Below are 57,671 nucleotides of genomic sequence, written 5' to 3'. Positions count from 1 at the left end.
GGATGGTCTCTCATAATATAATCCGAATGCTGAAGCGAACGGATGTGTTTGCCTGCAATTCCAACCGTCACTTTGGTAATAGGCACGCCAGCGCTGGATTGTGCTTCTGCCACGGCGGACTTGATGGAGTTGATGGTTTGGGAAATATTATTGACAATTCCTTTGTGAACGCCTAAACTTTTTGCTTTTCCAACGCCCAGAATTTCAATTTTCCCGTGAGCGTTTCGTCTTCCGACAATGACGACAATCTTGGTTGTCCCAATGTCCAGACCTACTGAATACTCTTGATTTTCCATTATATGTTCGATTTGATTTTTCTAATTAATTTTTTTTGAACACTAAGCGCACAAAGGTTTTTTTTCTTTTGTTCACAAAGGCGCTTTGCTTATATAAGATTTAATTATTCTATTATATAGCCGTTCACAACTCTTTTTATTCCTGTTTTAAATAATTTCGAATTGAAATTCAACAGTAATCCTAATTTGTAATTTCCTAATTTCAAATAATTCAGAAGTTGAGCTGAATTAAAATCATTAAGTATCTCTTGTGCTTTTATTTCTAATACTACTTTATTTTCTACCACCAAATCAATTCTAAAGGCATTCTCCACTTTCAAACCTTCATAATTGATTGATAAGGATTTTTGTCTTTCTACACTCAACCCTCTATTTTTCAGTTCAAATTCCAAACATTGTTCATAAACAGTTTCATATAAACCCATTCCAAGCTTTCGATGAACTTTTAATCCGGAATCAATAACAATTTTTGATAATTCATTTTCATTCATTTGTGTGTTTAAAATTTTATAATCTTTTATCTTTTCTGAGCGAAGCGCCTTTGCGAACATTATCTTCAATGCTTATGAAAATTATCTTCGTGCGCTTTGTGTTCAGTTCTGCATTTTTATTCGACCACTACTTTTGTTTTTTTCTTTTTATCATTTGTTTTGGAAGCGGTTTCTTTTTTCTTGGTAGAAACTTTCTTTGCTTCTGCTTTTTTCTCTACCTTTTTCGGTTTTGCAGTTTCCTTTTTTGATTCTGCTTTCTTAACCTCTTTTTTCGGTTCCGGTTTTTTTACTTCTGGTTTGGATTCCGATTTTTTCGCTTCCAGTTTATGACTTCCATCTTCCGTCTTTAACTCAATTTTTGGTGCATTTCTTAGAATGCTGTCATTTTCTTTGAAATAAGGATTCAGCGTGGTGACAATCTGATTATCATACTTCAATGAAATTTTCTTGTACTTCTGCGTATTCTGGTCCACCAGATATTTCTCAACAAAGGTTTTGAAACCTCTTACTTTTAAATCGATATTATCGAGGTCGCCGATTTCAACTTTGTAATTTCCATCGCTGGTCAAGAGATTGTAATCCTCCTTTTCTTTTGTGATGCCGATGAAATATTTTTTACTGAAATCATCTTTGTCAATCTTCTCAATTAAGTCTCCTAATGCTTCATATTCCGAAGGTTTTACATCGCCCATCACCAACATACTTGGCAGTGAGAAGTTTTTTGAAATCGGAAACTCCACACCTTTTTTATCGACGTAGAAATCTTTTCCGTCCTTGTTCAATCTGAAAGCCGGAACTCTTTGTTTGATGTCCACATTCAGATTTCCATTCAGGTTCAGATAAACATTGGCGCTGTCCACAAAAGGAATCAGATTGATTTTCTTCTCCAATTCCGGAATATTGATATCGCCTATTTTTCTTGTCGGATTGTACTGCTTCACCAATTCTTTGATGTCTTTTTCATCCACAAAATAAACCGGCGTTTTGCCTTGGTTCATATTGATAGACACGTTCTCCATCTTAGCATCGTTGAAACGCTTCAATGAGAAACTGAGCAGAAATCCAAAAAGGACGACTGTCACTAGTATCTTCAATATTCTCCACTTATTTTTCATTTCTTATCTTGGTTTTAACGCCTTTGCGCTAAGTTTTTTCTTTAATTATTTTATTTTCGCCAATCGGTTTTTATCAAATTCCTTTGCCGTTTTCAGCATATAATTGAAGTTGTCCTTCAATTCCAATTCATAATCCCAGTCATCCATTTCAGATTTTCCGTGGCCTAAAGAGACCATATGAATTACTTTTTTATCAATCCAGAAAGTAGAACTCCATCCAATGATATCCTTTGCATCGGACATATTCGTATAAGTTATACTTTGAATTGCAAAAATCCGCTCTCCGTTTTTTAACAGAAAATAATCCCTGTACAATTCCCACCAATCATTACTATCTCGCTTCCATTCTCGGGAAATCTTTACAATCTCATTTCCCTTTTTTGAGTATTGATAAAGGATTGTTTTGTCCTTACCTTTTACTTCAAATTTATACTCAATGACCTTTGGGTCCTTATCAATTACTTTTGAATACTTATTGATATTTTCCACTACCACCAAAACTTCTTTCGACTGCGAAAAAGCAAAACCGAAGACCAAAATGCTGATTAAGATGGAAAGCTTTAATCTCATCAGATGCTCACCTTTTCAATATTTGGAAGCCATTCCACGATGCCGTCATAAAGCGTATCGATGTTTCCGGCTCCGACTGTCAAAAGAATGTCGAATTCCTTTTCTTTTATCAATTCAAAAGTCTCCTGTAATGTGCAGACTTTCTTATGTTCGATTTCAATTTTGTCCGATAACCACGTTGAGGTGATTCCATCATAATTTTCCTGAAGTTCCCTCGCTGGATAAATATCCAAAAGCAAAAGGTCATCAGCTTTTTCCAGACTTCTTGCAAAATCTTCCGCAAAATCTCTCGTTCTGCTGAACAAATGCGGTTGGAAAACCACCAACAATTTCTTGGTCGGGTAAAAGGTTTTTATGGAACCAATGACCGCGTTCAGTTCTGTTGGATGATGCGCGTAATCATCGATATAAATCTTTCCGTTATCAAAAATATGTTTCGTATATCTTCTCTTGATGCCTTTGAAACTTGCGATTGCTTTCTTCAAAGTTTCGAAATCAACGCCCAAATTGCTGAGAATCGCCAAAGCAACCGTCGCATTCTCCACGTTGTGAATTCCTGGAATTTCCCAAACAAAATCATTGATTTCTTCCGTTGGCGTGTGGAAATCGAAGTAGATTTTATCGTGGTCCATTCTCAAGTTATCGGAGTAATAATCCGCTTCCTCGTTTACCGCGTAAGTCAAATGTTCTCTTCCAATCGCAATTCCTTTTCTGACAAACAACTGATTGTCATTCGGAACCAAAGACGCAAATTGTCTGAATCCATCTTCAATCTGAACCCTATCGCCATAGATATCCAAATGGTCTGCATCAATCGAGGTTACTACAGCCCAATCTGGTGAAAGATTCAGGAAACTTCTGTCGTATTCATCGGCTTCAACTACAGAAAACTGGTTTCCATTGTAATCGAAATTCGATTTGAAATTCTCGGAAATTCCACCTAAAAATGCGGATGACGGCAGATTTGCTTCTTTGCACAAATGTGCTATCAAAGTGGAAGTTGTCGTCTTTCCGTGTGTTCCTGCAACGGCGATGCAATCTGTGTTTTCGGTAATTAAACCAAGAACTTTCGCTCTCTTCAAAATCTCAAAACTTTCGCTGGCAAAATAATCCAGAATCGCTAATTTTTTGATTGCCGGCGTGTAAATAACCAAAGTTTTCTCTTTGTCGAACGCTACGATTTTTTCATCTATCACATCTTCAAATGAAATATCAATGCCTTCAAAACCGAGTTGAGCCGTCAGTTTCGTTGGTGTTTTGTCATAGCCCAAAACGTTTTTGCCGTTCGCGTGAAAAAATCTCGCGAGCGCACTCATCCCAATCCCACCGATTCCGATAAAATAGAAGTTTTGATATTTATTTAAGATGCTCATTTTTTTCTCTTTGTTCTAACTAGTTTAGGATTGGCAGTTCCAGTAAATCTCATTCCTCCAATAACATCCTTATCTCTAAAAAGCCCTACTACAATATATTTTAAACTGTCTGACTTTTCTAATTTTGCTTTAAAAATGAAGTAATCATAGAAGTCTGTTGGACGTGCAACGGTTATTGCTTTATTGAACTCACCAACCGTAATTTTACCATATCTTTCAGTCTTTTTACTACAATACTTTTCAATTTCTTCTGGTGAGAATCCAAATTTCTTTGTATTAACATCCATTACATAACCCTGTATCTCAGAAAAATCCTTAGTGTTACATTTATTATAATAATATTCTGCAAAGCTTCTTGCTTTATCAATTCTTTCATTTGATGTATTATTTTTTGGAAGTGGCAAAAAATATTTTGGCGCACAATTCCAAAAAAGCATTAAAGACATTAACCAGAATAGTTTTTTCATTATTATTTTGTGTTATTTCTTTATCACTTTAAAAATCTCATCCACAATTCCTTCCGCTGCTTTTGGCTTTGCAAAAAACTCCAGATTTGTTGACATTTCATTTCTCAGGTTCTCACTCTCACAAATCTCGGAAAGCGTGTTCCAGAATTTATCCTTCATCTCAGAATCTTTGACCATTCTCGCCGCATTTTTCTCAACCAAGGTCAAAGCATTTTTGGTTTGATGGTCTTCTGCAGCAAACGGAAATGGAACCAACAAAACTGGTTTTTTCGCAACAGCCAATTCCGAAATCGCAATTGCACCAGCTCTGGAAACTATCACATCTGCCGCTGAATAGGCCAAAGCCATATCGGAGATAAATTCCCTAATCTGGATGGAAGCAGGAGGATGGATGCTAGAAGTTATCTCCGCAAAATCCGTTTTTCCAGTCTGCCAGATGAGTTGGTAATCTTTTTCTTTTAATTTATCTAAATTATCTTTCCAACCGTTGTTCAAAGTTCTGGAACCGAGTGAACCACCGACTGAGAGAATCGTTAATTTATTTTTATCTAAGCCTAATTTTTCCTTAGCGAAATCTTTGTCCATCAAATCTGTGATGATGTTTTGACGGATTGGATTTCCTAAGAAATAGGTTTTTGTACCTGAGAAAAATTTCTCCATATCAGGATAAGCTGTAAAAACTGCTTTCGCTTTTTTTGCATTGAAAACATTGGTCTTTCCTGGCAAAGAATTCTGTTCCTGAATGAAGGTCGGAATTCCCATTTTCGCTGCAATATACAAAGCTGGCCCACTTGCAAAACCACCAGTTCCAACCGCAAAATCCGGTTTGAAATCTTTGATGATTCTTTTCGCCTTCAACAAACTCGAAATCACTTTTAATGGAAGTCCGAGATTCTTGAGAAGATTTCCTCTGTCGAACCCAGCGATGTTCAAACCTTCGATTTTGAATCCGGCTTGAGGCACTTTTTCCATTTCCATTTTTCCGTTGGCACCAATGAACAAAAACTCAGCATCGGGAAATCTTTTCTGGATTTCCTGAGCAATCGCAACCGCCGGGAAGATGTGTCCACCTGTTCCGCCACCGCTCAATAGAACGCGGATTGCTTTTGGTTTTTGGCTGTTTGTTGTTTTGTTGTTCATCTTTTTTTAATTTCCGTTGGAATAAATTCCAACGCTAATATATAGGTCGTTCCTTTGGAACTCAATTGGCTTCCGTCTTCTGACTTCCGTCTTCCAACTTTAAGCTATGTCATTTATTTCTTCCAGACTTTGTCTTTTCCCCAAACCTTCTTCATCATAAACCTGAATTCTGGAGCTTACATTTAGAATGATTCCCAGCTGAATGTAGGTCACCAACATCGATGTTCCTCCGTAACTTATCAGCGGTAAAGGCTGACCAGTCACCGGAATTAGATTCACGGCCACCGCAATATTCACAGTGAGCTGAATGAAAATCATCAAGCCAATCGCCAGCACCAGCAACGAGCCGAAAAATGCAGGCATCTTACTGGCAATCATTACGATTCGGATTATCATTATCATATAAAGGCTTATCAAAACAAAAGCGCCAATCCAGCCGTATTCTTCCACAATGATTGCGAAAATAAAATCCGAAACCGATTGTGGCAACGTTTGTTTCAAAGCACTTTTCCCGGGTCCGATTCCGTTGAAGCCGCCGTGAACAATCGCCGCTTTGGCTTGCATCACCTGATAATTTTTTGCCTTGATACTTTCGTCCTCGACGTCTGCATTTTTCTTGGAACTGGTAAAAGTTTCGATACGGCTCATCCACGTATGGACTCGGTTTCCACCAATCATATTCGTATTGAGTGCTACCAATAGAAACATCACCACAAACACTACGGACAACGAGATAAATCCTGCAACATATTGCCAGGCCAATTGTCCGACAATCAAGATAGCGATGGAAACCATCAGAATCATCAACGCTGTGGAACCGTTGTCTTTCGCAACCAATCCGAACACAATTAATATTGGTCCGAAAATATAGAATATGTTCTCAATCGGTAATCTCTCTCTCTTGATTTTCTTGGTCAAATATCTGCAGAGATAGATCATCAACATCAAATATGCGAATGATGATGGCTGAAATGAAATAGGTGTTCCGGGAATCTTGAGCCAACGCGATGCACTAGCACCTTCGATTTTTTGCCCTGTGAACATCGTGATCAGCAACAGTCCAATCGTTACCAAAAGCAGAATGGAACTTAGTTTTCCGATATGTTCGTACTTTACGGTTCCTACAAAACGCATAATTCCCAAACCGATCAAAACGAAAATAATATGCTTGATCACGTGACCAGTTGTAGTTCCGTTGTTGACAATATATTCCAGATTCGAACTTGCGGAATAAACCGGAAATACCGAAAGCAGGGAGATCAAGATGATCACCGACCAAAGAACTTTGTCTCCTTTCAGCAGTTCGAATTTGTTGTCTGTCGTTTGTTCCATTTTACTTTACAATTAGCTGATAGCCATCGGCTTTTCGCTTTTTAACACTTCATTTTTGAATTGATTGCCTCGGTCTTCATAACCATTGAACAAATCAAAACTTGCGCAACAAGGCGACAGCAAAACGATGTCTCCTTTTTCTGCCACCGATTTGGAAACTTCTACTGCTTGTTGCATACTCGAAGTGTCATAAATTTGCGTTTTCTTGCCTTTGAAAAAATCAATAATTTTCTGATTATCAATCCCTAAGCAGACAATTGCCTTTACTTTTCTTTTAACTAAATCTTCTATTTCCGTATAGTCGTTCCCTTTGTCTTTTCCGCCGACAATCCAAACGACAGGTTGTTTCATACTTTCCAAAGCGAAATATGTTGCGTTCACATTGGTTGCCTTACTGTCATTGATGAATTTCACACCGTTGATTTCGGAAACGGGTTCCAATCTGTGTTCAACCGCCTGGAAAGTCATCAATGAATTTCTAATACTTTGATTGCTGATTTCCAATAATTTACCAGCGATACTTGCCGCTAGGCTGTTGGCAACATTATGTTTTCCTAACAGAGACAATTCATCGATGTTCATTGTGAAGCCATCGTTGACATTCACCACGAAATTTTCATCGATGGAAAATGCGCCTTTTTCTAATCTTTCGCTCAATGAGAATGGCACTTTGGTCACTTTTAAATCTAATTTTCCTAGAAGCGATTTGCTCATTTCATCATCTTTGTTGTAGATGAAAAAATTGTTAGCTTCCTGATTTTCAGCAATTCTGAATTTAGCCAAAGCATATTCTTCATAATTGTAATTGTACTGGTCCAGATGGTCCTTAGACAAATTCAACAACAATGAAATGTAAGGTCTAAAGTTCTGAATATCATCCAATTGAAAACTACTTACTTCCAAAACATAGTAATCAAAATTCTCTTCTGCAACTTGTTTGGCAAAGCTTTTTCCGATGTTTCCACCCAAACCAACATTGAAACCATCTTCCTTCAAAATATAGTAAATCAAAGAAGTCGTGGTCGTTTTCCCATTGCTTCCAGTGATGGCGATGATTTTCGCATCTGTAAACTCAGAAGCGAACTCAATCTCAGAAGACAATCTGATTCCTTTTTCCTGAATCTTTAAAATCATCTCGGCTTTTTTCGGAATTCCGGGGCTTTTGATAATCCAGTCGGCATTCAGTATTTTTTCTTCAGAATGTTTTCCGTCTTCATAATCAACGCCCAGTTCGTCCAGCTCTTTTTTGTAGTTCTCACGAATCATTCCCATATCCGAAAGGAACACGTCAAAGCCTTTAGCCTTCGCCAAATATGCTGCGCCAACACCGCTTTCTCCGCCACCAAGTATTACTACTCTCATATTATTTTGTATTGCTGTATTAATGTAAAATGTATTAATGATTTTAACTTTCGAATCATTAATACGTCAATACTTTTTACATTTTACAATTCCCTATCTGGTTTTTAATGTGATTAAGCAAATAATGGCCAGCATTACGCCCAAGATTACCATTCGGTTTACGATTTTACTCTCGTGGAAACCTTCTTTCTGATAATGGTGGTGAAGCGGTGACATTTTGAATAATCTATTGTTCTGGGCATATTCCAGCCCGTATTTTCTCTTTCTGTATTTGAAGACCCAAACCTGTAGAATCACGGATAAAAGTTCTATCAGAAAAACGCCGCACAAAACTGGAATCAACAATTCCTTTCTTAAAATAATTGCCAAAACTGCAATCACTCCGCCCAACATCAAACTTCCTGTATCGCCCATAAAAACCTGCGCAGGATAAGTGTTATACCAGAAAAATCCAATCACAGCTCCCACCAAAGCGAGGGCAAAAATCGTTGTCTCCCCCATATGCGGAAGGAACATAATATTCAGATAATCAGCGAAGATGATGTTACCCGAAACGTAAGCGAAAAATGCCAATGTGAGCAAAATTACGACGCTTGTTCCAGCGGCCAAACCATCGATTCCGTCGGTAATATTGGCTCCGTTTGAAACTGCGGTGACGATGAAAATCACAATCGGGATGAAAACAATCCACGCCCATTCGTGCGCCTCAGCATCATCCATCCAAAACAAAATCCCGCTGTAGTCAAACTCGTTGTTTTTTGTGAATGGCACTGTAGAAACCGGGATTTTTTCGTCTTCCATAAAGTTCTGTTCCACATTATTTCTGTTCACAACAGTCGAGTCTGCGTACTTTCTCTTAACCTCGATATCGGGGTGGAAATACATTGTGACTCCGACAATTAAGCCTAAACCAACTTGCCCAATTACCTTGAATTTTCCACTTAATCCGTCTTTGTTTTTTTTAACTTTCTTAAGATAATCATCAAGAAAACCAATCGCGCCCATCCAAAGCACCGAAATGATTAGAAGAACAATGTAGATATTGGTGATTCTCGTGAATAGCAAAACTGGAATAATGGTCGCCAAAATGATAATCAAACCTCCCATTGTCGGCGTTCCTTCTTTCTGCTTCTGCCCTTCCAGACCAAGGTCTCTCACCAATTCTCCCATTTGTTTTTTTCTGAGGTAATTGATAATCTTTTTCCCGTAGGCCATCGCAATAATCAGCGAAAACAAAACTGCCATCGCCGCGCGGAAAGAAATGTACTTAAACAAGTTCATCCCTGGAACGTGGATTCCGTGAGCGGTTAAATATTCGTACAAATAATACAGCATATTTTCTTATTTTCCCATTAATTGTAATAGTTCTCTAATCGTCTCTTTGTCATCAAAATGATGTTTCACGCCGTTGATTTCCTGATAGGTTTCGTGGCCTTTTCCTGCAACTACGACGATATCTTTTGGCTCAGCAAACTTGATGGCCATTTTTATCGCTTCTCTTCTGTCCGGAATCGAAGTGTATTTGCTAAAGTTCTGAGGCTGGATTCCAGCTTCGATTTCTTTGATGATTTGCGCTAGGTCTTCCGTTCTCGGATTATCCGAAGTGATGATTGCCAAAGTCGATTTCTTGGTCGCAATGTCTCCCATTTCCGGACGTTTGGTTTTGTCTCTGTCGCCTCCGCAACCGAAAACACAAATCAATCTTTCGTTTTTGGTCCTGATTTCATTGATGCTGTCCAACACATTTTCCAAGGCATCTGGCGTGTGAGAATAATCAACCACGAAGAAAATTCCGCCGTTTGATTTTATCGTTTCGAAACGGCCATTCACGCGTTGAAGAACAGAAATCGCCTGCAAAACCTCATCTTCATTCATTCCTAATTCTAAGGCAATTCCGTACGCTAAAAGTAGATTTGAAGCGTTGAATTTCCCTGTCAATGTTGTCCAGAATTCTTTATTATTAAAGTTCAGCAACATTCCGTTGAAGTCCACCTCAAGCACTTTTCCGTGGAAATCTGCCATTGTTTTCAAAGCGAAAGTTTTCTTTTTCGCTTTTGTATTTTGAAGCATTACAGAACCGTTTTTGTCATCAGCATTGGTGATGGCAATTGCAGAATCTTCCAACTCGTCAAAGAATCTTTTCTTTGCGTAGATGTAATTTTGGAAAGTCTTGTGATAATCCAAATGGTCGTGCGTGATGTTCGTAAAACCAGCCACTTTGAAGTGTAATCCTTCGGTTCTGTTTTGAGAAATCCCGTGAGAACTGACTTCCATAAAAGCATATTCACAACCGATTTCAACAGCTTTCGCCAACATTTGATTTAGTCTAACGATATCTGGTGTTGTGTGAGTTGAAGGAATTATCTCGTCACCGATTCTATATTCAACAGTCGAAATCAATGCGGATTGATAACCCAAAGTTTTGAAAATATCAAACAACAAAGTCGTCACGGTCGTCTTTCCGTTGGTTCCTGTAACGCCGATTAATTTTAATTTTTCTGAAGGATTTCCGTAAAAATTAGAAGCCAAATGTCCTAACGCTTTCGAAGAATCCTCAACTTTAATATAAGTCACCTCGTCATTAATTTCAGAAGGTAACTGCTCACAAACAATCACTTTCGCACCTTTTTCGGTGGAAGAATTGATGTAAGAATGTCCGTCGGAAACTGTTCCTTTCAACGCTACATACAAAGAATCTTCAACAACTCTTCTGCTGTCGAAAACCACTTCAGAAACTTCTCTTTCGAGAGTTCCGATTGTTTCCAAAACTTGGATTCTTTGTAATAATTTTTCTAAATTCATATTCATTAATAGGATTTTATCCTATACTTTATTAAATCGTCTTTTCAAGACTTTCAATTAATCTTAATTCTGAAGTTCCAGATATATTTTTTGGTTTTTCCCAATGTGGGCACCTTCTGCCGGAAACTGTCCTTTGATTTTTCCGACACCTTTATAGTCAACTCTGTAACCCATATTTTCCAATTGTGGAATCACATTTTTTCCAATCAGTCCCACAACATTCGGCATTGAGTCTTTTCTGACATTCAGTTTTACATTAGGTTCCACCATTTTGTTGAGGTTCACTTTATGCTCCACCAACATTTCTTTTTCAACATTCAAAGGTGTCTTAAGGAAAGTCTTTCCTGCAATCTCTTTGAAGACCGGCGCTGAAACCGAACCTCCATAAAAACCTTTTGATGTATCTGGCTGATTTACAACTACAATACAAGTATATTTCGGATTATCAGAAGGATAAAAACCAGCGAATGATGCTTGATATTTCATAGGTCCAGGTTTCCAATATTCGAATCTTGCGGTTCCTGTTTTTCCTGCGATTTTCAGATTGGGTGTATAAATACTTCTTGCTGTTCCTTTCTCAACGGCTTTTGTCAAAGCATTGGTCATCATCGTGATGGCTTTTTCCGAAGCCATTCTTTTCACCATTACTTCTGGCTTGGAATTGTACAAAACGTTTCCGTCTTTCATTATTTTATCAATGAAAAGCGGTTTTACCATTTTGCCTTTGTTTGCAACGCCATTATAAAATGTCACCAATTGCAGTAGCGGAAAACTCGATGAATAGCCATATCCCAACGAAGCCAAAGTTGCTTTGTTCCATCTTTTGCTTTGAGGCGTTTGGATGGATGGTTTTGCAATTCCTGGCAATTCGATTTGCATTTTGTCGAACATTTTCCAGCGTTTCAGATGATTAAGAAAAACTTCTGGTTTGTCGCCATAATGTTGCGTAATGATTTTCGCAGCGCCAACGTTGCTGGATTTTGCCAAAACATCACTCACATCATAAGTTCCGCCACCGTGACCATCTGTAATTCTTTGACCTGCGTAGGTCCAAATGCCGTTTCCGATGTTGACTTTCGTATTTTCATCAATGAAACCATCGTCCATCGCCGCCAAAAGTGAGACTGTTTTGAAGGTAGAACCTGGTTCCTGAGCGTCTTTCACTGCATAGTTGTAAGCGTCAACATAGATTCCTGGTTCGGTTCTTCTCAGGTTGACCATAGCCCGGATTTTTCCGGTCTCCACCTCCATCACCACCACACAACCGTGGTCTGCATCGAATTTCACCAGTTGATTTTCCAAGGCCGAATGCGCAATATCCTGAATCCTCAAATCCAAAGTCGTGTAAACGTCCTGACCATCAACAGGCTCTTGGACTTTCCAGTAATCGATTGGCTTCCATTGAGATGAGTTGATTCTTTGCTCCAAACGGGTTCCATCAATCCCAGTCAAGAATTTGCTGAATGCACCTTCAAGACCAGACTTTGATTCGCCATTGTCCATTCCAATCGTTCCGGCTCCAATCTGAGAAGTTGCCAACTCTCTTCGGAAGTTTCTTTGAATGATGAATCCGCCCTTATTTTTTCCTTTGATGAAAATCGGAAAGCTTCTGATTCTATCGTATTCGTCGAAGTCAAGGCCTTTTGCCAAGAGATAATATTGGTTGTTCTTCTTGTTCTGAGCATCCAATTTTGCTCTGAAATAACTTCTCGGCTTGTCGAACATTTTGCTGAGAGAATCCGTCAATGCTACAATGTTGTTATTATAAATTGTATCTCTCATCGATTTGAAATCCAGATAAACATCATAACGCATCACCGTCGTTGCCAAGATGGAACCGTCTGATGCGTAGAGATTTCCACGCGCCGCTTTCAAAGTGGCTTCGCGGTAGTTTTTGCTGATGTAATTATCTTCAAACTCTTGGACATTGGTATTTTGAAGAACCAAAATTCTCCCCAGAAAAATCACAAACAAAACGAAGGCCCCTAAAACAAAAAGGTAGCCCCACTTGAGTGCATTGGACCGTTTCTTTTCGTAATCGTTATTCTGATTTATCATTTGTGCTGTCTAGTTTTATCAATAATTTGGTTGGATGACTGTCCAAACTCACCAGTGAATCCTGAACCATTTCTTTTCCCAGTTCGGATTCCATCCTAATTTTTATAAGTCTGCTTTGTGCGTAGGCATTTCTCGACTTGTACTCTTCTGTTTCTTCTTTTAGTTTGTTGACGTGCTCAATTTTCGTGTTGACCAAATGGTTGCTGTAAATCATCACCATCAGCAATCCGAAAATGAACAGGAAATATTTGTAATGCGCTTTTACCTCATCACGGTTAAGGAAATTCCCTTTTATGATGTCCATAAAAGTGAGTCTCTTCTGTTTGTTTTGAGTTAATTTTGCCACAATATTATAATTGATAAATGATGATTGATAAATGATAACAGGATGAATCTTAATCGCTCATCAATTATCGCTTATCATTTATATCTTCGTTCCTATTCTCATTTTTGCGCTTCTGGCGCGGGAGTTTTCTTCAATTTCCTTATCGTCCGGGATGATTGCTTTTGTCTTTAGCAATTCAAAAGTTTTTTTATAATTCCCATAAATGTCACGCGGTGGTTCACCTTCGAACATTCCGTTTTTCAGGAAACGTTTTACCAATCTGTCTTCTAATGAATGGTAAGAAATCATTACCAATCGGCCTTCCGGCTTCAAAACTTTATATGATTGAACCAATAATTCCTTCAACACTTCCAATTCCTGATTCACTTCAATTCTAATCGCCTGAAAAATCTGAGCGAAGAATTTATTTTGTTTGAAAGCCGGGATGTAACTGAAAAGTGATTTCAATTCATCCGTCGTATTGATTTTTTTAGTTTTTCTGTGATGAACAATTTCTCTGGCCAACTTTCTGGATTCTCTTAATTCTCCATAATTATATAACACATTGGCCAAATCTTCCTCTTCATATTCATTGATGATTTTCTTGGCGTCAAGACCTTGCATCACGTTCATTCTCATATCGAGAGGCGCGTTGCTTCTGATAGAAAATCCACGTTCAGCCTCATCAAACTGATGGGAAGAAACGCCCAAATCTGCCAAAATCCCGTCAACTCCAGTCACGCCATAAGCCAACAATGAGTTCTCCAAAAATCTGAAATTCTGGTTAATCAAAGTAAATCTCGGGTCGTCAATCGTATTCTTCAAAGCATCCAAATCCTGGTCGAAAGCGTACAATTTCCCCTTGTCCGAAAGTCGGCTGAGAATCTCACGGGAATGTCCGCCACCACCGAAAGTGCAGTCCACGTAGATGCCGTCCGGATTGGTTACCAGACCATCTACACTTTGTTTCAGCAAGACTGGATTATGATACATATTTTTTTTATAATTGATGAATGATGAGTGATAAATGATATTTTGACTCTCTTAGTCTCTTGTCTCCTAGTCTTCTGTCTCTCCCGAATCAAGGTTTCCCATTACGTCTTCTGCGAGGTTTGCGAAATCAATTTCACTAACTGAGATGACCTGCTCGTAATATTCTTTGTCCCAAATCTCGAAGAGTTCGCCGGCACTCGTGATGACGATTTCCTTGTTGAGATTGGCAAACTGCGTCAAATCTTTGCTGATTTGTAAACGTCCGACGTTATCCATTTCCACGGTTTTCACACCAGCGGTAAACATTCTGATGAAATCCGCATTTTTCTTGACGAATCGATTGAGCGCATTTATCTTTGCCATCAATCTGTCCCAAGGTTCCATCGGGTACACTTCCAGACATTTTTGAAACACCGAACGCTTGACGATAAATGACTCATCTGCAAAGTGTTCCATCTGCTTCGTAAGCGAAGCAGGCAGTTTGATGCGCCCTTTGTCATCTATTTTGCACTCGTATGTTCCAATGAAGTTTTTCATTTGGAGCAAATTTATATAAATTTCTACCACATTTTACCACTTTTGCCCACAATTGTACTTAATGTTTATAACTTTTTGCTTTCAGGGCTTTATTGGCTAATGATTTGATTTAAAATCGATTAAAAAGAAATATTGAGAAATCCTTTATCATAAAGGCTTTTCTTTGAGTGGTTTAAAAAAATCGGTTTAAAATTGTCCATTATTTAAAATCATTCTAAACCCAAAATCAAATCCTTATATTTGTTATATGAAATCGCCTTACTTCAAAAATGAAAATACCGATGGATAAAAACGCGATTGCATCTGACCTTTAAAAATCAATAAGTTTCTGCATATGAATTATTTAGAAGCGCTTAACTGGCGATATTCCGTAAAACGATTTAACGGAAAAAAGATTAGCTCCGAAAAACTGAACAATATTTTGGAAGCTGGAAGATTGTCAGTCAGCTCACAAGGACTTCAGCCTTATCATCTTTTGGTGGTGGAGAATGATGAGACGATTCAGAAATTGATTCCGGCATTTTACAATCCATCACAGATTTCCACGTGTTCGCATTTGATTGCTTTGGTTTCGAAGACCAATATCAATAAGGAATATGTTGATAATTATTTCAGTCATATAATTAATGAGCGAGGCGTGACATTGGAACAATTGGTGGCTTTTAGGAATAATATCAATTCGCAATTGGAAAATCAAACTTCACACGAAATGGAAAGTTGGTCGGAGAAACAGAGTTACATCGTTCTTGGTTCTTTGATAATGGCTTCTGCACAGGAAAATATTGACAGTTGCCCGATGGAAGGTTTCAGACAAGACATTTTGGAAGACGTTTTGAAAATCGATAAAGAAAGTGAGAAAATCGCCGTCGTTTTGACTTTAGGCTACAGAGCGGAAGATGATAATTTCCAAAACTTCAAAAAAGTGAGAAAACCTGCGGATAAGTTCATCAAATTCTTATAACTTTATTCTTTTGAATTACCTCAGATATTTTTGAGGGCAGTAATTATTATTTATGATAAAAACAGACGTTCTCGTAATCGGTTCCGGAATCTCAGGGCTTTCTTACGCCATCAAAATCTCCGAACAGTTGCCAGACACCAAAATCATCATCGTGACAAAAGGTAATGAGGATGAGAGCAATACAAAATATGCACAAGGCGGATTGGCCGTTGTCACAGATTTTTCCAAAGATAATTTTCAAAAACATATAGACGATACGTTGCGAGCCGGCGATTACATCAACGACCCAGAAATCGTGAAAATGGTGGTGGAAGAAGCGCCACTTAGATTCAATGAAATCGTAGAATGGGGCGCGAAATTTGACCAAGAGAAAGGTCAGTATTCACTCGGAAGAGAAGGCGGACACACGGAAAACCGAATCGTGCATCACAAGGACATTACAGGTTTCGAGATTGAAAGAGCACTTTTGGAAACCGTCAACAATTCTCCGAATATCGAAATGTTGGCGCATCATTATGTCATCGATTTGATTACTCAGCATCACGTTCCAAATAAAAAATTCGAAAAGGAAAACCTCGATTGTTATGGTGCTTACGTCCTTGACGAGAAAAATAAAAAAATCAAAAAAATCACTGCGAAAATCACTTTGGTTGCAACCGGAGGCGCAGGTCACGTTTATAAAAATACGACCAATCCAATCATCGCAACCGGCGACGGAATTGCCTTTGTTCACAGAGCGCACGGTAAGGTTTCTAATATGCAGTATTACCAGTTTCATCCAACGGCGATGTACTCCAAACGTGATGGAATGTTGTTTTTAATTTCTGAAGCCGTTCGTGGCGATGGTGCAAAACTGAGAACGAAATCTGGAAAACCTTTTATGCAGAAATACGATGAGCGTGAGGAATTGGCTTCCCGTGACATCGTTGCAAGAGGCATTGACAATGAATTGAAAATATCCGGAGACGATTACGTTGGTCTGGATTGTCGAGAGATGGACAAGGAAAAATTCATACATCATTTCCCGAATATTTACAAAAAATGTATGGATGAAGGCATCGACCCGATGAAGGAATTGATTCCCGTGGTTCCGGCTTGTCATTACTTAATGGGCGGAATTGATACGGATAAAAACGGACAATCATCCATCAAAAATCTTTTTGCGGTGGGAGAATGTACCAATTCTGGACTTCACGGCGCCAATCGCTTAGCTTCAAATTCTTTATTGGAAGGTTTGGTTTTTGGCCACAACGCGGCGATGAAAACGGTAGAACTTTTGAAAGAAAATGATTTCAACTTCGACGACCTGAAAGCTGTTCCGGAATGGAATGAAGAGGGAATGAAAATGATGGACGAAATGGTTCTCGTGACTTACCTCAGAAAGCAACTTCAGGAAATGATGAGCGATTTGGTTGCGATTGTGAGAAGCAATGCGAGATTGGAATTGGCCAAGAAAAAACAGCGCGAAATCTACGAAGCGGTGACGGAACTTTATAATTACTCAATTCTTTCGCCACAACTTTCGGAATTGAGGAATCTTGTGAATATTTCTTATTTGATTATCAAGCAATCTTTGGAAATGAAAGAGAATAAAGGTGCTTTTTACAATAAGGATTTGGCTACGAAACCGCTTTTGATTAATGAGTAATTGAAATATGCTTAAAGAAAACAATGAACAATACTTCCGTTGGATTTCAGATTTGAAACAGAAAATCCAGCAAAGTCAAATCAAAGCGGCCATTCAGGTGAATTCTGCTTTGATAGAGATGTATTGGGATTTGGGAAAGGAAATTTCTGAAAGGAGTTTTGAGAATACTTATGGTTCGGGATTTTTCAAGCAATTGAGTCATGATTTGAGAAATGAATTTCCTGAGATTAAAGGTTTCTCTTCCTCTAACCTGAGATACTTTGAAATATTTTATACTTTTTATAATCAAGAAGTTATAAATCTCCACCAACTTGGTGGAATATTCACAGAGGAAGAAAATAAACAGATACCAAAAGGTCAACAAGTTGTTGGCGAATTCAGAAAAAATAATGACAATTCAAATCTCCAGCAAGTTGGTGGAGATTTTAAAAATGAGAAAAATCAAAATCGTTACCAAGTTGATAACGATTTCACTCAAAAACTTTTTTTAATTCCGTGGAGGCATCACGTTGAGATTTTTACGAAATGTAAAAACATAACTGAAGCTTTATTTTACATTAATAAAACCATAGAAAACGGATGGAGCAGAGCGGTTCTTTTGAATATGATTTCTGGAAATCTCTACCAATCTCAAGGAAAAGCAATTACCAATTTTTCTAAAACCCTTCCTGACTATGATAGCGAACTGGTAAAGCAAACTTTGAAAGACCCTTATGTTTTTGATTTCCTTAATATAAGTGAAAACTTCAAAGAGCGGGAACTTGAAAATGCTTTAATTGATAATATCCAGAAATTTTTAATCGAATTGGGAAATGGTTTCGCGTTTGTAGGGAAGCAAGTGGAAATGAAAGTCGGGAATCAAAGTTTTTTCTTAGATTTACTTTTCTATCATATTAAACTAAAAAGATACGTTGTCATCGAACTGAAATCTGGAGAATTCGAGCCGGAACACGCAGGGAAACTCAATTTTTATGTAACGTCTGTCGATAAGCAGTTGCGTGACGAAAATGATAATGCGACAGTTGGATTGATTATTTGTAAAACGAAAGACGACATCATTGCAGAATATTCTTTGACCGATTTGCACAAACCTTTGGGAATCTCTTCCTATGAATTAAGAAAAATCTTACCAGATAACTTTAAATCTTCCCTGCCAAGCATCGAAGAAATTGAAAATGAACTTAATAAAAATCTCAACACAAAATGAAAAGACCAGCATACGCCAGCGATAAAGTTTTAAAGGAATTTATCAGAACCGCTCTGGAAGAAGACATCCAAAACGGCGACCACTCTACACTTTCCACGATTCCGAAAGATTTGGAGCAGAAAGCGCAACTTATAGTCAAAGAAAATTGCATTCTGGCCGGAGTGGAATTAGCAGAAATTATCTTTAAAAACTTTGATAAGAATTTGAAAATTGAGGTTTTCATCAAAGATGGAGAATCTGCGAAAAAAGGTGATATTGCTTTCATCGTAACTGGAAAAGCTCGCTCGATTCTATCAACAGAAAGATTGGTGCTGAATTGTATGCAAAGAATGAGTGGAATCGCAACAATGACGCACGATTGGGATTCCCGATTAATAGGAACCAAAACAAAACTTCTCGATACGAGAAAAACCACGCCGAATTTCCGGGTCTGCGAAAAGTGGGCCGTTGCCATCGGTGGCGGAACCAATCACAGATACGGATTATATGATATGATAATGTTGAAAGACAATCACGTTGACTACAACGGAAGCATCACCAACGCTGTGAAAATGGCGAAAGATTATGTCAAAAAAAATAAACTGAAACTTAAGATTGAAGTTGAAACCCGTAACTTAAAAGAAGTAGAAGAAGCTGTAAAATCGGGTGCTGATAGGATTATGTTTGACAATATGCCGGTTGAATTGATGGCTGAAGCCGTTAAAATCGTCAATGGAAAATCAGAAACTGAAGCATCTGGAGGAATCACACGTGATGTGTTAAATTCGGTGGCAAAAACTGGGGTAGATTTTATCTCAGCGGGTGCTTTAACCCATTCTTCCAGCAATATCGACCTGAGTCTCAAGGCATTAAAAATTTAACACTATATTAACAGAACCTATTGATTTTTTTAAGACTTTTGCGGCATAAATCTTAAAGAAATGAAAAAGACTCTAATCGTTGCAATTTTACTTGCCGGTTTTTTCACTGCTTCTGCACAGGTTACTACTAGTAGCATTAACGGAGTAGTTACTCAATCTGCTGGTAAAAATACTGCTGGTGCAACCATCAAGGCAACTCACCAACCTTCCGGAACAGTTTATTCTGGAGTTTCCAACAGTTCTGGATATTTTAATTTGTCTAACCTACGTGTTGGAGGTCCTTATCTGGTAGAGATCACTTATGGGAATCTACAGCCTGTAATATATGAGGATGTCTATTTGCAGTTAGGTGAACCATTTGCAGTAGATGCAAATCTATCACAACCGAAAGAAACATCTATCGAAGCTGTACAAATGGTTGCTGTGGGACGTAACTCACGAAAAAATGGAGCAACAACCGTTATTGGAAGAAAACAAATAGAGAATATGCCTACGCTAAGCAGATCTCTTCAAGATTTTACAAGACTTACTCCACAAGCTAATGGAAACTCTTTTGGAGGAGCGAACAATAGATATAATAATATTACCATTGATGGTGCTGTAAATAATGATGTCTTCGGACTTTCTGGCTCTGGTACACCTGGTGGACAAGCTGGCACACAACCAATCTCATTAGATGCCATCCAAGAGATCCAAGTAGCTCTGGCTCCTTTCGATGTTACACAAGGAAACTTTACAGGAGCTGGTGTAAATGCCGTTACAAGATCTGGTACCAATAAATTTGAAGGGTCTGTTTACTTTTTCGGGAGAAATGAAAATACAATTGGTAAAAGTGTAATTACGGGTGAAAAGTCTTCAAAATTCAGTGAAACCCAATATGGTGTAAGAGTTGGTGGTCCATTGATCAAGGATAAATTATTCTTTTTCTTCAATGCAGAATCTGGTAGGAGAACATCTCCTTTGGCTTTCAATGCAGGAGAGGCAGGAACTACTATGACCAATGAAATTGCTCAGCAAATTGCAGACTACACGCTTTCAAAATACGGATATGACATTGGTGGCTACGGTCCTCAAGATATCCAGACTCAAAACAATAAGATATTTGGAAAAATCGATTGGAATATTAATGATAAGCACCAGTTAGCCATTCGTTATAATTACATCGATGCTTTTGATGACAATCTATCTAGAAGTGCAAACTTTTTTAGATTTGGAAACAATGCTTACAAATTCACTAATAAACAAAGTGGTCTAGTTGCGGAATTAAGAAGTAACTTTAATAGCAGTTTTTCAAACAATTTGATCTTGGGATATTCTTCTATCAAAGACAGCCGTGATACAGCGGGAAGTCCTTTTCCACAGATCACTATCTTGAATATTGGAAATGTTTCCGGCGCATCTGCAGAATTTGGTTCTCAAAGAAGTTCATTTGCAAACGAACTTGACCAAACTATTTTTGAAGTAACAGACAACTTCAAATGGAATGTTGGAAAAAGCACATTTACTTTAGGAACCCATAATGAGTTTTTCAGTTTCAGAAACTTGTTCATTAACAACTTGAACGGTAGATGGGATTTTAACAGTGTAGCGGATTATTTAAATAATGTACCTGCGAGAGTTAGAGCTACATATTCTCTTATTCCTGGCGAATCTAGACCAGAAGCTAAATTCAGTGCAGCTCAATTAGGATTCTACGCTCAAGGAGAATCTGAAGTTTTCAAAAACTTTAGATTGACTTATGGTATTAGACTAGACATTCCAGTTATTAGTGACAAACCTTTGAGAAATCCGAAAATCGAAGCTGCTTTCCCTGGATACAGAACAGATAATACACCAAGCGGACAATTATTATGGGCTCCAAGAGCTGGATTCAACTATAACGTAAATGGTGACAGATCTCTTGTACTACGTGGAGGTGTGGGTGTCTTCACTGGAAGAGTACCATTTGTATGGTTATCTAACCAATATACAAACAGTGGAATGTTGTTCGGGACTGTTGACGCAAGAACTACTGGTATCAACGGTGGTAACGGATTCGACCCAAATATTGAGAATCAACAAAATATGGGATCTGGATCTACCAGAGCAGAAGTTAACCTTATTAGCGACGATTTCAAAATACCTCAAGTATTGAGATTCAACTTGGCGGGAGATTTCAGATTGCCTGGAGGCATCAACGCGACTTTGGAAGGTATGGTTTCCAAAACAATGAACAATATCGTATATTCTGACATCAATATTTCTGGAAGCAATTCAAACATCAATCCTGCCCTATCAGGAGGTGCAGATACAAGACCTAACTACACTGGACAAAGAGTTAACGCTACAGACTTTACAAATGTTATTTTGTTAAGTAATTCTAGCAGAGGTTACACGTACAGTTTAACAACGCAATTGCAAAAATCATTCGCTTTTGGATTGGACTTGATGGCAGCTTATACCAACGGACAATCTGCTTCAATCAACGATGGTAACAGTAGTACAGCATTATCTAACTGGGAGTTTACACAAGTTGTGACAAATCCTAACAATCCTGCTCTTGCCAACTCTAACTTCGATATCAGACACAGAACTATTGGAAGTGCTGGTTATAAAGTAGAATATGGCAGAAACAAAGCATTTTCAACTGGATTCAGCTTATTCTACGCTGGAACTTCTGGATCTCCTTTCACATACTTGTACAACGGTGATGTGAATGGTGACGGTGCTTTCTCTAATGACTTGATCTATGTACCTAGAAATGCAAGTGAGATTAAACTAGTTGCACTTACAGGCTCAAACCCTGCCACTGTAGCTGAACAATGGACAGCCTTGAATAGTTTCATCGAGCAAGATCCTTACCTTAAAACTAGAAGAGGACAGTACGCAGAGAGAAATGGAGCTAGAACACCTTGGGAACACAGATTTGACATGAGAGTTACTCAGGATCTTGGAATCACGATCAAGGACAGAGTTCACAGATTCCAATTGACATTTGATATCTTCAATGTAGGAAATCTTCTAAACAAGGATTGGGGCAAAAGCTATTTTGTAGCTAACCAAGCTTATCAGCTAATTACTTACACTACTTCTGGTGGTGGTGGATATACTTTCAGAGCGCCTCAGGACAACAAAGCTTTCAACATTTCTGATCTTGCATCTAGATGGCAAGGACAGTTTGGAGTTAGATATATTTTCTAATTTCAATCAATATTAATTATAACTCAAATCCCGGCTTTCTGTCGGGATTTTTTTATCTTTGTCAATCAAAAATCTGAATATGGAAGTTTACAACATTCTTTTGCACGCGCACAAAGGTTTCGCTTATCTGGAACTGGCACTGGTCGCTGCATTTTTAATCCTTTTGCTGGTAACAATGTTTACCTATAGTGGCAACATTACGAAACCTCTGCGCAAAGTGACATTGTTCACCATGATCTTCTTTCACGTTCAATTCCTTATTGGAATTACAATGTTGATCATCAACTTCTCCAAAGGACTGGATATGGGTTCAGTCATGAAAAACGCTGATTTGAGATTCACTTACGTAGAACATCCGTTCTCTATGTTGATCGCAGCAGTGCTAATGACCATCGTCAACAAAAAATTGAAAACCGCTGACAAATTAACAATTCGTCTAATGTCTTTAGGATTGGTAGCGCTCGCACTTTTTGTGTTCGCTTTCCCTTGGTCAAGAGTCTTCGGATAAATATTATTAACAATTTTAATTAATTTAAAACAATGAAAGTAGCTGTAGTAGGCGCAACCGGAATGGTTGGACAAGTTATGCTGAGAGTTTTGGAAGAGAGAGGTCTTCCTATCACCGAATTAATTCCCGTAGCATCAGAGAGATCTGTTGGCAACAAGGTCAAGTTCAAGGACAAGGAATTCACTATCGTAAGCATGGACGACGCTATTGCAGTCAAACCCGAGATCGCCATCTTTTCTGCTGGTGGTGATACTTCATTGGAATTTGCTCCTAAGTTTGCTGAGGTTGGAACAGTCGTGATCGACAATTCTTCGGCTTGGAGAATGGATCCAACTAAGAAATTGGTAGTTCCAGAGATCAACGCAAATGTTTTGACCAAGGAAGACAAGATCATCGCTAACCCAAATTGTTCTACGATCCAATTGGTAATGGTGCTTCACCCTTTGAATATTAAATATGATATCAAAAGAGTGGTCGTTTCAACTTACCAATCCGTAACTGGAACAGGAAAAGCGGCCGTAGATCAATTAAATGCTGAGATCAAAGGCGAAAGTCCTGAGAAAGTTTATCCTTATCAGATCTTCAAAAATGCATTGCCACATTGCGATGTTTTCTCTGATGACGATTACACGAAAGAAGAGATCAAATTGATGAAAGAGCCTAAGAAGATCATGGGCGACGATACTTTCAATTTGACAGCAACAGCCGTAAGAGTTCCCGTACAAGGTGGACATTCTGAAAGTGTGAACATCGAATTCGAAAATGAATTTGACCTTGAGGAAGTAAGAAAGATCCTTTCTGAAACGCCAGGCGTAACACTTCAGGACGATGTGAAGAATAACCACTACCCGATGCCTTTATATTCTGAAGGAAAAGATGATGTTTTTGTAGGAAGAATTCGTCGAGATCTCTCCCAACCGAAAACGCTCAATCTCTGGATCGTGGCAGACAATCTGCGAAAAGGTGCTGCTACAAACGCAGTTCAGATTGCAGAATACTTAGTAGCGAACAACTTAGTTTAAACTAACAAAAATCAAAGAATCTTCGAAAATCTCGAAGATTCTTTTTTTAGCAATGGAAAATAGCAAAGAACAAAATTCCAGTATCGCTTTTCAGAAATGGATCGCTGCTGTTGGGATCATCCTTTTTATCGGTAAGATCACGGCGTGGAAACTGACCAACTCAGATTCGGTCTTTTCTGACGCCATGGAAAGCATCGTGAATATCATCAGTGCTTTCATGGGACTTTACGCCTTATATCTCGGTGGAAAACCCCGTGACGAAAATCATCCGTACGGACATGGCAAAGTGGAATTCGTGACCTCAGCGATTGAAGGCTCACTCATCAGCATCGCTGGCGTGATGATCATCTATGAAGGCTCCAACAGTTTGATCACAGGGAAAGTCCTCAACAAAATCGATTGGGGAATTTGGATCATCGCAGCGACTGCTATTGCGAATTATGTATTAGGATATATTTCAATTCAAAAAGGAAAAGCGGAGAATTCTATTGTTCTAATTTCTTCCGGAAAGCATTTACAGTCCGATACTTTTTCAACATTAGGCGTCGTCGTCAGTTTGATTTTGGTCTACTTCACCAAATGGGTTTGGATCGATTCTGTTGTGGCTTTGGCTTTGGGATTTTATATTATTACGATCGGTTACAAAATTATCAGACAATCTCTTAGCGGGATCATGGACGAGGCAGATCCAGCGATGCTAGGAAGACTTGCTGATTTCCTTAATGAAAACCGAAAACCGGAATGGATCGACGTTCACAATATGAAGATTCAGCAATTTGGAAGTCGCCTCCACATCGATGCGCACATCACTTTGCCTTGGTATTTTGAGCTGAGGTCGGCCCATAATCAAATGGAAGAAATGATCAAGGAGATTGCAGAAAATACAGACAGAACTGTGGAATTCAACTTCCATATGGATGACTGCAAACCAACTTCATGCGCCATTTGCCAAATCGCGAATTGTCCTGTTCGCCAACATGAATTTTTGAAAAAAGTAGAATGGACCGGAGAAAATATTTCCCAGCCAGACAAACACACGGTGGAAAATCTTTAAAAATTAAATCTAAATCCCAGGTTCAGATTCACGATTGTTGCGTTGGAATAATACCTTTCCAACTTCTTATTCTCAAAATTGATATCAGAATCAAAAAAGTATATTTTGGGTCCAAAGAAAACTTGAACATTATTAGACTTTGATATGGTGTAAAGGATTTTTCCGCTCAAAATATACTGATTTCCGTACTGCCGGAACCGATCTCCCCAATCGACAGATTCGCTCCTCAAAAACAAAGTTCCAATCCCAGCTTTGGCCTCTACATCAAAACCACTATCTCCAAAAGAATGCAGATAGATCAGATAAAAAGAAAAATCGGTCAGTCTTGGATCTTGCAAAGCACCAAAAACACTCACATCTTTAACGTTCGAAAACATTTGGTTGAACTCTCCGCCCAATCCAAAATCTTTAACAAAAATAGCTTGAAAGCCTAAACCATAACCGCCAAAGGTTTTCAATCCATCAGCCATAAAATTATCACCGATGGGAATGCCCAAATTGCCTTTTAAATCGATAGAAAACCTTGCTTTCTGCTTTACGCTTTCTTGGGCGTTGAAGAATGAAAGTGCCAAGATCATTAGAAACAATAGATATTTTCTCATCATTCTACAATTATGTTTTCAAATTTTGTATAACCTTGTCCGCTCGGAAGTTTGATGGAAAGCGAATCATAATTGATCCTGCAACCCGCTACATTCGTGGAAAATCCCAAAATTTTCCGACCGACATAAAGATTGGCACTATCCACAGTCGCTGGACCTCCCAATGCAAAGCTGCCATCCGCTCTGGAAATCCCTTCGGAAACTAAAATGCTGCTTGTGATCTTCAAAGGTGTACTGACACCTTCGCCATTTTGAGTGGTGATTTTTCCTTCCGTGTAAATTCTCGCATTATCGATATAATCTGAGCAACTGACAAGAAACAGGGAAAAACTAAGACAATAGAAATATTGTTTCGTTTTCATGGGTTGTTTTTTTCAAATATAATTAATTATCGTTGAAAAAATCGAATCTCAAAATAATTTAATATGTCCTTAAGAAATAATGTCTTGCGTTCTTTTTCTATAGTAAAAAATAGGAATAATGAGAAGCAAGGTCAAAGGCTGGATCACAAACCGTCTGATGTAAAAAGAGAACAGATATCCGAACCGGAATTCGTCGTAAATGCAAAGAAGATAAATAGGGAAAACAATTACAAAAATCAAAATGATCAAAACCAAAGCCTGCTTTGTCCATTCTTTATTTTGAAATAAAAAATGAATGATCCAAAGTGAGAAAAAGGCATTCAGAATGAAACGGAAGAGATAACTTAAAATCAATCTGAGCCAGTCAAACTTCGGGAAAATGGCATAATGATCAGCTGATTTGAAATAATATAAAAACGGATCGTAAAAGATCTTGTCCTCCAATCCACGGATTCCTATCAATCCGAAAACGCCAACCAAAACTAAAAACCACCTAAGCATTTTCAACTTTCTTTAAAGCGAAAAACTGGATCCAAACCAACCAAAGAATGATCACACCACCATAGATGATCGCAGGGAAGAGGTAATCGTGAGCAGCCTTTGCATACTGCGGATATTGTAGGTAAATGATATTCAGCAGCGCAATTCTTGAAACATTAAGAATATGAAGAATGATCAAACCAACTGTAACGTAAAGAAAGGTTTTCGCGCCTTTGTAAAAAGCAAATATGAAAGCTGCGAAAAGTATTGCTACAGAGATCACGTTACAACCTTCCACCATTCTCGTCGTGAATTCTCCATTTGTCTGGAAAAGCACACTGTGAAGTTTCAGATTGTCAACCAAAACCGTTGGAAATCCGAAAAAATCTTGTAGGAAAGCCACTTGTTTCGCCACCCATCTCGTGAATGGATCCACCACATCATTCTCATAGCCATTCAAGTACAACTGGTAAAGCAATACAAAAACGATATAGATCACCACGAATCTCAACAAAATCTTTAGAACCGGCAAAAAATCTTTCATCGATGCAAAATTACATTATTTCGTGGTTTCAAATTCTATTATTAATTAACTTTGTCATATGCAGCAACATCAGGAATTTTTAGAGCATTTTTTAGGCCACAACGCCGATTCATTCACCGCTCTTCCGCAAAGTGGATCGTCAAGGATCAATTACATCGCTTCTTCTGAAGGAAAAAAATATGTGGTGACCTACAACGAAAACAATCTTGAGAATGAAGCATTTTTTTATTTTTCAAATTTGTTTAATGAGCTGGATCTCAATACACCAAAGGTTTTGCTGATCAATGAAGAAAGAGACCTGTACGTTCAGGAATTTCTTGGAAGTCAGACCTTATCTGAAGTGATTGCGCAAGAAGGTTTATCTGAACGTGTGAAAAATCTGGTAAAGAAAAGTTTGAAAGCACTTTATGAATTGCAGGCCAAGACTTTAGGGAAGGTAGATTTCCGAAATAGTTTCGAATATGAAAGTTATGATGACCTGCCAATCACGCATGATCTATATTACTTCAAAAATTTCTTGATCGATGTTTTGGAAATCGAATATCATAAATCGACGTTGCTAAAGGAATTCAAGCGAATATCGAAGGTTATCCAGCAATTGGAGCCGAAGGTTTTGATGATTCGGGATTTCCAGTCCAGGAATATTTTGGAGGACAACGATGATGAGGTTTTTTTCATTGATTATCAATCTGCTATGGAAGGACCAGCTGGTTACGATGTAATCTCGTTCCTTTACCAGGCGAAGGCCAATTTTCCGACTGATTTCAAAGAAGAAATGCTGGCGTATTATTTATCATTCTGGGAAAATGAGACTGATAGAGAAGCTTTGAAGGAATCTTTCAATTGGATGAAAATGATGCGATTTTTGCAGGTTTTGGGCGCTTATGGATTCCGAGGTTTGATCCAGAGAAAATCGCACTTTTTGGGCAGTCTTTTCCAAGGTATTGAGAATATTTCTGAGCTGAATCAAACCTGGAACCAGATCTCTCAAAATTTCCCGGAGTTATACTTTCTCATTCTGAGATTGAAAAGTCCAGAAGTACAAGCTAAGATCGAGGATATGATCATTGACTAAAATAAAGGATTCGACTTCGCTCAGTCTGACACATTTAGTAAAACTATGCTATCACATTGCCACAACTGAGATCAGTCGAAGTGTTGTAATGATTGACAAAGCAATATTTAACTAACGAAACCCATAGCCCCGATAGTAGCGGTTACCCCACAGCAGGCGATGGGAAAAGCGATGGCGCGAGGAGTAATAGCGGATAGCGGGAAATAGCTCCTAAAGGTGAGTTGGAGGGTTGGAGAGTTGGAGAGGTCTTGTACAAATATTCTTTTGAGTTTATAAAATAAAAAACCTCAGAAATGGATTCTGAGGTTTTTTCTGAATATTTTCAGTCTCTCTAATTATTTAATACACTTAATCTGTCTTCTCTTACAACTCGCTTAGCGAATCTGAATTTTGGTCCCCAATAGTTGTCATCCAATGATGAAACCATGACGCCTTTTGATGTTGCAGCGTGGATGAATTTGATCTGTCCGTCTGCTGTTACCTCTTCTACGATCCCAACGTGTGAGATCCTTCTGCCATGTGAGAAGAATACCAAATCTCCTTTCTGTAATTCGCTTCTGTCTACAGAATCGCCTTCCTGTGACTGGTCTGCTGCAACTCTTGGAAGATCCATGCCAGCTGCTGCTCCAAATACGGACAACACGAACGCTGAACAATCTATTCCGCTTCTGGAAGTCCCTCCGTATCTGTAAGGAGTTCCTAGGTAACTTTCAGCTTCGGATAGGATGTTATCGATGGTGTTGCTGTGTCTGATGGCATTTTCTATGGCCGATCTTTTGATCACGTCGTTGGTATTAGCGATTGCTGCTAAGACTTGTTGACCTTTGTTGTTGTTAGAATTATTGGTAACTGGTTTAACATTTACGGATGCAAACTTGGCATCGCTTTTGTATGTTTGTGTATTAGAAACCACATAGTTGGAAACGCAAGATTGCAGTGAAAAGAATGTGGCTACAAATAAGAAATAAACTAGAACTCTTTTCTTCATATATATTTAATTATTTGTTAAACTTGAGTAGGTTTTTTGTGATTGCATAGCAAATTTAGCCATTACTCTTGGAAGGGTCTCCCAATTCAAACTGGCATCTCTTCGGTTTAACATATTTTAACAGTCTTACGCGGAATGTTAAAGAAAAACAAAGCGCAAAGCCTTTATTTAGACTTTGCGCTTTTATTTTTAGTTAAGATACTTTAACGTTTTCGAGTTTGTCTATCTCGTAAATAACAATTCTCTATACTTGGTCATTGGCCAAAGCTCGTCATCTACCATCATTTCCAAAGCATCAGAACCTTCTCTAATCACGTCGAACAAAGGAATAACGCTGCTACAATATGCTTCTGCCTGTTCTTGGCTTCCTGATGTTTTTTTCGCTTTGCCTCTTGCTTCAAGAAGATCGTCTACGCCAACTTTGATTTGGGAAACGTTCTCAGAAATTTGAGAGATCAAGCTCAATTGCTCTTTTGCCAAAGTCTTGAATTCTTTCTCGCTGAAGATCTCCTTAAGACCTCTAACATTCTCGATCAATCTGTTTTGATAATTAAGCGCCGCAGGAATAATATGGTTTCTCGCAATGTCTGCCAAAACCCTTCCTTCGATATCGATTACTGTAGAATATTTTTCTAGTTTGATCTCGTTTCTTGCTTCGAACTCTCTGTGAGAATAGATCCCCAACTCTTCGTAAAGGTCAACGAACTTTTTGTTAAGTTCTTGCTTCAAAGCTTCAGGCGTCGTTTTCAAGTTGTTCAAACCTCTCTTTTCAGCTTCAACCGCCCAATCCTCGGAATATCCGTCACCTTCGAACATGATGCTTTTGCAGTCCTTGATATACTCACGAAGTATGTTGAAGATCGCTTCGTCTTTTTTCAAGCCTTTCTCGATTAACGCATCTACTTCTCCTTTGAATACTTTCAATTGTTTTGCAGCGATCACGTTCATCACCGTCATTACTTCGGCACAGTTTGCGGAAGAACCAACAGCACGGATCTCAAATTTGTTTCCAGTGAAGGCAAATGGTGAAGTTCTGTTTCTGTCGGTATTATCCAAAAGAATCTCAGGGATTTTTCCAACAACGTTAAGTTTCAAATCGGTTTTTTCTTCTGGAGATAATTTTCCATCAGTCACTTTTTCCAATTCTTCCAAAACTCTGAACAACTGACTTCCGATGAATGCGGAAATAATTGCTGGTGGCGCTTCATTGGCTCCCAATCTGTGGTCGTTGCTTGCTGATGCGATAGATGCTCTCAATAAATCGGCATAATCGTGAACGGCTTTCAAAGTATTCACGAAGAATGTCAAGAACTGAAGGTTTTTCTTAGGATTTTTTCCTGGGCTCAAAAGGTTTTCGCCAGTGTCGGTCGCTAAACTCCAGTTGTTGTGTTTTCCACTTCCGTTCACACCAGCGAATGGTTTTTCGTGGAACAAAATGCTGAAGTGGTGCTTGTGCGCAATTCTCGCCATAATATCCATCAATAATGAATTATGGTCAACCGCAACATTCGCTTCTTCAAACATTGGCGCCAACTCGAATTGGTTTGGAGCAACCTCGTTGTGACGCGTGGTTACAGGAATTCCCAACTTCATACATTCGATTTCCAACTCCTTCATATAATTCATTACTCTAGTTGGAATTGAACCAAAATAATGATCATCCAACTGCTGACCTTTTGCTGGAGAATGTCCAAGCAAAGTTTTACCTGTCAAAACCAAATCTGGACGAGATTGATACAAAGCCGTATCTACCAAGAAATATTCTTGCTCCCAACCCAATGTTGGAGAAACTTTGTTTACATTTTTATCAAAATAAGCTTTACAAACATCAGTCGCTGCTTCGTCAACCGCGTTCAATGCTCTCAACAATGGTGCTTTATAATCTAAAGTCTCACCAGTGTAAGAAATGAAGATAGAAGGAATACAAAGCGTAGTTCCCATAATGAAAGCTGGAGACGTTGGGTCCCAAGCCGTATATCCTCTTGCTTCGAACGTGTTTCTGATTCCACCATTTGGGAAAGAAGAAGCGTCCGGCTCCTGTTGGATCAATAATGCACCGCTGAATCTCTCGATCGCTCTTCCACCTTCGATCGGCGTGAAAAATGAATCGTGTTTTTCTGCAGTAGAACCTGTCAATGGCTGAAACCAGTGTGTATAATGAGTGGCACCTTTGGACATTGCCCAATCTTTCATTGCAACTGCAACCTGGTCGGCAATATGTCTTTGGATCTTTGCACCTTTTCTAATGGCATCCAAAATAGAGTTGAATGCTTCTTTTGTCAAATATTCTCTCATTGTTTCTTCTGAGAAAACGTTTTGGCAAAACAATTCCGACAATTTTGACGGAACATCGATCGCGTTGTCTTGTCTGTAATTTCTGAACGGAAGTTCTGCCAGAGCTTTAAATCTTAGTGTTGACATAAAAGTTTGTTTTTTTAAACGTGGCAAATTTACAAAAAAATTAAATCAAAATTAATTTACCCCTGAAATTTTAAACACTCTTTAACATAATTTAAATTCTATTTTGAAAAAGACCCCTTTAAAATTAATACTGATTAAATTAAAAATAAAAAGAATCGTGTTTTATTATTGTTACTGAAATATGAATAAAATTTATTTTAAGAATCCTTTCTCAGTATTAGGGAGAAATATTAATTTTAAGACCGATTGCAGATTTACAAAGTACATAATCAAACATCTGAAAATCAATAAATTAATTATTTAAATTAAATTTCGTAACTTCGCAGACTTTTATAAAAATTTTAATATATGGCAAATTCAAGAGCAAGAGAAACCACAGAGGCTATCGAAAGATTATATGTGTCTATGCGACACTTATTTTACAGAGGATTTTTCAAACCTTCAGGTGTTTCGGGCGAGTCATTAAGAAAACTCTTAATGGTCATCAATCCCGAGATCTACGGAAGTATGAGCATTCCCAACAAGATAGAGCTGGACGGTTTACTTTATGTTCTTGACCGTCTTCCGGAAGGCATCGAGGAATGTTCTTTCATTCATTTAACTTCTGACGAAGGTTTTGATAAAGGAAGCTTCGAACCAATCGTTCCAAAGAAAAGACGTAGAAATTGCTACAGAATTGACGAACACCAAATGAACATCGAAGTTCTATTGGGACGTTCTGAGATCTACGATATTCTAACTCACCTTACCTTCTTATATCTTGAAGCTGACAAAATCAGAAACATCGGTTTTGACCTAAGCGAAGATGGACGACCAAGACGCATCTGGAAAATCATTGAAGAGGTTGCGAAAGGCGAGAAAAAACACAGCCGAAAAGAAAAAGAAGTGGCATTGATCCATCTTTCTTCTTTCTTGGGAAGGACCTTTGATGAAACTCTGAACGCTTATAACAGCTTCGGCGATGACAACAATCCTGACCGTTTGTTCAAGATCATCTATTGGTTAGGACAAGTGAGTTTGACCGATTGGAAAGAGGTGAGTGAAAGAGAGATCTATTTTTCATCAATATTACAAGAAAGAGTTGGCCACCACCTTTTCGGAGAGAAATGGGCAAACAAGATCAAGCAGGTTTTAGTAGAGAATAATCTTCACATGAGACCACTTCACATCATCAGTGCGAATATGCACTCAGTGAAGAATATGCTTTTTGCCAACGATGCACTAAGTAAAAAAGGAACGAAAGAAGTTGATTACAAACTGTTTGCAGACATTAGTAATAAAAAAGACCTTCAAACCAAAGTTCTAGACCACGCCTTGAAAGAAGGAATGATCTACATCGATGATCACAGCGGAAGTAATATCGATGTTCAGATCATCGACCTTGCTAAGACTGAACTTAAAAATTCGGTTTTCGCGGGACAGAAATTCAAAGGTGACGATGTGATCTTGGTTTTCGATTACGCTTTTGGAGAACAGGCTTTTGAGGTGATGGACGAATTGCTTAGACCTTACGAAGTCAACGGCGAAGTTTATATGATGAAAGTAAAATCTGTTTCCATTATGGGAAAAGCCGGAATCTTGACTGGCGGAAAAGGCGACATTATGATTCCGACGTCTCACATCTTCGAAGGAACGGCAGACAATTATACATTCGAGAATGCTTTGAAACTGGAAGACTTTGTAGATGATGAAGTGAAAGCTTTTGAAGGGCCAATGGTGACCGTTTTGGGAACATCGCTTCAAAACAAAGATATTTTGTCTTACTTTATGACCACGTCTTGGAAAGCGATCGGACTAGAAATGGAAGGCGCGCATTACCAGAAAGCCATTCAGGTAGCGAGCAAAATCCGTCATCACATTTCTCCTGATCTATTCGTGATGTACGCTTATTACGCTTCGGATAATCCTTTGGAAACGGGAAGTACACTATCTTCCGGCGGACTTGGATTGACCGGTGTGAAACCAACTTATATGATTACACATAAAATCATCGAGAAAATTCTTGAACAGAAATAAAAATTAAAAGCCTCCTAATTTGGAGGCTTTTTTTATATAAAATGTGCAACTGTATAAATGATCAATCCAACCAGACCACCAACGATAGTTCCGTTGATCCGGATAAACTGAAGGTCTTTCCCTACTTCCAATTCTAGCTTTCTGCTGAGTTCTTTTCCTTCCCAATTCCCAACAGTTGTGCTGATCAACTCGCCGAAACCTTTGGTGTTTTTCAGAATGTATTTGTAAGCGGTCAATCGCACCCAGCTATCAATTCGGTTTTGGAATTGCTCATCGTTTTGAAGATTAGACACGAACTCGTCCAGATTCTTTTTGATGTAAGATTTGAGTTTGGAGTCTTGATCCGTCAATTCTGTTATTAAAGATGATTTTAAAGATTGCCAGATGTCATTGGAATATTGATTCAGTTTTTCGCCTTGCAGAAACTCAGATTTTATGGTTTCAAATTCCGATTCCCACTTTGGTTCTTCTTTTAGTTCTTTTGAAAATTCGAAAATCTTGTTTGTGATTTCCGTTCTCAAAGGATGTTTTAAATCCTCTTCCACTTCTCTGAAATAATCACTCAGACCTTTGGTGATCTTTTCTGATATTTTGGAATCCACCGATTTTGGAATGAAGAAGAAACTTTCCCTTTCCACGCGTTCTGTAACCAGTTGCTGATTTTCCAGAATGTAATTTTTGATCTGAGAACTAAGTCCCGTGATCAATCTTTGATGGTCGTTTTTATTAAGGATATATTCGATCCCGTTTCCGATGATTGAATTGAGCTTGATGGAATCCGCCATCTCCTCGGCTTTGTTCGTAATGAATTTCACGACTGCTTCATCATCCAACTTGTTGATGATATTAATTAAAATGGATGACAATTCATTGATCAAAACAGTTTGATTTCTCTCTTTTGAAAGCCATTCGCCAGCGTAAACCGAAACTTTTAGTTTTTGAATATAAGGCCTGATATTTTGAGGCGAAAGAAAATTTTCCACCACGAAATTTCCCAAGTTGTCGCCAATCTTCTCTTTAGAATTCTCGATCAAATTAGTGTGTGGAATTTTGATTCCCAAAGGATAATTGAAAAGCGCTGTCACAGCAAACCAATCTGCCAAAGCCCCAACCATCGCTGCTTCGGAAAAAGCCCGAATGTAACCGATCCAATGCGAAGGATTTTGCTTTTGTAAAATTGTCATTGCCACAAAGACAACTGCCATCAAGATAAATAATCCTGTAGCCAGCATTTTGTGATTGCGAAGTTGCTGTTTTTTTAAATCATCATTCATAAGATCAGGAAAAAATCGAAAATCATTCCAAACAAATTTATCGATATTTGAGTAAAATAAATTTATTTTTACATTAAAGTATTTTGCGATGTTGAAAAAGCCTTTGAATATATTTCTTTTACTGATTGCCGGTATCATCCTGACCATTTATATTTCAGGTTACAATTATCTCTTTCGCGGCATTAGATTGACCTATCTCAGAGGAGAATCCAGTTCAACAATTGATGATGGACACTATTTTTCATCCAATAAAATTTCCAGAGGCAACCCAAAACCTTGGCCTGCAGACATTAATTATAATAAAAAAAAATTGTCGCCAGAATTGGAAAAACATCTGAAAGAGACGGAATCGGTTTCCTTCTTGGTAATCCAGCACGGGAAACTTTTGCAGGAGCATTATTGGGATGGATATAAAAAGAACACGGCCAGCAACTCTTTCTCTATGGCAAAAACTGTCAGCGTTTTACTATTAGGAAAAGCAATCGATGATGGCAAGATCAGCGGGATCGATCAAAAATTCTCGGATCTCTATCCAGATTTTTCGGAGAAGGAATTTGGTAAGAATTTGACCTTGGGAAATCTTGCATCTATGGAAGCTGGCCTGAATTGGAAAGAAGATTACAAAGATCCTTTTTCACCAAACGCTGCCGCCTATTATGGATTCTCTTTGGCTGATGTTGTGTTCCAGAAAAAATTAAAACAAAATCCGGGAGAAAAATTTGAATACCAAAGTGGCGCAACACAACTTTTGGGATTTGCTGTAGGAAAGGCTGTGGGAATGCCGCTTGCTACTTACGCTTCGGCAAAACTATGGAAACCTCTCGGGATGGAACAGAATGCAGAATGGTCAACAGATAATCTTGGCGTGGAAAAATCATTTTGTTGCATACAGTCCAACGCTCGTGACTTTGCCAAGCTGGGTTCGCTGCTTCTTAACAATGGGAAATTTGAAAATATACCTTTGATCGATGAAAACTTTGTTCACCAAATGATCACGCCTACAGAACATTCAAATGGTGTTTATGGTTTGGGCGTCTGGACCAACTATGATTCTGCGATCCATCATTATTACCTGCGTGGACTTTATGGACAATATGTGATCGTAGTTCCTGAATATGATTTGATCATCGTAAGACTTGGAAACAAAGATGGTGGTAAAAAGGATTCCAAAAACCGGCCAGCAGAAGTTGAATTTTATATCAATGAAGCCTTGAAAATAGCTTCGAAAAATTAATCTGTGTCGTAATCCAACAGTGCAAAAACACTTAGAAGAATACTGCTTCTCAGTTTCTGTTCTGCCTCTTTCATGTATTGTGCCTCGTTTGTTGCGGGAATATAAAGTTCGTAGAAATTTCTATTTCTAATGACAAAAAGTGTAGAACCGATGATCATCGTCAAAACATCTTCCGACTTTGGCGCATTGTGGAAAACACCAGACACAATTCCTTTTTTCACAATATCATCTATCCTTGCTACACAGATCTGATAAAACTCAAGCAGATCATCTTTGACATTATCTTGTGTTCTGATTTCCTGAGTCACAAATCCGTGGAAATAGCTGTACTTGAAAAGCAGCGATACGATATAGTTGATGATCTCCTTCATCTGCATTTCTGGTTTGCCTTCTTTGATTGTCTGTGCAAACTCAGAAAAACTCTCCTTTGTCCGCTGCACGCGGTACTGATATAGATAAGACATCATCTTTTCCTTGGAACCGAAATAGTACGAGATCATCGCCACGTTGATGTTCGCCTTGGTACAGATATCGCGCACAGAAGTACCATCGAAGCCTTTTTTGGCAATCAATTCCTCTGCAACATCCAGGATCTTTATCTGTTTATCAGTAAATTTTTTCTTCATCTGTTTCTACGATAGAATGTAAATTTAACATTTATTTTGAATAATTACAATAGATTACAAATTATCGTTGATTATAAGAGGTGGGCAGCTTTATCTGCCTTCTACTACAAACCTAACGAAGTGGTTCGACGAGGTCAATCTCTTTTGTAGACGATTTGTCTTTAAACATAACCATCGTTCAAGCAAAAAAGGATTTCCGTTCAAACCTAGCGAAGCGGTTCATCGATTCAAGTAAAAAATAAAACGTCAGAGATAAGTCGGGCTGCGCTTCGCAACGTCTCACCATTCACCATCAAATGAGATTTTGTCATTCGAGAGGAAGCAGATTCAAAATCAAAAAAAAATTAAGGTTGTATTGTTTATCCAATAGGTCGCTCCTCCGGAGCTTTGCTCGTTGTATTTTCTTGTTTCCACCAACTGGCTGCCACTCTGTGGCTTTAGAAATCTTAACTGAGCGTAAGCGCCCTTGCGAACCTTAAAATATTTTCAATAATTAAAAAAAAATCTTTGTGGACTTTGCGTTTAAAAAAATACAAGCAATTCTTATCTTTGACTATGGGTTTTTTGGATTTTCATCATCATCAACTTAGCAAAACTGGGATTTACAATTTGAATCTCAACGAAGAAATTCCAGCTGGGAAATTCTCTGCAGGCTTGCATCCGAAAGACATCACGGAAAACTGGAAATCTGACTTTGAAAAGATCAAAACGGTTTCGCTCTCAGAAAAGTGTTTGGCCATCGGCGAATGCGGGTTGGACGGCATTATTAACATTGATGAAAATCTTCAAAACGACATCTTTAAAGCACACATCCATTGGGCAGAGGAAATCCACAAACCGATCATCATCCATTGCGTGCGACGATTTTCGCAGATTTTACATTACAAAACAGCCAAAGTGTCTTTGGTGATCCATGGTTTTAATAAAAAAGAAAATGTGGCACAGGAACTTCTGGATGCAGGCTTTCACTTGAGTTTTGGAAGAGCAACCCTAGAAAACTTATCTTTGCAAAAAATAATTAAAAACCTTCCCATCCAAAGATTGTTTCTGGAAACAGATGATGCTGATTTTAAAATCAATAAGCTTTATGAAAAAGTGGCCGAAATCAAATCCATCACACTGGAAAACCTGAGAGATCAAATGTGGGAAAACTTAGATAATATCGTACGGAATGGATAAATTTTGGCTGGAACGCACCGAATTGCTAATTAAAGAAGAAGGAATTGAAAAACTTCAAAACGCGAAAGTTTTGGTAGTTGGTTTGGGTGGCGTTGGCTCTTTTGCGGCAGAATTTTTGGCAAGAGCTGGTGTTGGAAAAATGGTGATCGTTGATGGTGATGTTGTGGATATTACTAATATCAATCGTCAATTGCCCGCGCTTCATTCTACGATTGGACAGCACAAAGTAGAGTTGGTTGGTGACCGTTTGATGGACATCAATCCAAAACTTGATCTGACAAAACTTAATGAATTCCTGGAGCCGGAAAGAATGAATGAACTCATCAAATCAGAAAAATTCGATTATGTTCTGGACTGCATTGATTCTTTGACGCCGAAGATCGCTTTGATCATCGCTTGCCGAAGAACTAAGACAAAATTGGTGTCATCTATGGGCGCTGGCGGAAAGTCTGACCCGAGCAAAGTGATGGTGCGCGATATTCATAAAACCAACAATTGCCTGCTTGCGAGACAAGTGAGAAAACGCCTAAAGAAAGAGAAGATCGACAAAGGTTTTCGTTGTGTTTTCTCCACAGAACTTCAAGATGAAGAAAGCCTGAAAATGACAGATGGAACGAATTTCAAACGTTCTTTCTACGGAACGATCAGCTTTATTCCTGCGATCTTTGGGTTGTATGCCGCTGCGGAAGTCATTAATTATTTAACTGGAAAAGAGTAATTTTCCGATGAAAATAAACAGTTTCCCCACTCACGAAAAACTGAAAAGAAAATCAGAGATCGACCATCTTTTTAAGAAAGGTAAGTGGCTGACTGTGGACAATATCCGTGTCATTCATGTTAAATCCAATGACAGTTTTTCTGTCCCAAATCACAGAGTTGGTGTTTCGGTAGGTAAGAAATTTTTTAAAAAAGCAGTGGACAGAAATCGCATAAAACGCTTGCTACGAGAATCTTACCGACTAAACAAAACAACATACCTCGAAGCTTTTAAAGAAAAATCCATTGTGATGATCTTCTGGGCTTCCAAGGAGATGCCTGATAACTTTTCCGTAGTTGAAAGCCAATTTTTGAATCTCTGCAAAAAGAAATCTGAATCTTAAATAGAAATTAGATTCAACAAAATTCTGAGTTTGCATTTGTTTTTATTTGTAATTTTAATCTCAAACAAAATTACAAATGTCAGAGATCTTACCTTATTTACTCAGTACTTTTATCGGAATTGGATTGGCTGCGGCCTCTGGTTTCCGTGTTTTCTTACCCTTATTTGCTGTAAGTCTTGCCTCGTACATGGGCTGGATCCCAATGGGCGATAACTTCGAATGGCTTTCTGGCTTGCCGACGCTGATTACGACTGGCGTAGCAACTTTGATCGAGATTCTTGCTTATTACATTCCAGTGGTTGACAATTTCCTTGATACTTTATCCATTCCTTTGGCAACTCTTGCAGGCTCGGTTTTGTTCGCCAGTCAGTTCATGGAATTGGGAACCTTTCCACAATGGGCTTTGGCGCTGATCGCTGGAGGTGGAACGGCAGCGACGATTGCATCAGGATTCGCCGGAACTCGAGCAGCGTCAACGGCTACAACTGGTGGGATTGGAAATAACCTCGTGGCTACTACGGAAACTGCAGGTGCAGGACTGATGTCCATTCTCTCTATCTTTTTGCCCGTGATCGCTTTTATCTTGGCTATTGCATTAATTGTTTTGGTCTTGTTTTTTGGAAGGAAGCTCTGGCGGAAAATGAAAACGCAGAATTCTGGGATATTCTAAAACAAAAAAAGACCGCAAGTTGCGGTCTTTTTTTATTATTAATTGTAAGCTAATTTTAGTTTACAACGATGTCATCAATTTGGACAGTTGTTGTAACTCCAGGATTTGCACCTTCATATTTGAAGATAATGAATCCGTTGCCTGTAAGAGCTGCTGGAATATTATAAGTCCCTGCTGGTGCTAAAGTTCCATAGCCTGAAGCAGGTGTTTTAGGAACTGTAAAGCTTGACGTAATATCTGTCAAAGTCGCAGTTGAGATATCAGATCCTGCAGTGTAGTTATTGGTGGTATAAACCTTCAAGGCATCTCCGTTGTAGAAACCAACATTGACTCTGAACGCAAATGTGCTTGCTGCTGTGAAATCTACCGGCACTATATAATAAGTGTGAATGCTTCCACTCGCTGCATTCGCAGAAAGCTGAATGTACTTGTTACTGTTGAAAGATCTGATTTCCCAATATCTATTCCCTAGTTCTGCATAATTGATATATTTCGGGAAATTATTGAAAAATGGTGCAGATGTATTAGCTGGATAAGATTCAAAGTTTTCTGTGAAAGATCCTGAGAAAGAAATAGCTGAACCTCCAACGATACCCGTAGCAAATCTGTTTTTTGTGAAATTAATATCAGTCAAACTTCTGATAAGCATTTGGAATCCGCTGTTGTATCTACTCACAACAAATGTAAGCTCTCCAGATTCTTTTGGTAACAATTTAGATCCAAATGTTGAGAAGCCAGAGTTTCTGATAATGGAAGATTCTCCTGTTTTATCAATGATAGCTCTATCAGTATCTTGTCCTACACCAGCGATATAGTTGATGAAAGTTTTATTGATTGGTTCAACTTCGCCCTTAGCAAACTGTACATTATCCACTGAAACTAGTGTATTCAAATATTTCTCTGCACTTGCGTCTTTTAGTGAAGCTAGTTTGGTAGGAACAAGTGTTGCAATGTCAAGTCTATTGTTACCGTTACAAACTCCTGATAGATATCTCGTTAAAAGAATACTTGGAATTCTACCAATAGCATAAGCCGGGTCAACAGATCCGATCTTTCTTGTACCTCTATCCCATCCTAGTACCAATCCGTTGGCTTTGATCCTGATATGAGATCCTACTGGAAAATCAGCATAGTTAGAAGCCTTATCAACTTCTAGCGACAATCCTACCGTAGGATTCACTGGACTATCTTGGAATGAGATCGTCTTGTAAAAGTTACCATTCTCATCAGAAGAAACGACATAAGCATCAAATATCACCGGTGCTCCGTCCACAGGAACTTTGTAAGTATTACCAGTAGTTGCAGCAGGTGCTAATGCTGCAAATGCGGCCATAGTTGTGGTTGGGTCAGCAAATCTGTTGTTACACAGAATTTCTGGTGCGCTCCAGTCATCATCTTTGACGCACGAATTAAAGGTTGTTGCAACGATTGCAGCGAAAACCAATGTCTTGATTGTTGTATATGTTTTCATTATTTTAATTTTTAAAATCTTACTTGTAAATTCACGAAATAGGAACGTCCTTGTGTATACCAATACTTAGGACCGAAAAGCGTTTGACTTCTATTGAAATCTTCCTGGAAGCCATCAAACTTAACGTTTCTAGTCTGTTCAAAACCTCCTGTGATGTATTTGGTATTATCAAAGATATTATTTACACTCGCAGAGATCAGTAGATAATATTTTCCAAAGATCCAAGACTTCCCAACGTTGGCGTTGATGAAGTATGCTGCTGGAAGTTTATTTGGCGCCAAAAGTCTTCTTAGCTCCTCATCATTTACGTTTGCGTAAGGCGTACCTGTATTGTTGTTCTGTACGAAACTTTGAGATCTAAGCAATGCGGAAGGATCTAGATAATTGTTGTCCAGATAATTCCAGTTTGCTCCAACCCACCAGTACTTTGGAGAACTGTATCTCAATCCTGCAGAGAATGCCATCTGAGGCGTCCCTCCTTGTTTGTAATTTTTAAGGTTTGATTTTCCGAAATTTACAAATGACTGCCCGTTTCCGAAAACACCGATTGCATCCGATGCAAAGTAAACATTCGGATCATTGCGATACGTGTATTGTCCGTAGCTGGCAACACCTTGAAAAGATAAGGTTGGCAACACTTTAAAGTCAACACCAAGTTCTGCACCCATGTTTCTCTTCTCTACGTTGGACATCACCTGTGTCAAAAAGGCACTTTGAATATATTGCCCTCCTGTATTACTGTCCGTTGAACCTGTTAGAGATTGATCAAATTGAATTCCATCGGCGAAATATCTTTGTACATTCGTTTCATTTTGAGTATCAATTAAAAATACAGACGCTCTAATTTTATATAAAGGCGTATTGATAACATAACTCAAGTCATTTGCGTTAACAACCGTATTTTTAATGTTAGGCGCAACCGATGCATTAAGTCTAGGATTGATGAAAAGATCTTCTAAGAAAGGTGCTTGAGAAAAATAACTACCGTTGTAAACCAAGAAGTTTCTTCCGTTGATCTTATAGATGATTTGACCTTTCAAACCGAAGTTCCAGAAATCATAATCCTTACTTTTTCCGAAAGAATCTGGATAAAGATAGTGCTTGAACAATCCTTCTCTACTAGAATTTGAGTAACCTGCAAGTGCGGATACGAAAACATCAAATTTACCTTCTGAGAATTTGAAACCAGGATTCACTTTTACTTCTTGTCTTCTAAAGATGTAATTGTATAATAATCTGTCTCCTTCTTTTTTGGCTACGTTAGCTTCGCCTTCGTTATATAATGCAGAAGTACCAGGATTATTGGTTGCTGCAAAAGGATCTCTATTCAGCACAAAATCTGCTCCAAGCAAATCATTAACCTCTCTGTAAAGTTCTGATCTGTAGTTCTGATAAGAAACGTTCAACATGAACTTTGCCTTATCTGTAAAGTTGTAAGTATAATGTGTGGCAGCGTTCCAGATCTTATCATCGCTTACATCATTTACCATATAATACAATGCTCTCTTACCAATCACACCATACTGATTGATAGGATCTTGACCAATGTTTGCAGCATACAGTCTGTTCCAGTTGATCTGAGTTACATTTGGATCTCCATTTTCCCAAGCGGTTTTGGAGCTTTGGTAGGCGTCACCCGCTGCAAGATAACTGCCGCTAGCAGGATCCCATGTGAAAGCATCAGGATTCAATGATCCGAAATAACTTGGTAAGTTTCTATAATAGGTAGGAGAAGGGTTTGGAACACTTTGCCAGTCTAATCTAGATCCTTTGTCTTTTCCAAATTGGTAAGATACAGATGTCCAAAGATTTGATTTTTTATTGATTTTCCAAAAATCCTGCAATTGCAAGATCGGCTGGAAACCTTTTCTAACTCTTTCGCTTCTCTTCTCGCCATCTTGCCATCCCCAATAGGAATTGTAATGTACACCTCTGTAGTCAAATACTTCCTGTGTACTAGGACTTGCAGTCGATCTTCTGTAAGGAGAAGCAAAAGCATTGAAAGTCATTGTATGACTGTCACTGAATTTTTTCTCAACACCTAGGTAAGTTCCGTAAGCATCATAGAAAGTTCCTTCTTGGATTCCTTCTTCGGCCCATCTTTTAGCACCCATCAAGGTGAAAGCCCATCCACTTTTTGACATTCCGGAAGAATATCTCAAAGAAACTCTTTGTCTGTAGTTTCTGTTGGTGATAGAATATACGGCCTGGAATCCTTTTCTGTATTCGCTGGCTCTAGTATTTTTGTAGATCACGCCTGTAGCACCACCAAAAGCATACTCAGAAGGTGCGTGGTTTGCAGCGATCTCCGGGTATCTTACGATTTCATTAAGTCCTCCCCAGTTAGAAAAATCTACATTTCCATTATCAGACTTTACCATAGAAACACCGTTCAACATGTTTTCGGAAGTTCTTCCGTCTACACCTCTTGGTCTAAACCAATAAGCGCCAAGATCAAAACTTGCAATTCTGTTGAAAACATCCTGAGACGATTGCAATAGACCTACTGTTGAAGATTGGCCGCCTCCTTCATCATCGCCGTTGTCAAGGATTGCAAGCCCTTGGTCAGCTCCACTTAATGAAGAATAAAGGGTAATCACCCCTAAGTCTTTTCTCTTTTCTGTGGTAATGTCAAATTCCAAAGTTTTGGTCTCGAAATTTGGTTTGGTTACCACGATCTGATAATGTCCGGTCTTCAGATCCACAAACTGGAAATATCCAATTTTGTCTGCCGAAACACCATTACCTTCTCCTTTTAGATCAATTTGTGCTTTCTCAACGGGTTTCCCATCGGCATCTTTCAAGTATGCAAAAACCGTAGTTTGTGCATAGTAAAATGATGCTGGAAGCATTGTAAATAAGGAGATTAATGATAGTTTTTTAATCATAAATCAATTAGGTTTTGTTTGCTCTTTTTTTCTAATATACAGTCCGTTACGCACGGAACGCAAATGTAAATAAATTTTCTAATATTAAAACTTTTTAACATTTTATTTATTTTAACAAATTGTCAATTATTTGCAACGTCATTATCAATTTTCAAAAACATTAAAATTTTATTTTCCAACGTTCCAAAAAAAATTACTTTTGTAGCCTTACATATTTTATTTATGTAATCGCTGTAATTTTTGGAAAACTCAAATATTGTCAGAGTTTTCTGTAATACCGTAAGACTATAAAAAAATAATAAAATCTATTTATGAAACATATTTTATGCTCGATAGCTATTTTTAGCATCTCCTTATTATCTGCACAGCAAAAAAGACAAGTGCGTGCAGCTACCGTGGGATTTCTGAATGTTGAAAATCTATGGGACACTGTCCGTTCTGCTGATTATATAGATGGAACCAAAGATATCACCAACCCTGCATTCCACAGAAGTGTGCCTTTGGATTCTATAAAATATCTAGAAGTTACAGAAAAGGATTACGCAGGACCTTGGAATGATGAAGCTCTCAAAGGTAAAAAAGTAGTGAGGATCCAAGGTGGGTCTGAAGAGTTTACCCCGAAAAGTGGTAAAAATTACAACTACAAGATCTACAAGCAAAAGCTTGAAAATGAAGCAAAAGTGATCTCAGAAATGGGAAAAGCTTACACCAATACAGCTCCTGTTGTCGTAGGTTTGATCGAGGTAGAAAATCGCCAGGTAATGGAAGACCTTGTGAAAGAACCAGCTATTGCAAAGTATGATTACGGCGTAGTACATTTCAATTCTTATGACTATAGAGGAATAGACGTTGGTTTCATCTATCAAAAAAGAAGATTCACACCATCCAAATCCTGGAAAAAAGAAATAAAGATCTTCGGTAGCGACGGCAGAAGAGAATACACGAGAGACATTGTGGTACTAACTGGTTTCCTAGACAATGAAAAAGTGGCATTTTTCCTAAATCACTGGCCATCCAGAAGAGGTGGAGAAGCAGCTTCACTTCCAAAACGTAATGCAGCCGCTACAATCCTTAAAAAAGAAATGGACAGCGTACAAGCATTGGACCCATCAACAAAAATGTTTGCCATGGGAGATTTCAACGATGATCCCATCAGTCCAAGTTTGAAAACATATTTGAAAGCAGCAGGGAATCCAAAAGACCTGTCAGAAACTACACCTTATCTTAATCTGATGTACCCGCTATATAAAAACGGCGTAGCATCTTTGGCTTATCAGGATGCACCAAACTTATTCGATCAGATCATTGTTTCTGCCAATCTACATTCGCCAAACAAAGAAGTGAGAAAAGATTATACTGTTTTCAAGGCTGAGATCTTTGCGCCGGCCTACTTGGTCAACAAAGAAGGCAACTACAAAGGTTATCCTTTCCGTTCTTGGAATGGCGACCAGTTTACAGGCGGATATTCCGATCACTTCCCGGCTTTTGTAGTCTTGCAAAAAGACCCAACACCTTGATTTGATCAATACGATATCAAAATAATACAAACCGTTTCAATCTTTGGAACGGTTTTTTGTTTAAGCAACATGACAAGATTTTTTGGGCAGCTTTTCCGCGCTCCATTCCCGCTATTTTTTGCCAATGCTTTTCCCTCACAAAAAAATGAGCTCCATTCAGCTCGGGCTGCGAAAGATTCTACGTTTCGAAACCAACTTTAAAATAACTTATGTAACTTAGACCATCTTAGATCTTGAAAAAATTTTCCAAATAAAGATTTACAAAATCAGTGAGAAAATAAAAAATATAACAAAATGAAAAACCTCATCGTCCTCGCCATCATTTCAGCCTTCATCTGGTCTTGCGCTACAAGTTCAAAACCAATAGCAGAAGATCAAAAACCAACCATCGCTACTCAGAAAAAGACCGATTCTGCCGATGAGTGGGAAGTCACCGTTTTCGATGGTGAATATGAGACCTTTGTAGCATCAAGAGCGCAGCCTAGATCCATGTTCACGGAAGCTAGCCTGAAATCCCGAAACACAATTTTGGTCACCGAATGGAATTCCAGATTCTATTCCGGCGCCAACCGAAATTTTTACGAAGTCGCCATCGATTACGACCCAAAAGAAAACTATGGATTTGAATTCGAATACCGAATGTATCAATTCTTCGCCTATTGCAATTGGAAATACGGCATTCAATTTAACGGACTGAGAGGAATTGATAAGGTAAAATAGAAAAGACTGCAAATTGCAGTCTTTTTATTTTATGTGAATTGAGAATATTTAAGAAATCCCCTCTTCTTCTCCTTTTAATTTCTCAGCATTCTCTGCCATGATCACAGCATCGATCATCTCAGAAATATCGCCGTTCATATAAGCATCCAGGTTGTACATCGATTTGTTGATCCTGTGATCCGTCACCCTTCCTTGCGGATAGTTGTACGTTTTGATCTTTGCAGAACGGTCACCGGTGGAAACCATCGATTTACGTTGTGCTGCAATATCACCGACAGATTTTTGAACCTCGATATCGTATAACTTCGTACGAAGCATTTCCATTGCTAACTCTCTGTTTGCCAACTGAGAACGCGCTTGCTGACAAACCACGACCATACCAGATGGTTTGTGCGTCAACTGTACTTTCGTCTCAACCTTGTTTACGTTTTGTCCACCAGCTCCTCCAGAACGTGAAGTCTGCATTTCGATGTCTGCCGGATTTAGTTCAAAATCAATTTCTTCAGCTTCTGGCAAAACGGCAATTGTGATTGCGGATGTATGAACACGACCTTGAGATTCGGTTTCCGGAACACGTTGAACACGGTGAACGCCGGATTCAAATTTCATAATGCCGTAAACGCCGTCACCTTCAATCCTTAGAATTAATTCTTTGTAACCTTTGGTAGATTCGCTGGAATCGGTGATCTCGTGTTTCCAACCTTTCGTTTTGAAATACATCGCGTAAGCTCTGTAAACATCTTCCACGAAGATGGCCGCCTCATCACCACCAGTTCCTGCACGAAGTTCCACGATTACATTTTTGTCGTCGGTTGGATCCTTCGGAATCAGTAGGAATTTAAGCTGCTCCTCATATTCAGGCAACTTATCCATCGCTTCGTACTTCTCCTGCTTTGCCATTTCTACGAATTCTTTGTCAGAACCGTCGGCAATGATCTCATCGGATTCTGCAATCGTGTCTAGTGCACCTTTATATTCATCAAATACTTTCACGATCTTTCCCAGATCGCTGTATTCTTTGTTCAGTGTGGAATATCTTTTTTGGTCAGTGATCACATCTGGTTGGATGATAAGATCTGCAACCTCATTATATCGTTGTTTTATCGCTTCCAGTTTTGGAATTAATGACTTGGACATATTAAATTTTTAAAGTGCAAAGATACGGAATTAAGAATCAAGAAAAAAGAGGCAAGAATAATGACTCGAGATTCAAAAAAGAGAGTTTGATTTTACTATGATTTTTGTAAACCACAAAGACACAAAGTTTTTGCACAAGGTTCACAAGGCTAATTTTAGTAAATGGATATTTATAGTGTTCTTTGTGAAATTCCTTTGTGCTTTTGTGGTTAAAAAGAAAAAATCCACTCTTAAAAAAGAATGGATTTAATATATATTGTTTCGCTTTGAGTGCAATCTCTCACGAAAAGAAAATTGCCAAATTAATGGTGGTGACCGTGGCTCACTGGTTTTTCACCTGCAGGTCTTTGGTAGATCACCTCTACACCTTCTTGCTCATAAAGCTTTTTGTATCTGATCTTTTCCGGGTCGAAGTTCTTGTTGATCTTCCCAAAATATTCCGCAACACCTTCTGTTAACCAAAGTGGTACGATGAATCCGAAGAACATCAAAATACACCAAAATCCACAAATCATCATTGTGAAGAAATAGATTGTCCAAAGGAATTGGTAAACCGGCCAGAATGCTGATAACATCATAATGCTATATATTTTTAGCAAAAGTAGATGATTTTACCAAAACTCACAAAATTTCTGACTTGATTTTTTTCATTTTGCTGAACTTTTAGTTTTTAGTAATTTCGTAAGGTTGTAAAAATCAATGTTAAGTTGGTGGGAAAAGTTAAATAAAATAGACAAATCCCCTAGCCCCGATTGCAGCGGTTACCCCACAACACGCGCTGGGAAAAGCCTTGGCGTGAGGAGTAATAGCGGAAAGCGGGAAACAGCTCCTAAAAAAATAAATAAATATAAAATAATGAGTTTCAGAATCGAAAAAGACACAATGGGCGACGTGCAAGTGCCTGCAGAGAAATTTTGGGGTGCACAGACGGAGCGTTCCAGAAATAATTTCAAAATCGGGCCGGAAGGAAGTATGCCTCGCGAGATCATCGATGCGTTTGCTTACCTGAAGAAAGCGGCGGCGTTTACCAATGCGGAGTTAGGCGTTCTTGTCCAAGAAAAAAGAGACCTGATCGGGAAAGTTTGTGACGAGATCCTGGAAGGGAAATTGTACGACGAGTTTCCTCTTGTGATCTGGCAAACGGGTTCTGGAACACAATCTAATATGAACGTGAACGAAGTTGTTGCCAACCGATCTCACGTTTTGAACGGCGGAAATCTTGGCGAGAAAACTTTGGTTCACCCCAATGACGATGTGAACAAATCCCAGTCTTCCAACGACACTTATCCAACGGCAATGCACATCGCAGCTTACACGAAAGTGGTAAAAGATACTTTGCCTGCTTTGGAAAAATTGAGAAATACGCTAGACGAGAAAGCGAAGAAATTCCAGAACATCGTGAAAATTGGTAGAACGCATTTGATGGATGCGACGCCTTTGACTTTGGGTCAGGAATTCTCTGGCTACGTTGCGCAGTTGGATTATGCGAAAAAAGCGATCAATAATACTTTGGACCACTTGAAAGAATTGGCGCTTGGTGGAACTGCAGTTGGAACCGGACTTAATACGCCGAAAGGTTATGATGTTTTGGTGGCTAAATATATTGCGGATTTTACAGGACTTCCGTTCGTAACGGCTCCGAATAAATTTGAAGCTTTGGCAGCGCACGACGGAATCGTGGAATCTCACGGTGCTTTGAAGCAATTGGCGGTTTCTCTTTATAAAATTGCTCAGGACATTAGACTTTTGGCTTCTGGACCAAGATCTGGAATCGGCGAGATCCACATTCCGGAGAACGAACCAGGTTCATCAATTATGCCAGGAAAAGTGAATCCTACTCAGAATGAAGCGATCACAATGGTTTGTGCGCAAGTTCTTGGAAACGATACGACAATCTCTTTCGCAGGAACGCAAGGGAATTATGAATTGAATGTTTTCAAACCAGTGATGGCGTATAATTTCTTGCAATCCGCACAGTTGTTGGCAGATGCGATGATCTCATTTAATGACCATTGTGCGGTTGGAATTGAGCCAAACGAACCGAGAATCAAGGAATTGGTTGACAAATCATTGATGTTGGTGACAGCGCTTAACACGCACATCGGTTACGAAAACGCAGCAAAAATTGCTAAAACAGCTCACAAAAACGGAACAACTCTGAAAGAAGAAGCCGTGAACCTTGGCCTTTTGACTGCAGAACAATTTGACGAATGGGTGAAACCAGAAGATATGGTTGGAAGCTTGAAATAAGAAGCTACACTTTAGATATTAGAAAAATGCCTCAGAGATCTCTGAGGCATTTTTTTATTTTATTGATTAATTTTTCATTCTTAAATAATCGAAACCTGATCGGCAAAATATTGCTCCAGATCTCTCAAAGTTTCTGGGGAAGTTTGGATGTCTCTTACCAATTCACCTTTGTTGATGACCACGATTCTTTCGCAAACTTCTGTGGTGTGCGCCAGATCGTGACTGGAAATCAGGAATGTGGAATCTGAATTCTTGGACCAATCTCTAATCAAATTTTTAAGTTTGATCTGAGTTGATGGATCCAAATTGGCAAAAGGCTCATCGAGGATAATGATCTGAGGTGTTCCTATCAATGCGCCGATGATCCCGACTTTTTTCATATTTCCTTTGGAAAGGTCGCGGATGTATTTTTTGGCATTCAGAATTTCGCCATTAAAGAAATCGTTGAAGTTTTTGAGGAATTCGTCGACTTGGATCTTGGTTTGACCTCTGAGTTCGCCGAGAAAATAGAAATATTCTTCTGGGGTCAAGTAGCCGATCAGAAAAGTTTCGTCAATGAATGCGCCGACTTTGTTTTTCCAGTTTTCGGATTCGTTGACTTTTTCCTGGTCGATGGCAACAAAACCGGAAGTGGGTTCGATCAAGTCAAGGATCAAACTGAACAAAGTCGTTTTTCCTGCGCCGTTGTTCCCGACGAGACCAATGGTTTGCCCTTTTTGGAAATCAAGTGATTCTATGCTTAGGACTTTTTTGTTTTCGTAAACTTTGGAGAGGTTATTTATTGTGATCATTTATTTAGATATTAGGAGTGAGAGTTTAGATTTAATTTCCTTTGAAAGCTTTGATAGTGGAATATTTTTCCTTTTTGTAAAGTTTGACAATGAAATCGAAGAATTTTTCCCTGAAAAGAAACCCGATCAATCCAAGAAAACCAAGACTAGCTACAGCTGCAGTGGTTCCGAATAAATATTTTGTTCCCGCGAAAACCGCCATTGGCAACACCATTTGAGGCAAGATCATTAAGATACTTTTGAAACTGAAATTGTTTTTCTTTCCGATGGATTTTCCTCTTGCATTTAGGTCAATTGGATTTTTGTTGTACGCTCCTGAAAGCAGAACAATCTGCGAATTGACGCCAATATTGTAAAGTCCGCCCGCGAGAAATGTGAAATACAATTCCCAACTCACAAACGCATAAGCGATCGCAACAACCATACTCACGGCAACTGCACTTACGATGAGCCACCATTTGGCCTTCAGATATTCTTTGTAAGGCACATTCAAAGTCATCATCAATGGATAATAGGAACTGTCAAACGATGGCACTCTTTGTCCGAACATAAATAGAAATCCGCCCGTTACGAACAATCCCATAAACAGCTGCATGTAAGCGGTTTTGTAAGTCGGAGAGCTGAATAGAAGCAAGCCGTAGAATAAGAATAAGAAGCTTCCCAAGGCAATAGATTTCGCGGCTTTGCTACGTTTGATCATTCTAATGTCATTATTAATAAATGTTCCGAGAACGCCGTATTTATTGAGAAATTGAATGCTTTCTGTTTTCCCGACTTCCTGTTTCATTTCCAAACCTTTGTCCAGATAGAAATTCTCTTTGATGAATTTTTTAACGATGAAGAAGCCGATCCACATCAATAAAATTGGACCAATGATCGTCCACCAATGATTGTAAAACTTAGTGAAGACCAATTCCGAAAATGAAGATAGCGAAATGATCTTGTAATAATCCAAACCTGCAAACACGACCAAAATCAATCCGATGATCCAAACCACAGCGTCTTTTCCATTCAGAAGGATATTAAGGAAATTGCTGCAGAAACTTAAAATGATGATGGCGAATATCCAAGCGAAGCTTCCCGCAACCGAATGTCCATTATAAAGCAAGATCACCAAAAGTGGAATGTAGATGAAAAGTCCACCCCAACTGAAGAATGACGAAAAGGTTTTGCCGATCATGTAATTCACGAGTGTGCTTTTCTTGATGTTCATCGTCAGAAACGGTTTGATGTTCTGCGTCGGCATCTGCTGGAAAAAATATCTCAGAAAAAGGTCAGCGACTAACCAATAGATCAAAAATCTGCTGATGACCAACACTGGGTCGATGTGCATTTCCTTCTTCGGAAAATAGTAAGCGCCAAAAGCAATGAATACAAACATCGCCAACATGTACAACATTCCCAAAAGCTGGAAGATCTTGACAATCACATTGGCCGCCAGAGAACTGGACCGGAAAAAACTTTTGAATTCTAATTTGATAAACCTTTGCAGCATGAGAGAATTAATTTGGTTAAATTTAAGGAATTTAGAATTTGCTAATGTTTCTATCTATTAAGTTCACTTTTTTGCATAATTGTTACAGATAATTTCACTTTATCAACAATTAATTCAAATTAATGTGGATTGTTTGCTTAAAACTAAAATCAATAAAACTCTTAAAAATTATATCTTTGTACCATGGCACAGAAGGATACATTATCGAGTTTGATTCACGGTAATTTTGCAAAGGAACTCTCTATTTCGGATGGCAAAATGCCGCCTAATGCATTGGATTTTGAAAAAATTGTGATCGGAACTTTTCTAATTGACAGAAAAGGGCTCGACCATTCCATAGACTTATTGACCGCGGACGTTTTCTACGATCCAAGGCATCAAACTATATTTGCGGCAATCTTGAAATTGTACGAAAGCAATTCACCAATTGACCTGATGACTGTGATCCAGGAACTGAAAAGAACTGAAAAACTTAGTCTTGGTGGCGGCGATCATTACATAATTGATTTGACGATGGGCGTAAGTTCATCTGCCCACATCGAATATCACGTGCGTGTGATCTTGGAGAAATTTATCTTAAGGTCATTGATCAATGTGTCTGCTAATGTGATCGACAGCTCTTACAAAGAAACCACCGACGTTTTCGAATTGTTGGATAAAGCTGAACAATCATTCTTCGAAATCACAAACGGAACCATCAAAAAAGGGTTCGACACAGCTAATTCATTGGTAAAAGAAGCGATTGAAAAGATCAAATCTTTAAAAGATAAAGAAGGATTGTCCGGAGTTCCATCTGGATTTACGGCTTTGGATAAGGAAACTGGAGGTTGGCAAAATTCTGACCTTATCATCATCGCCGCAAGACCGGCGATGGGAAAAACGGCTTTCATCCTCTCGATGGCGAGAAATATCTGTGTGGATCATAATATTCCGATGGCACTATTCTCTCTGGAGATGGCTTCGGTCCAGTTGATCACAAGGATGATCTCTTCCGAAACTGGGATCTCTTCCGAGAAATTGAGAAAAGGACAAATGGCGGATGAAGAATGGCAAAGACTGTTCACCAACGTTTCCGCTTTGGAAAATGCGCCACTTTATATTGACGAAACACCTTCCCTTTCCATCTTCGATTTCCGTGCAAAATGCCGACGATTGGTAATGCAACACGGCGTTAAGATCATCATGGTCGATTACCTACAGCTGATGACAGCCAGTTCTGGAAAAGGCGCAGGAAACCGTGAGCAGGAAATTGCGATGATCTCCCGATCTTTGAAAGCGATTGCAAAAGAACTTAACGTTCCGGTAATTGCACTTTCCCAGCTTTCCAGAAGTGTGGAAACTCGCCCAGGAAAAAGACCAATGCTTTCTGACCTCCGTGAATCTGGAGCCATCGAGCAGGACGCGGATATCGTGTCTTTCATCTTCCGACCAGAATATTACAAGATCGGCGTTTGGGATAATGACGAAGAAGGCGCAGAAACAAGCACAGAAAATCAAGCTGAGATCATCATCGCAAAACATAGAAATGGTGCGACAGCGGACGTGCGATTGGCTTTCCACAAGAACATCGGTAAGTTTGCAGATCTTGGGACGAATTACGAATACACGCCTTCCAATTTCGGACAGAAAGATGAACCTTCAGGTTTCGATAAAATCACCATCACCAGCGATCCACATTCAGCCTTCGGAATTCCGAACAACAATCAGGTTTCCGGCTCTGCAATGAATGATGATGACGATGATATGCCATTTTAAGTTTCTGGTTTGAGTTTAAAAGTCGAAATCTACACAGACGGCGCTTGCAGTGGAAATCCCGGCCCAGGCGGTTACGGGATCCTGATGCGCGTTCCCGAAAAAAAATACCAGAAAACCTACTCCAAAGGCTTCCGAAAAACCACCAACAATCGAATGGAATTGATGGCGGTAATCGTAGCATTAGGCAATCTGAGAACTTCTGATAATGATGTTCACATCTTCACCGACAGCAAATATGTTGCAGATGCCATTAACCAAAAATGGATCTACGGCTGGATCAAACGTGGCTGGAAGAATGTGAAAAACCCGGATCTCTGGAAAGTATTTTATAAGTTGTATCAACTTCACGATCCAAAATTCCACTGGATCAAAGGTCACGCTGGACATCCAGAAAATGAGATTTGTGATCAATTGGCTGTAGCCGCAGCAAAATCTGGAAAATTAGAAATCGATGCTTATTTTGAGAATCCAACTGAAAGTGGATTGTTTTAATTTCTAAAATGTATTTCTAGAAAGACAAGGAGAAAAGGAAACGTGTCCAAATACGCAAAAAATTAGTGAAAGAAATTTCAAGCCGTAACTAATTTTTAAAGTTTTGTGTATGGTTTTTGATAACTTCGTTTACTTAATTTCTCTATTCAATGATTACAACAAAATATTTCAATTACAAACAGATCGCAAATCTTGCGGGATTGCATCTCGTTTGGCTTACTGCATGGAGCACTTTCGTGGCTGCCATCTATTACTTTTTTGAGTGGCAGTGGATGACAATTCCTTTGGTTCCGCTCACTTTGGTAGGTACTGCGGTCGCTTTTTTTGTTGGTTTCAAAAGCAATCAGGCTTATGACAGACTTTGGGAGGCTAGAAAAATATGGGGAGCGATTGTAAACTCCAGCAGATCTTTTACCTCTATGCTGGCTGCATTCGATACTGAAAAAGGAGAAATGCATTATATAAAAGATTTAAAAAAACAAATAGTTTACCGTCATATCGCATGGTTGTATACATTGAGAGATCAGCTTCTAATCCCCACAGAATGGGAACATATGAGTCTTGAAAGACATTTTGGGAGTATTAATTTCAAAAGACACAGACAGATAAAAGCAGGATTTCCAGATTACAGCAGAACACCACTTTTTCAGAAAAGATATCTTTCGGATGATGAATTTGAATTGCAGGAAAAATATAAAAACTTTGCTACCTATCTGATCTCAAAACAAGCAAAAGATCTCAGTCATTTGAAAAGACACAATGTCATTACAGATTTTGAACACATGCAACTGCAAACCTGTCAAAACGATTTCTATGATTATCAGGGACAGGCGGAGAGAATAAAGAAATTTCCTTCTCCGCGACAGTTTGCTAATTCAGGATTTATTTTTATTGTTATTTTCATTATTCTTTTACCTTTAGGTCTGGTCAGCGAATTCAGCAAGTTGGGCGATTGGGGAATCTGGACTTGTATTCCGTTTTGTGTAATTGTCGGGTGGATCTATATTATTATGGAACTTGTCGGCGATTACTCCGAAAATCCTTTTGGCGGATTGATGTTTGATATTCCTATGCTTTCGATCTGCCGAACCATTGAAATCGATCTTCTTCAAATCATTGGCGAACATGATGATCTTCCGGAACCAATTGGTTCTAAAAACGGGGTTCTGATTTAAATTTAAAGCTTATAAATAACAATAAGATCATTTCAATTAGGATGATCTTATTGTTTCTACACATTCCAAAAATCACGATCCAGACTTCTGTATTGAATCGCTTCTGAGATATGGTCGCCTTGAATATTTTCAGAATTCTCCAAGTCTGCGATGGTTCTAGCCACCTTCAAGATGCGACTGTAGGCTCTTGCCGAGAGATTGAGTTTTGCCATAGCGGCTTTTATTAACAATTGAGAATACTCATCCAGTTCGCAATATTTTTCCATTTCTTTGGAACCCATTTGTGCATTGTAGTTGATGTCCGAATCTTTGTACCGCTCATTTTGAATATCTCTCGCTTTGTTCACCCTCGCCCGGATGCTCGCACTGCTTTCGCCTTTTCTCTTTTCGGTCAATTGTTCATATTCCACCTTTGATACTTCGATATGAATGTCGATCCTGTCGAGCAGCGGTCCGGATAATTTGTTCATGTAACGTTGCATTTCCACAGTAGAGGAAGTATTGTTTGGGTCGTCGGGAAAATAACCGCTGGGACTTGGATTCATACTGGCAACGAGCATGAAGCTTGCTGGATATTCTATCGTGAATTTGGCTCGTGAAATGGTAACAACCCTGTCTTCCAACGGTTGACGCATCACTTCCAAAACCGTTCTTTTGAACTCAGGCATTTCATCAAGAAAGAGAACACCGTTGTGAGCCAACGAAATCTCGCCAGGCTGAGGATAACTTCCACCGCCGACAAGCGCGACGTCCGAAATGGTGTGGTGCGGCGAGCGAAACGGCCGAATCGTTATCAATGAAGTCTCCGCGCCCATCTTTCCTGCAACAGAATGGATTTTCGTAGTTTCAAGCGATTCTTTGAGGCTTAATGTTGGCAAGATACTAGGTAAGCGTTTGGCAATCATGGTTTTTCCACTTCCCGGCGAACCAATCAAAATAATATTGTGACCGCCAGCGGCTGCAACTTCCATCGCTCGTTTCGCCGCTTCTTGGCCTTTGACCTCATCAAAATCGAATGGAAAATGGTCAATTTTATCCTGAAATTCTTTTCTAGTATCGATTTCGAATTTTTCCAAGGCAATGTCTTCATTAAAAAAATCGATGATCTCCTTAATATTATCAATGCCGTAAACATCCAATTGATTGACGATAGCAGCTTCTCTCGCATTTTTCTTCGGGAGAATGATGCCTTTGAAACCATCTTCTCTGGCTTTGATGGCAATCGGCAATACGCCGCGGATTGGCTGAAGACTACCATCCAGAGAGAGTTCGCCCATGATGATGTAATCGTTGAGATTTTCGTATTTGATCAGATCAGATGCCGCCAATATTCCCAAAGCAATGCTCAGATCATAAGCCGCACCTTCTTTACGCAGATCTGCCGGCGCCATGTTGATCGTGATCTTCTTACCTGGAATTTTGAAGCCGGAATTCTTGAGTGCTGCTGAGATCCGGTAGCTGCTTTCTTTGATGGCATTGTCTGGAAGTCCAACCAGATGGTAACCTACGCCCTGATCGACATTGACCTCAATAGTGATGATCTGTGCAGAAACGCCGTGAATGGCCGCACCGTAAACTTTGACTAACATTTGTGTTTTGTTTTACCAAAAATAAAAAAAACTCCTTGATGAAAACCAAAGAGTTAAATATTTTTTAACAAATAAATTGAATTACATAAATCGTTCTCCCTTTTTGAGGTTTTTGAGATCGAGAACGTAATCCTTGATCAATTGGTCATTATCTCTAGGGCAGATAAGCAAAGCCTTTTCTGTATCTACGATGATATAGTTTTTGAGACCATCGATCACTGCGGCCTTATTTTGATTTTTGATCCTGATGACATTGCCCTTGGAATTGTAGGTCAAAACATTTTTGGAGCTGATCGCATTGTTGTCATCATTTTTATCTGCATTGGCGTAAACAGAGGTCCACGTTCCAAGGTCGCTCCAGCCAAGATTTGCAGGAATGACGTAGACATTGTTCGCTTTTTCCAAGATCCCGTTATCTATCGAAACTTTGTTGACGATTGGATAGATGAGACCAATGCACTCTTTTTCACCGTCCACATTGTAGTCGCATCCATTGAATTGATTGGTCATCTCGGGAAG

The 57,671-nt window shown here is 38.8% G+C and carries 52 protein-coding genes (2 of these 52 running past the window's edge); 21 read left to right on the top strand and 31 right to left on the bottom strand.

What is annotated here, in order from left to right:
* The 15 genes from ftsA to mraZ all read right to left on the bottom strand — a co-directional run.
* Positions 1-296 carry the 5' portion of a cell division protein FtsA gene (ftsA, locus tag BMW39_RS08700; protein ID WP_034973870.1) on the bottom strand. Its footprint begins 1,099 nt before the window's first position, so 296 of the gene's 1,395 nt are visible here — the first part of the coding sequence; the start codon lies at positions 294-296; its stop codon lies off the left edge, out of view.
* A gap of 104 nt (positions 297-400) precedes the next feature.
* Complete coding sequence (locus tag BMW39_RS08695) at positions 401-787, bottom strand: GxxExxY protein (RefSeq protein WP_034974311.1); 387 nt, start codon at positions 785-787, stop codon at positions 401-403.
* A gap of 116 nt (positions 788-903) precedes the next feature.
* Positions 904-1,902 carry a cell division protein FtsQ/DivIB gene (locus BMW39_RS08690; protein ID WP_051879842.1) on the bottom strand — a complete coding sequence of 333 codons (999 nt, stop codon included), beginning with the start codon at positions 1,900-1,902 and terminating at the stop codon, positions 904-906.
* 45 nt (positions 1,903-1,947) lie between these two features.
* A complete protein-coding gene (locus BMW39_RS08685) occupies positions 1,948-2,472 on the bottom strand; it encodes a hypothetical protein (RefSeq protein WP_034973866.1) in 525 nt (174 codons plus the stop codon).
* Positions 2,472-3,845 (bottom strand): UDP-N-acetylmuramate--L-alanine ligase, encoded by a 1,374-nt coding sequence (gene murC, locus BMW39_RS08680; RefSeq protein ID WP_034973864.1) that lies wholly within the window; start codon positions 3,843-3,845, stop codon positions 2,472-2,474. Before murC ends, BMW39_RS08685 begins: the two co-directional genes overlap by 1 nt.
* Complete coding sequence (locus tag BMW39_RS08675; protein ID WP_034973862.1) at positions 3,842-4,312, bottom strand: hypothetical protein; 471 nt, start codon at positions 4,310-4,312, stop codon at positions 3,842-3,844. The genes murC and BMW39_RS08675 overlap by 4 nt, the downstream gene beginning before the upstream one ends.
* A gap of 12 nt (positions 4,313-4,324) precedes the next feature.
* A complete protein-coding gene (gene murG, locus BMW39_RS08670; RefSeq protein WP_034973860.1) occupies positions 4,325-5,452 on the bottom strand; it encodes an undecaprenyldiphospho-muramoylpentapeptide beta-N-acetylglucosaminyltransferase in 1,128 nt (375 codons plus the stop codon).
* A 99-nt stretch (positions 5,453-5,551) separates the two neighbouring features.
* The gene (locus BMW39_RS08665) at positions 5,552-6,784 is read right to left on the bottom strand and encodes an FtsW/RodA/SpoVE family cell cycle protein (RefSeq protein WP_034973858.1); all 1,233 of its coding nucleotides are present in this window, start codon (positions 6,782-6,784) and stop codon (positions 5,552-5,554) included.
* A 12-nt stretch (positions 6,785-6,796) separates the two neighbouring features.
* Complete coding sequence (gene murD / locus BMW39_RS08660) at positions 6,797-8,146, bottom strand: UDP-N-acetylmuramoyl-L-alanine--D-glutamate ligase (RefSeq protein ID WP_034973857.1); 1,350 nt, start codon at positions 8,144-8,146, stop codon at positions 6,797-6,799.
* 93 nt (positions 8,147-8,239) lie between these two features.
* Complete coding sequence (mraY, locus tag BMW39_RS08655; protein WP_034963821.1) at positions 8,240-9,481, bottom strand: phospho-N-acetylmuramoyl-pentapeptide-transferase; 1,242 nt, start codon at positions 9,479-9,481, stop codon at positions 8,240-8,242.
* Between the two features lie 6 nt (positions 9,482-9,487).
* Positions 9,488-10,948 (bottom strand): UDP-N-acetylmuramoyl-L-alanyl-D-glutamate--2,6-diaminopimelate ligase, encoded by a 1,461-nt coding sequence (locus BMW39_RS08650; RefSeq protein ID WP_034974309.1) that lies wholly within the window; start codon positions 10,946-10,948, stop codon positions 9,488-9,490.
* A gap of 63 nt (positions 10,949-11,011) precedes the next feature.
* Positions 11,012-13,006 (bottom strand): penicillin-binding transpeptidase domain-containing protein, encoded by a 1,995-nt coding sequence (locus BMW39_RS08645; protein ID WP_175459330.1) that lies wholly within the window; start codon positions 13,004-13,006, stop codon positions 11,012-11,014.
* Positions 12,990-13,352 carry an FtsL-like putative cell division protein gene (locus BMW39_RS08640; RefSeq protein ID WP_034963814.1) on the bottom strand — a complete coding sequence of 121 codons (363 nt, stop codon included), beginning with the start codon at positions 13,350-13,352 and terminating at the stop codon, positions 12,990-12,992. Before BMW39_RS08640 ends, BMW39_RS08645 begins: the two co-directional genes overlap by 17 nt.
* A gap of 78 nt (positions 13,353-13,430) precedes the next feature.
* Positions 13,431-14,324: a 16S rRNA (cytosine(1402)-N(4))-methyltransferase RsmH gene (gene rsmH / locus BMW39_RS08635; RefSeq protein ID WP_034973855.1), complete on the bottom strand. Its 894-nt coding sequence runs from the start codon at positions 14,322-14,324 to the stop codon at positions 13,431-13,433.
* Positions 14,325-14,390: 66 nt separating this feature from the next.
* Positions 14,391-14,861 carry a division/cell wall cluster transcriptional repressor MraZ gene (gene mraZ / locus BMW39_RS08630; protein WP_034973853.1) on the bottom strand — a complete coding sequence of 157 codons (471 nt, stop codon included), beginning with the start codon at positions 14,859-14,861 and terminating at the stop codon, positions 14,391-14,393.
* 334 nt (positions 14,862-15,195) lie between these two features.
* On the opposite strand from mraZ, the gene BMW39_RS08625 reads away from it, so the two are divergent.
* From BMW39_RS08625 to BMW39_RS08590, 8 genes are all read left to right on the top strand, one after another.
* Positions 15,196-15,822 carry an NAD(P)H-dependent oxidoreductase gene (locus BMW39_RS08625; RefSeq protein WP_034973852.1) on the top strand — a complete coding sequence of 209 codons (627 nt, stop codon included), beginning with the start codon at positions 15,196-15,198 and terminating at the stop codon, positions 15,820-15,822.
* 52 nt (positions 15,823-15,874) lie between these two features.
* The gene (nadB, locus tag BMW39_RS08620; RefSeq protein ID WP_034973851.1) at positions 15,875-17,470 is read left to right on the top strand and encodes an L-aspartate oxidase; all 1,596 of its coding nucleotides are present in this window, start codon (positions 15,875-15,877) and stop codon (positions 17,468-17,470) included.
* A 7-nt stretch (positions 17,471-17,477) separates the two neighbouring features.
* Positions 17,478-18,677 (top strand): PDDEXK nuclease domain-containing protein, encoded by a 1,200-nt coding sequence (locus BMW39_RS08615; protein ID WP_034973850.1) that lies wholly within the window; start codon positions 17,478-17,480, stop codon positions 18,675-18,677.
* Complete coding sequence (gene nadC / locus BMW39_RS08610; RefSeq protein ID WP_034973849.1) at positions 18,674-19,537, top strand: carboxylating nicotinate-nucleotide diphosphorylase; 864 nt, start codon at positions 18,674-18,676, stop codon at positions 19,535-19,537. Before BMW39_RS08615 ends, nadC begins: the two co-directional genes overlap by 4 nt.
* Positions 19,538-19,597: 60 nt before the next feature.
* Positions 19,598-22,717, top strand: a complete 3,120-nt coding sequence (locus BMW39_RS08605) for a TonB-dependent receptor (RefSeq protein ID WP_034973848.1) — start codon at positions 19,598-19,600, stop codon at positions 22,715-22,717.
* A gap of 79 nt (positions 22,718-22,796) precedes the next feature.
* Positions 22,797-23,225 (top strand): hypothetical protein, encoded by a 429-nt coding sequence (locus BMW39_RS08600; protein ID WP_034973847.1) that lies wholly within the window; start codon positions 22,797-22,799, stop codon positions 23,223-23,225.
* 32 nt (positions 23,226-23,257) lie between these two features.
* A complete protein-coding gene (locus BMW39_RS08595) occupies positions 23,258-24,247 on the top strand; it encodes an aspartate-semialdehyde dehydrogenase (protein WP_034973846.1) in 990 nt (329 codons plus the stop codon).
* A 52-nt stretch (positions 24,248-24,299) separates the two neighbouring features.
* Positions 24,300-25,301, top strand: coding sequence for a cation diffusion facilitator family transporter (locus tag BMW39_RS08590; RefSeq protein WP_051879841.1), 1,002 nt, complete (start codon positions 24,300-24,302; stop codon positions 25,299-25,301).
* Here BMW39_RS08590 and BMW39_RS08585 read toward each other — a convergent pair.
* The 4 genes from BMW39_RS08585 to xrtF all read right to left on the bottom strand — a co-directional run bounded on the left by BMW39_RS08585 (position 25,298) and on the right by xrtF (position 27,289).
* Complete coding sequence (locus BMW39_RS08585) at positions 25,298-25,906, bottom strand: hypothetical protein (protein ID WP_131474281.1); 609 nt, start codon at positions 25,904-25,906, stop codon at positions 25,298-25,300. The two genes, BMW39_RS08590 and BMW39_RS08585, sit on opposite strands and share 4 nt — an antisense overlap.
* Positions 25,903-26,265 (bottom strand): hypothetical protein, encoded by a 363-nt coding sequence (locus BMW39_RS08580; protein ID WP_034973843.1) that lies wholly within the window; start codon positions 26,263-26,265, stop codon positions 25,903-25,905. The genes BMW39_RS08585 and BMW39_RS08580 overlap by 4 nt, the downstream gene beginning before the upstream one ends.
* A 69-nt stretch (positions 26,266-26,334) precedes the next feature.
* Positions 26,335-26,772, bottom strand: a complete 438-nt coding sequence (locus BMW39_RS08575) for an exosortase F system-associated membrane protein (RefSeq protein ID WP_446184385.1) — start codon at positions 26,770-26,772, stop codon at positions 26,335-26,337.
* Positions 26,759-27,289: an exosortase family protein XrtF gene (xrtF, locus tag BMW39_RS08570; protein ID WP_034973839.1), complete on the bottom strand. Its 531-nt coding sequence runs from the start codon at positions 27,287-27,289 to the stop codon at positions 26,759-26,761. The genes BMW39_RS08575 and xrtF overlap by 14 nt, the downstream gene beginning before the upstream one ends.
* A 58-nt stretch (positions 27,290-27,347) precedes the next feature.
* Between xrtF and BMW39_RS08565 the strand changes: the two genes are divergently transcribed.
* Positions 27,348-28,364, top strand: coding sequence for an aminoglycoside phosphotransferase family protein (locus tag BMW39_RS08565; RefSeq protein ID WP_034973837.1), 1,017 nt, complete (start codon positions 27,348-27,350; stop codon positions 28,362-28,364).
* A 331-nt stretch (positions 28,365-28,695) separates the two neighbouring features.
* Here the strand turns inward: BMW39_RS08565 and BMW39_RS08560 are convergent, their stop codons facing one another.
* The gene (locus BMW39_RS08560; RefSeq protein ID WP_034973835.1) at positions 28,696-29,352 is read right to left on the bottom strand and encodes a C40 family peptidase; all 657 of its coding nucleotides are present in this window, start codon (positions 29,350-29,352) and stop codon (positions 28,696-28,698) included.
* Positions 29,353-29,574: 222 nt separating this feature from the next.
* Positions 29,575-31,773 carry a glutamine synthetase III family protein gene (locus BMW39_RS08555; protein WP_034973833.1) on the bottom strand — a complete coding sequence of 733 codons (2,199 nt, stop codon included), beginning with the start codon at positions 31,771-31,773 and terminating at the stop codon, positions 29,575-29,577.
* A gap of 348 nt (positions 31,774-32,121) precedes the next feature.
* Here BMW39_RS08555 and BMW39_RS08550 point away from each other — a divergent pair, with 348 nt between their 5' ends.
* Entirely contained in the window at positions 32,122-33,789 is a 1,668-nt protein-coding gene (locus BMW39_RS08550; RefSeq protein ID WP_034973831.1) for a DUF6909 family protein, read from the top strand.
* 32 nt (positions 33,790-33,821) lie between these two features.
* Here the strand turns inward: BMW39_RS08550 and BMW39_RS08545 are convergent, their stop codons facing one another.
* Positions 33,822-35,063: a DUF445 domain-containing protein gene (locus BMW39_RS08545; RefSeq protein ID WP_034974299.1), complete on the bottom strand. Its 1,242-nt coding sequence runs from the start codon at positions 35,061-35,063 to the stop codon at positions 33,822-33,824.
* Between the two features lie 88 nt (positions 35,064-35,151).
* Here BMW39_RS08545 and BMW39_RS08540 point away from each other — a divergent pair, with 88 nt between their 5' ends.
* Entirely contained in the window at positions 35,152-36,297 is a 1,146-nt protein-coding gene (locus BMW39_RS08540; RefSeq protein ID WP_034973830.1) for a serine hydrolase domain-containing protein, read from the top strand.
* On the opposite strand, the gene BMW39_RS08535 is transcribed toward BMW39_RS08540, so the two are convergent.
* Positions 36,294-36,923: a TetR/AcrR family transcriptional regulator gene (locus tag BMW39_RS08535; protein ID WP_034973828.1), complete on the bottom strand. Its 630-nt coding sequence runs from the start codon at positions 36,921-36,923 to the stop codon at positions 36,294-36,296. The genes BMW39_RS08540 and BMW39_RS08535 overlap by 4 nt on opposite strands.
* A 555-nt stretch (positions 36,924-37,478) precedes the next feature.
* Between BMW39_RS08535 and BMW39_RS08530 the strand changes: the two genes are divergently transcribed.
* The 4 genes from BMW39_RS08530 to BMW39_RS08515 all read left to right on the top strand — a co-directional run bounded on the left by BMW39_RS08530 (position 37,479) and on the right by BMW39_RS08515 (position 39,872).
* A complete protein-coding gene (locus tag BMW39_RS08530; protein WP_034973826.1) occupies positions 37,479-38,102 on the top strand; it encodes a TatD family hydrolase in 624 nt (207 codons plus the stop codon).
* Complete coding sequence (locus BMW39_RS08525; protein ID WP_034973824.1) at positions 38,095-38,820, top strand: tRNA threonylcarbamoyladenosine dehydratase; 726 nt, start codon at positions 38,095-38,097, stop codon at positions 38,818-38,820. Before BMW39_RS08530 ends, BMW39_RS08525 begins: the two co-directional genes overlap by 8 nt.
* Before the next feature lie 7 nt (positions 38,821-38,827).
* The gene (gene rnpA, locus BMW39_RS08520) at positions 38,828-39,202 is read left to right on the top strand and encodes a ribonuclease P protein component (RefSeq protein WP_034973822.1); all 375 of its coding nucleotides are present in this window, start codon (positions 38,828-38,830) and stop codon (positions 39,200-39,202) included.
* Positions 39,203-39,278: 76 nt separating this feature from the next.
* Positions 39,279-39,872 (top strand): DUF4126 domain-containing protein, encoded by a 594-nt coding sequence (locus BMW39_RS08515; protein ID WP_034973820.1) that lies wholly within the window; start codon positions 39,279-39,281, stop codon positions 39,870-39,872.
* A gap of 55 nt (positions 39,873-39,927) precedes the next feature.
* Here BMW39_RS08515 and BMW39_RS08510 read toward each other — a convergent pair whose 3' ends face one another.
* Positions 39,928-41,343, bottom strand: a complete 1,416-nt coding sequence (locus BMW39_RS08510) for a DUF5689 domain-containing protein (RefSeq protein ID WP_034973818.1) — start codon at positions 41,341-41,343, stop codon at positions 39,928-39,930.
* Positions 41,344-41,354: 11 nt separating this feature from the next.
* Positions 41,355-44,231, bottom strand: coding sequence for a carboxypeptidase-like regulatory domain-containing protein (locus BMW39_RS08505; protein WP_034973816.1), 2,877 nt, complete (start codon positions 44,229-44,231; stop codon positions 41,355-41,357).
* A 311-nt stretch (positions 44,232-44,542) separates the two neighbouring features.
* Here BMW39_RS08505 and BMW39_RS08500 point away from each other — a divergent pair, with 311 nt between their 5' ends.
* Positions 44,543-45,748: an endonuclease/exonuclease/phosphatase family protein gene (locus tag BMW39_RS08500; RefSeq protein ID WP_034973814.1), complete on the top strand. Its 1,206-nt coding sequence runs from the start codon at positions 44,543-44,545 to the stop codon at positions 45,746-45,748.
* A 294-nt stretch (positions 45,749-46,042) separates the two neighbouring features.
* Positions 46,043-46,468 (top strand): DUF6146 family protein, encoded by a 426-nt coding sequence (locus BMW39_RS08495; protein WP_034973812.1) that lies wholly within the window; start codon positions 46,043-46,045, stop codon positions 46,466-46,468.
* A 48-nt stretch (positions 46,469-46,516) separates the two neighbouring features.
* Here BMW39_RS08495 and prfA read toward each other — a convergent pair whose 3' ends face one another.
* Both prfA and BMW39_RS08485 read right to left on the bottom strand, forming a co-directional pair.
* On the bottom strand, positions 46,517-47,605 hold the full coding sequence (gene prfA, locus BMW39_RS08490) for a peptide chain release factor 1 (RefSeq protein ID WP_034973810.1): 1,089 nt from the start codon (positions 47,603-47,605) through the stop codon (positions 46,517-46,519).
* A 302-nt stretch (positions 47,606-47,907) separates the two neighbouring features.
* Positions 47,908-48,183: a hypothetical protein gene (locus BMW39_RS08485; RefSeq protein WP_034973808.1), complete on the bottom strand. Its 276-nt coding sequence runs from the start codon at positions 48,181-48,183 to the stop codon at positions 47,908-47,910.
* A 277-nt stretch (positions 48,184-48,460) separates the two neighbouring features.
* Between BMW39_RS08485 and fumC the strand changes: the two genes are divergently transcribed.
* The gene (fumC, locus tag BMW39_RS08480) at positions 48,461-49,855 is read left to right on the top strand and encodes a class II fumarate hydratase (RefSeq protein WP_034973806.1); all 1,395 of its coding nucleotides are present in this window, start codon (positions 48,461-48,463) and stop codon (positions 49,853-49,855) included.
* Between the two features lie 80 nt (positions 49,856-49,935).
* Here fumC and BMW39_RS08475 read toward each other — a convergent pair whose 3' ends face one another.
* Positions 49,936-50,646, bottom strand: a complete 711-nt coding sequence (locus BMW39_RS08475) for an ABC transporter ATP-binding protein (protein WP_034973804.1) — start codon at positions 50,644-50,646, stop codon at positions 49,936-49,938.
* A gap of 31 nt (positions 50,647-50,677) precedes the next feature.
* Positions 50,678-52,141 carry a DUF5687 family protein gene (locus tag BMW39_RS08470; RefSeq protein ID WP_034973802.1) on the bottom strand — a complete coding sequence of 488 codons (1,464 nt, stop codon included), beginning with the start codon at positions 52,139-52,141 and terminating at the stop codon, positions 50,678-50,680.
* 183 nt (positions 52,142-52,324) lie between these two features.
* On the opposite strand from BMW39_RS08470, the gene dnaB reads away from it, so the two are divergent.
* The 3 genes from dnaB (at position 52,325) to BMW39_RS08455 (ending at position 55,563) form a co-directional block, all read left to right on the top strand.
* Positions 52,325-53,896 (top strand): replicative DNA helicase, encoded by a 1,572-nt coding sequence (gene dnaB / locus BMW39_RS08465; RefSeq protein WP_034973800.1) that lies wholly within the window; start codon positions 52,325-52,327, stop codon positions 53,894-53,896.
* Positions 53,897-53,905: 9 nt separating this feature from the next.
* Positions 53,906-54,388 carry a ribonuclease HI gene (gene rnhA / locus BMW39_RS08460; RefSeq protein WP_034973799.1) on the top strand — a complete coding sequence of 161 codons (483 nt, stop codon included), beginning with the start codon at positions 53,906-53,908 and terminating at the stop codon, positions 54,386-54,388.
* A 149-nt stretch (positions 54,389-54,537) separates the two neighbouring features.
* A complete protein-coding gene (locus BMW39_RS08455) occupies positions 54,538-55,563 on the top strand; it encodes a bestrophin family protein (RefSeq protein ID WP_034973797.1) in 1,026 nt (341 codons plus the stop codon).
* A 56-nt stretch (positions 55,564-55,619) separates the two neighbouring features.
* Here the strand turns inward: BMW39_RS08455 and BMW39_RS08450 are convergent, their stop codons facing one another.
* Positions 55,620-57,152, bottom strand: a complete 1,533-nt coding sequence (locus BMW39_RS08450) for a YifB family Mg chelatase-like AAA ATPase (RefSeq protein WP_034973795.1) — start codon at positions 57,150-57,152, stop codon at positions 55,620-55,622.
* Between the two features lie 81 nt (positions 57,153-57,233).
* Positions 57,234-57,671: the end of a mannose-1-phosphate guanylyltransferase gene (locus BMW39_RS08445; RefSeq protein WP_245750468.1), read on the bottom strand. It continues 642 nt past the right edge of the window; the window shows 438 of its 1,080 coding nt (coding positions 643-1,080); its start codon lies off the right edge, out of view; its stop codon occupies positions 57,234-57,236.

Source organism: Epilithonimonas lactis, assembly GCF_900110605.1.
Lineage (GTDB): Bacteria > Bacteroidota > Bacteroidia > Flavobacteriales > Weeksellaceae > Epilithonimonas > Epilithonimonas lactis.
Note: the sequence above shows the minus strand (reverse complement) of the source record. Positions and strands in the feature narration are given on the sequence as shown.

Excerpts from the sequence above, each read along its gene's own strand:
- dnaB (WP_034973800.1), top strand. The coding sequence starts at position 52,325 with ATGGCACAGAAGGATACATTATCGAGTTTGATTCACGGTAATTTTGCA.
- BMW39_RS08595 (WP_034973846.1), top strand. The coding sequence starts at position 23,258 with ATGAAAGTAGCTGTAGTAGGCGCAACCGGAATGGTTGGACAAGTTATG.
- murC (WP_034973864.1), bottom strand. The coding sequence starts at position 3,845 with ATGAGCATCTTAAATAAATATCAAAACTTCTATTTTATCGGAATCGGT.
- mraY (WP_034963821.1), bottom strand. The coding sequence starts at position 9,481 with ATGCTGTATTATTTGTACGAATATTTAACCGCTCACGGAATCCACGTT.
- rnpA (WP_034973822.1), top strand. The coding sequence starts at position 38,828 with ATGAAAATAAACAGTTTCCCCACTCACGAAAAACTGAAAAGAAAATCA.
- prfA (WP_034973810.1), bottom strand. The coding sequence starts at position 47,605 with ATGTCCAAGTCATTAATTCCAAAACTGGAAGCGATAAAACAACGATAT.
- BMW39_RS08560 (WP_034973835.1), bottom strand. The coding sequence starts at position 29,352 with ATGAAGAAAAGAGTTCTAGTTTATTTCTTATTTGTAGCCACATTCTTT.
- mraZ (WP_034973853.1), bottom strand. The coding sequence starts at position 14,861 with ATGAAAAACTTCATTGGAACATACGAGTGCAAAATAGATGACAAAGGG.
- BMW39_RS08590 (WP_051879841.1), top strand. The coding sequence starts at position 24,300 with ATGGAAAATAGCAAAGAACAAAATTCCAGTATCGCTTTTCAGAAATGG.
- BMW39_RS08565 (WP_034973837.1), top strand. The coding sequence starts at position 27,348 with ATGCAGCAACATCAGGAATTTTTAGAGCATTTTTTAGGCCACAACGCC.
- BMW39_RS08550 (WP_034973831.1), top strand. The coding sequence starts at position 32,122 with ATGGCAAATTCAAGAGCAAGAGAAACCACAGAGGCTATCGAAAGATTA.
- BMW39_RS08470 (WP_034973802.1), bottom strand. The coding sequence starts at position 52,141 with ATGCTGCAAAGGTTTATCAAATTAGAATTCAAAAGTTTTTTCCGGTCC.
- BMW39_RS08450 (WP_034973795.1), bottom strand. The coding sequence starts at position 57,152 with ATGTTAGTCAAAGTTTACGGTGCGGCCATTCACGGCGTTTCTGCACAG.
- BMW39_RS08510 (WP_034973818.1), bottom strand. The coding sequence starts at position 41,343 with ATGAAAACATATACAACAATCAAGACATTGGTTTTCGCTGCAATCGTT.
- BMW39_RS08665 (WP_034973858.1), bottom strand. The coding sequence starts at position 6,784 with ATGGAACAAACGACAGACAACAAATTCGAACTGCTGAAAGGAGACAAA.
- BMW39_RS08505 (WP_034973816.1), bottom strand. The coding sequence starts at position 44,231 with ATGATTAAAAAACTATCATTAATCTCCTTATTTACAATGCTTCCAGCA.
- BMW39_RS08695 (WP_034974311.1), bottom strand. The coding sequence starts at position 787 with ATGAATGAAAATGAATTATCAAAAATTGTTATTGATTCCGGATTAAAA.
- BMW39_RS08555 (WP_034973833.1), bottom strand. The coding sequence starts at position 31,773 with ATGTCAACACTAAGATTTAAAGCTCTGGCAGAACTTCCGTTCAGAAAT.
- BMW39_RS08485 (WP_034973808.1), bottom strand. The coding sequence starts at position 48,183 with ATGATGTTATCAGCATTCTGGCCGGTTTACCAATTCCTTTGGACAATC.
- BMW39_RS08495 (WP_034973812.1), top strand. The coding sequence starts at position 46,043 with ATGAAAAACCTCATCGTCCTCGCCATCATTTCAGCCTTCATCTGGTCT.
- BMW39_RS08625 (WP_034973852.1), top strand. The coding sequence starts at position 15,196 with ATGAATTATTTAGAAGCGCTTAACTGGCGATATTCCGTAAAACGATTT.
- rsmH (WP_034973855.1), bottom strand. The coding sequence starts at position 14,324 with ATGTATCATAATCCAGTCTTGCTGAAACAAAGTGTAGATGGTCTGGTA.
- nadC (WP_034973849.1), top strand. The coding sequence starts at position 18,674 with ATGAAAAGACCAGCATACGCCAGCGATAAAGTTTTAAAGGAATTTATC.
- BMW39_RS08455 (WP_034973797.1), top strand. The coding sequence starts at position 54,538 with ATGATTACAACAAAATATTTCAATTACAAACAGATCGCAAATCTTGCG.
- BMW39_RS08615 (WP_034973850.1), top strand. The coding sequence starts at position 17,478 with ATGCTTAAAGAAAACAATGAACAATACTTCCGTTGGATTTCAGATTTG.
- fumC (WP_034973806.1), top strand. The coding sequence starts at position 48,461 with ATGAGTTTCAGAATCGAAAAAGACACAATGGGCGACGTGCAAGTGCCT.
- BMW39_RS08540 (WP_034973830.1), top strand. The coding sequence starts at position 35,152 with ATGTTGAAAAAGCCTTTGAATATATTTCTTTTACTGATTGCCGGTATC.
- nadB (WP_034973851.1), top strand. The coding sequence starts at position 15,875 with ATGATAAAAACAGACGTTCTCGTAATCGGTTCCGGAATCTCAGGGCTT.
- BMW39_RS08650 (WP_034974309.1), bottom strand. The coding sequence starts at position 10,948 with ATGAATTTAGAAAAATTATTACAAAGAATCCAAGTTTTGGAAACAATC.
- BMW39_RS08585 (WP_131474281.1), bottom strand. The coding sequence starts at position 25,906 with ATGATGAGAAAATATCTATTGTTTCTAATGATCTTGGCACTTTCATTC.
- BMW39_RS08500 (WP_034973814.1), top strand. The coding sequence starts at position 44,543 with ATGAAACATATTTTATGCTCGATAGCTATTTTTAGCATCTCCTTATTA.
- BMW39_RS08515 (WP_034973820.1), top strand. The coding sequence starts at position 39,279 with ATGTCAGAGATCTTACCTTATTTACTCAGTACTTTTATCGGAATTGGA.
- BMW39_RS08690 (WP_051879842.1), bottom strand. The coding sequence starts at position 1,902 with ATGAAAAATAAGTGGAGAATATTGAAGATACTAGTGACAGTCGTCCTT.
- murG (WP_034973860.1), bottom strand. The coding sequence starts at position 5,452 with ATGAACAACAAAACAACAAACAGCCAAAAACCAAAAGCAATCCGCGTT.
- BMW39_RS08685 (WP_034973866.1), bottom strand. The coding sequence starts at position 2,472 with ATGAGATTAAAGCTTTCCATCTTAATCAGCATTTTGGTCTTCGGTTTT.
- BMW39_RS08675 (WP_034973862.1), bottom strand. The coding sequence starts at position 4,312 with ATGAAAAAACTATTCTGGTTAATGTCTTTAATGCTTTTTTGGAATTGT.
- BMW39_RS08545 (WP_034974299.1), bottom strand. The coding sequence starts at position 35,063 with ATGAATGATGATTTAAAAAAACAGCAACTTCGCAATCACAAAATGCTG.
- xrtF (WP_034973839.1), bottom strand. The coding sequence starts at position 27,289 with ATGAAAGATTTTTTGCCGGTTCTAAAGATTTTGTTGAGATTCGTGGTG.
- BMW39_RS08525 (WP_034973824.1), top strand. The coding sequence starts at position 38,095 with ATGGATAAATTTTGGCTGGAACGCACCGAATTGCTAATTAAAGAAGAA.
- BMW39_RS08535 (WP_034973828.1), bottom strand. The coding sequence starts at position 36,923 with ATGAAGAAAAAATTTACTGATAAACAGATAAAGATCCTGGATGTTGCA.
- BMW39_RS08530 (WP_034973826.1), top strand. The coding sequence starts at position 37,479 with ATGGGTTTTTTGGATTTTCATCATCATCAACTTAGCAAAACTGGGATT.
- BMW39_RS08475 (WP_034973804.1), bottom strand. The coding sequence starts at position 50,646 with ATGATCACAATAAATAACCTCTCCAAAGTTTACGAAAACAAAAAAGTC.
- murD (WP_034973857.1), bottom strand. The coding sequence starts at position 8,146 with ATGAGAGTAGTAATACTTGGTGGCGGAGAAAGCGGTGTTGGCGCAGCA.
- BMW39_RS08600 (WP_034973847.1), top strand. The coding sequence starts at position 22,797 with ATGGAAGTTTACAACATTCTTTTGCACGCGCACAAAGGTTTCGCTTAT.
- BMW39_RS08580 (WP_034973843.1), bottom strand. The coding sequence starts at position 26,265 with ATGAAAACGAAACAATATTTCTATTGTCTTAGTTTTTCCCTGTTTCTT.
- BMW39_RS08645 (WP_175459330.1), bottom strand. The coding sequence starts at position 13,006 with ATGATAAATCAGAATAACGATTACGAAAAGAAACGGTCCAATGCACTC.
- BMW39_RS08605 (WP_034973848.1), top strand. The coding sequence starts at position 19,598 with ATGAAAAAGACTCTAATCGTTGCAATTTTACTTGCCGGTTTTTTCACT.